The sequence below is a fragment of the Bartonella sp. CL266QHHD genome (assembly GCF_042195355.1).
In the GTDB taxonomy this organism is placed as follows: Bacteria; Pseudomonadota; Alphaproteobacteria; order Rhizobiales; family Rhizobiaceae; genus Bartonella.
Window position 1 is genome coordinate 57,136 of sequence record NZ_JBHIOD010000042.1, and the last position, 57,671, is coordinate 114,806.

At 35.0% G+C, this 57,671-nt stretch carries 44 protein-coding genes, 1 tRNA gene and 1 pseudogene (2 of these 46 only partly in view); 17 read left to right on the forward strand and 29 right to left on the reverse strand.

Features of this window, described 5'->3' with window-relative positions; translation table 11 throughout:
- On the reverse strand, positions 1–237 hold the beginning of the coding sequence (gene rimO, locus ACFIK7_RS05550) for a 30S ribosomal protein S12 methylthiotransferase RimO (RefSeq protein WP_375663056.1). 1,077 nt of this gene lie to the left of the window's left edge; the window shows 237 of its 1,314 coding nt (coding positions 1–237); its start codon is at positions 235–237; the stop codon falls past the left edge of the window.
- A gap of 461 nt (positions 238–698) precedes the next feature.
- A complete protein-coding gene (lexA, locus tag ACFIK7_RS05555) occupies positions 699–1,403 on the reverse strand; it encodes a transcriptional repressor LexA (RefSeq protein ID WP_375663057.1) in 705 nt (234 codons plus the stop codon).
- 1,225 nt (positions 1,404–2,628) lie between these two features.
- Between lexA and ACFIK7_RS05560 the strand changes: the two genes are divergently transcribed.
- Positions 2,629–2,704: transfer RNA gene (locus ACFIK7_RS05560), tRNA-Lys, on the forward strand.
- A gap of 90 nt (positions 2,705–2,794) precedes the next feature.
- Here ACFIK7_RS05560 and ACFIK7_RS05565 read toward each other — a convergent pair.
- Positions 2,795–2,981, reverse strand: a pseudogene (locus ACFIK7_RS05565) (hypothetical protein); the annotation flags it as partial.
- Between the two features lie 277 nt (positions 2,982–3,258).
- Here ACFIK7_RS05565 and ACFIK7_RS05570 point away from each other — a divergent pair.
- The 8 genes from ACFIK7_RS05570 to ACFIK7_RS05605 all read left to right on the forward strand — a co-directional run bounded on the left by ACFIK7_RS05570 (position 3,259) and on the right by ACFIK7_RS05605 (position 11,817).
- On the forward strand, positions 3,259–4,158 hold the full coding sequence (locus tag ACFIK7_RS05570) for a septal ring lytic transglycosylase RlpA family protein (RefSeq protein ID WP_273791043.1): 900 nt from the start codon (positions 3,259–3,261) through the stop codon (positions 4,156–4,158).
- 1,093 nt (positions 4,159–5,251) lie between these two features.
- Positions 5,252–6,415, forward strand: a complete 1,164-nt coding sequence (locus ACFIK7_RS05575; protein ID WP_273791045.1) for a D-alanyl-D-alanine carboxypeptidase family protein — start codon at positions 5,252–5,254, stop codon at positions 6,413–6,415.
- A 28-nt stretch (positions 6,416–6,443) separates the two neighbouring features.
- Positions 6,444–7,088: a dTMP kinase gene (gene tmk, locus ACFIK7_RS05580; RefSeq protein ID WP_273791046.1), complete on the forward strand. Its 645-nt coding sequence runs from the start codon at positions 6,444–6,446 to the stop codon at positions 7,086–7,088.
- On the forward strand, positions 7,085–8,128 hold the full coding sequence (locus ACFIK7_RS05585; RefSeq protein ID WP_375663058.1) for a DNA polymerase III subunit delta': 1,044 nt from the start codon (positions 7,085–7,087) through the stop codon (positions 8,126–8,128). The genes tmk and ACFIK7_RS05585 overlap by 4 nt, the downstream gene beginning before the upstream one ends.
- Before the next feature lie 76 nt (positions 8,129–8,204).
- Positions 8,205–9,764, forward strand: coding sequence for a methionine--tRNA ligase (metG, locus tag ACFIK7_RS05590; RefSeq protein ID WP_375631131.1), 1,560 nt, complete (start codon positions 8,205–8,207; stop codon positions 9,762–9,764).
- A complete protein-coding gene (locus tag ACFIK7_RS05595) occupies positions 9,754–10,527 on the forward strand; it encodes a TatD family hydrolase (protein WP_273791049.1) in 774 nt (257 codons plus the stop codon). Before metG ends, ACFIK7_RS05595 begins: the two co-directional genes overlap by 11 nt.
- A gap of 10 nt (positions 10,528–10,537) precedes the next feature.
- Positions 10,538–11,347 (forward strand): MBL fold metallo-hydrolase, encoded by an 810-nt coding sequence (locus ACFIK7_RS05600; RefSeq protein WP_375663059.1) that lies wholly within the window; start codon positions 10,538–10,540, stop codon positions 11,345–11,347.
- A gap of 110 nt (positions 11,348–11,457) precedes the next feature.
- Positions 11,458–11,817 (forward strand): hypothetical protein, encoded by a 360-nt coding sequence (locus ACFIK7_RS05605; RefSeq protein ID WP_375663060.1) that lies wholly within the window; start codon positions 11,458–11,460, stop codon positions 11,815–11,817.
- Positions 11,818–12,128: 311 nt separating this feature from the next.
- On the opposite strand, the gene ACFIK7_RS05610 is transcribed toward ACFIK7_RS05605, so the two are convergent.
- Genes ACFIK7_RS05610 through pcsA form a run of 3 tightly spaced genes read right to left on the reverse strand, consistent with a single transcriptional unit; the run spans position 12,129 to position 14,424 of the window.
- Positions 12,129–12,542, reverse strand: a complete 414-nt coding sequence (locus ACFIK7_RS05610) for a DUF6163 family protein (RefSeq protein WP_375663061.1) — start codon at positions 12,540–12,542, stop codon at positions 12,129–12,131.
- Complete coding sequence (locus ACFIK7_RS05615; RefSeq protein ID WP_375657781.1) at positions 12,539–13,585, reverse strand: enoyl-CoA hydratase/isomerase family protein; 1,047 nt, start codon at positions 13,583–13,585, stop codon at positions 12,539–12,541. The genes ACFIK7_RS05610 and ACFIK7_RS05615 overlap by 4 nt, the downstream gene beginning before the upstream one ends.
- A 26-nt stretch (positions 13,586–13,611) precedes the next feature.
- Positions 13,612–14,424, reverse strand: a complete 813-nt coding sequence (gene pcsA / locus ACFIK7_RS05620; RefSeq protein WP_375637627.1) for a phosphatidylcholine synthase — start codon at positions 14,422–14,424, stop codon at positions 13,612–13,614.
- Positions 14,425–14,606: 182 nt separating this feature from the next.
- Here pcsA and ACFIK7_RS05625 point away from each other — a divergent pair, with 182 nt between their 5' ends.
- The 4 genes from ACFIK7_RS05625 (at position 14,607) to sodC (ending at position 17,887) form a co-directional block, all read left to right on the forward strand.
- Positions 14,607–15,833, forward strand: a complete 1,227-nt coding sequence (locus tag ACFIK7_RS05625; protein ID WP_375663062.1) for a UbiH/UbiF family hydroxylase — start codon at positions 14,607–14,609, stop codon at positions 15,831–15,833.
- Positions 15,834–16,259: 426 nt separating this feature from the next.
- Positions 16,260–16,604 (forward strand): hypothetical protein, encoded by a 345-nt coding sequence (locus ACFIK7_RS05630; protein WP_273791056.1) that lies wholly within the window; start codon positions 16,260–16,262, stop codon positions 16,602–16,604.
- Positions 16,582–16,938: a hypothetical protein gene (locus ACFIK7_RS05635; RefSeq protein ID WP_375631138.1), complete on the forward strand. Its 357-nt coding sequence runs from the start codon at positions 16,582–16,584 to the stop codon at positions 16,936–16,938. The genes ACFIK7_RS05630 and ACFIK7_RS05635 overlap by 23 nt, the downstream gene beginning before the upstream one ends.
- Positions 16,939–17,359: 421 nt before the next feature.
- Positions 17,360–17,887, forward strand: a complete 528-nt coding sequence (gene sodC, locus ACFIK7_RS05640) for a superoxide dismutase [Cu-Zn] SodC (protein WP_375631139.1) — start codon at positions 17,360–17,362, stop codon at positions 17,885–17,887.
- Between the two features lie 542 nt (positions 17,888–18,429).
- On the opposite strand, the gene ACFIK7_RS05645 is transcribed toward sodC, so the two are convergent.
- The 9 genes from ACFIK7_RS05645 to ACFIK7_RS05685 form a co-directional block, all read right to left on the reverse strand.
- Positions 18,430–19,368: a COG2958 family protein gene (locus tag ACFIK7_RS05645; protein ID WP_375663063.1), complete on the reverse strand. Its 939-nt coding sequence runs from the start codon at positions 19,366–19,368 to the stop codon at positions 18,430–18,432.
- A gap of 376 nt (positions 19,369–19,744) precedes the next feature.
- The gene (locus tag ACFIK7_RS05650) at positions 19,745–22,498 is read right to left on the reverse strand and encodes a DEAD/DEAH box helicase (protein ID WP_375663064.1); all 2,754 of its coding nucleotides are present in this window, start codon (positions 22,496–22,498) and stop codon (positions 19,745–19,747) included.
- Between the two features lie 22 nt (positions 22,499–22,520).
- On the reverse strand, positions 22,521–24,161 hold the full coding sequence (locus tag ACFIK7_RS05655) for a site-specific DNA-methyltransferase (RefSeq protein ID WP_375663065.1): 1,641 nt from the start codon (positions 24,159–24,161) through the stop codon (positions 22,521–22,523).
- Positions 24,162–24,244: 83 nt separating this feature from the next.
- Positions 24,245–24,646 (reverse strand): SUF system Fe-S cluster assembly protein, encoded by a 402-nt coding sequence (locus ACFIK7_RS05660; RefSeq protein WP_273791253.1) that lies wholly within the window; start codon positions 24,644–24,646, stop codon positions 24,245–24,247.
- On the reverse strand, positions 24,639–25,883 hold the full coding sequence (locus tag ACFIK7_RS05665; RefSeq protein ID WP_273791254.1) for a cysteine desulfurase: 1,245 nt from the start codon (positions 25,881–25,883) through the stop codon (positions 24,639–24,641). The genes ACFIK7_RS05660 and ACFIK7_RS05665 overlap by 8 nt, the downstream gene beginning before the upstream one ends.
- A gap of 10 nt (positions 25,884–25,893) precedes the next feature.
- Positions 25,894–27,156 carry a Fe-S cluster assembly protein SufD gene (gene sufD / locus ACFIK7_RS05670; RefSeq protein ID WP_375663066.1) on the reverse strand — a complete coding sequence of 421 codons (1,263 nt, stop codon included), beginning with the start codon at positions 27,154–27,156 and terminating at the stop codon, positions 25,894–25,896.
- 11 nt (positions 27,157–27,167) lie between these two features.
- Entirely contained in the window at positions 27,168–27,923 is a 756-nt protein-coding gene (gene sufC / locus ACFIK7_RS05675; protein ID WP_273791255.1) for a Fe-S cluster assembly ATPase SufC, read from the reverse strand.
- A 160-nt stretch (positions 27,924–28,083) separates the two neighbouring features.
- Positions 28,084–29,595: a Fe-S cluster assembly protein SufB gene (gene sufB / locus ACFIK7_RS05680; protein ID WP_375637634.1), complete on the reverse strand. Its 1,512-nt coding sequence runs from the start codon at positions 29,593–29,595 to the stop codon at positions 28,084–28,086.
- A gap of 138 nt (positions 29,596–29,733) precedes the next feature.
- Positions 29,734–30,909 (reverse strand): cysteine desulfurase family protein, encoded by a 1,176-nt coding sequence (locus ACFIK7_RS05685; protein WP_375660783.1) that lies wholly within the window; start codon positions 30,907–30,909, stop codon positions 29,734–29,736.
- 161 nt (positions 30,910–31,070) lie between these two features.
- On the opposite strand from ACFIK7_RS05685, the gene ACFIK7_RS05690 reads away from it, so the two are divergent.
- The 3 genes from ACFIK7_RS05690 (at position 31,071) to ACFIK7_RS05700 (ending at position 33,995) form a co-directional block, all read left to right on the forward strand.
- Entirely contained in the window at positions 31,071–31,751 is a 681-nt protein-coding gene (locus ACFIK7_RS05690) for an alpha/beta hydrolase (RefSeq protein WP_273791258.1), read from the forward strand.
- Between the two features lie 321 nt (positions 31,752–32,072).
- Complete coding sequence (tyrS, locus tag ACFIK7_RS05695) at positions 32,073–33,326, forward strand: tyrosine--tRNA ligase (protein WP_375631146.1); 1,254 nt, start codon at positions 32,073–32,075, stop codon at positions 33,324–33,326.
- Between the two features lie 183 nt (positions 33,327–33,509).
- Positions 33,510–33,995 (forward strand): peroxiredoxin, encoded by a 486-nt coding sequence (locus tag ACFIK7_RS05700; protein WP_273791260.1) that lies wholly within the window; start codon positions 33,510–33,512, stop codon positions 33,993–33,995.
- 339 nt (positions 33,996–34,334) lie between these two features.
- On the opposite strand, the gene prfB is transcribed toward ACFIK7_RS05700, so the two are convergent.
- The 3 genes from prfB to ACFIK7_RS05715 all read right to left on the reverse strand — a co-directional run bounded on the left by prfB (position 34,335) and on the right by ACFIK7_RS05715 (position 39,497).
- Positions 34,335–35,463 (reverse strand): peptide chain release factor 2 gene (prfB, locus tag ACFIK7_RS05705; RefSeq protein WP_375663067.1). Its coding sequence is split into 2 segments (ribosomal slippage): positions 34,335–35,393 and positions 35,395–35,463, totalling 1,128 coding nucleotides; the frame shifts between segments, so codons are not numbered across the junction.
- A 170-nt stretch (positions 35,464–35,633) separates the two neighbouring features.
- Positions 35,634–38,099, reverse strand: coding sequence for a penicillin-binding protein 1A (locus ACFIK7_RS05710; protein WP_273791262.1), 2,466 nt, complete (start codon positions 38,097–38,099; stop codon positions 35,634–35,636).
- A 168-nt stretch (positions 38,100–38,267) separates the two neighbouring features.
- A complete protein-coding gene (locus tag ACFIK7_RS05715) occupies positions 38,268–39,497 on the reverse strand; it encodes an N-acetylmuramoyl-L-alanine amidase (RefSeq protein ID WP_375663068.1) in 1,230 nt (409 codons plus the stop codon).
- A gap of 586 nt (positions 39,498–40,083) precedes the next feature.
- Here ACFIK7_RS05715 and ACFIK7_RS05720 point away from each other — a divergent pair.
- A complete protein-coding gene (locus tag ACFIK7_RS05720) occupies positions 40,084–42,711 on the forward strand; it encodes an Rne/Rng family ribonuclease (RefSeq protein WP_375663069.1) in 2,628 nt (875 codons plus the stop codon).
- 87 nt (positions 42,712–42,798) lie between these two features.
- Here the strand turns inward: ACFIK7_RS05720 and ACFIK7_RS05725 are convergent, their stop codons facing one another.
- From ACFIK7_RS05725 to ACFIK7_RS05775, 11 genes are all read right to left on the reverse strand, one after another.
- Positions 42,799–43,410 (reverse strand): invasion associated locus B family protein, encoded by a 612-nt coding sequence (locus ACFIK7_RS05725; protein ID WP_273791265.1) that lies wholly within the window; start codon positions 43,408–43,410, stop codon positions 42,799–42,801.
- Positions 43,411–44,964: 1,554 nt separating this feature from the next.
- On the reverse strand, positions 44,965–45,834 hold the full coding sequence (locus ACFIK7_RS05730; RefSeq protein ID WP_375663070.1) for a hypothetical protein: 870 nt from the start codon (positions 45,832–45,834) through the stop codon (positions 44,965–44,967).
- A gap of 260 nt (positions 45,835–46,094) precedes the next feature.
- Positions 46,095–49,595: a transcription-repair coupling factor gene (gene mfd, locus ACFIK7_RS05735; protein ID WP_375663071.1), complete on the reverse strand. Its 3,501-nt coding sequence runs from the start codon at positions 49,593–49,595 to the stop codon at positions 46,095–46,097.
- A 5-nt stretch (positions 49,596–49,600) separates the two neighbouring features.
- Positions 49,601–49,888, reverse strand: a complete 288-nt coding sequence (locus tag ACFIK7_RS05740) for a succinate dehydrogenase assembly factor 2 (protein ID WP_273791268.1) — start codon at positions 49,886–49,888, stop codon at positions 49,601–49,603.
- 65 nt (positions 49,889–49,953) lie between these two features.
- A complete protein-coding gene (locus tag ACFIK7_RS05745) occupies positions 49,954–50,634 on the reverse strand; it encodes an ABC transporter ATP-binding protein (protein ID WP_273791269.1) in 681 nt (226 codons plus the stop codon).
- A complete protein-coding gene (locus ACFIK7_RS05750) occupies positions 50,634–51,902 on the reverse strand; it encodes a lipoprotein-releasing ABC transporter permease subunit (protein WP_375663072.1) in 1,269 nt (422 codons plus the stop codon). Before ACFIK7_RS05750 ends, ACFIK7_RS05745 begins: the two co-directional genes overlap by 1 nt.
- Before the next feature lie 11 nt (positions 51,903–51,913).
- Positions 51,914–53,239 carry a proline--tRNA ligase gene (gene proS / locus ACFIK7_RS05755; RefSeq protein WP_375631152.1) on the reverse strand — a complete coding sequence of 442 codons (1,326 nt, stop codon included), beginning with the start codon at positions 53,237–53,239 and terminating at the stop codon, positions 51,914–51,916.
- A 202-nt stretch (positions 53,240–53,441) separates the two neighbouring features.
- On the reverse strand, positions 53,442–55,118 hold the full coding sequence (locus ACFIK7_RS05760; RefSeq protein WP_273791272.1) for a ribonuclease J: 1,677 nt from the start codon (positions 55,116–55,118) through the stop codon (positions 53,442–53,444).
- Positions 55,119–55,163: 45 nt separating this feature from the next.
- Complete coding sequence (locus tag ACFIK7_RS05765; protein ID WP_375631153.1) at positions 55,164–55,973, reverse strand: biotin--[acetyl-CoA-carboxylase] ligase; 810 nt, start codon at positions 55,971–55,973, stop codon at positions 55,164–55,166.
- Positions 55,973–57,427: an NADH-quinone oxidoreductase subunit NuoN gene (gene nuoN, locus ACFIK7_RS05770; RefSeq protein WP_375663073.1), complete on the reverse strand. Its 1,455-nt coding sequence runs from the start codon at positions 57,425–57,427 to the stop codon at positions 55,973–55,975. Before nuoN ends, ACFIK7_RS05765 begins: the two co-directional genes overlap by 1 nt.
- Positions 57,428–57,444: 17 nt before the next feature.
- Positions 57,445–57,671, reverse strand: partial view of an NADH-quinone oxidoreductase subunit M gene (locus ACFIK7_RS05775; protein WP_273791287.1) — the 3' portion only. The gene runs 1,243 nt beyond the window's last position; only the last 227 of its 1,470 coding nucleotides appear in the window; the start codon falls outside the window, past its right edge; its stop codon occupies positions 57,445–57,447.

Genomic DNA, 57,671 nt, shown 5'->3' on the forward strand with positions numbered 1-57,671 from the left:
AAGACACCCTGTTACAATAACTTTTCCGTTTTTTTTAAGAGCTTCATCAATATTGGCTAATGATTCTCTCCTTGCCGAGTCAAGAAAACCACAGGTATTCACAATAACGACATCAGCTCCTTGATGTTGACGTGAAATCTCATACCCTTCAGAGCGAAGGCGTGTAATAATTCGCTCAGAATCTACGAGTGCTTTTGGGCATCCGAGGGAGACAAAACTAATACGAGGTGCTACCATGATGATCCTACAATTACTATGAATGATTCAGTTACGTTTTTATTAACTTAAAAATAATGTTCTTTATTTTTATACCTATGCAATACAGTCTGTTACAAAGTTATTTGATTTTTTTCTACAAAATTTTATGTGTTTTTATGCATGCATACAATTTTGTTTTATTATATCGTAAAATTCCATCATTGAGGACGAGGATATAAGGCTGCTTTCTTAAAAGCATTCAAGTTCTTTTCAAAGTACGTGGTGAATATTTTAAAGCTTACTTGCCAAGCCTTGACATAAGTGAAGAACAATGGAGGGAAGGGAAAGTGAAATCCGCTCGATAAGGATCTGGATTGTTTATAAACCGAATTGGGGGCATCCTTTGGCTGTGGAGAAGAAGTCAATTGCGTGTGGCACAATAAAAAAATACTCAACAGCTTCTTATTGCGATATATATCGCGTACTATAAGGTTTATTTTTTAATATTTGCGAATAAGTCCGGTAAGTTTGCCTTGTATTTCTACACGCTCAGATTCGTATGTCCGTACTTCATAATGAGGATTTGCAGCTTCTAATGCAATAGAAGCTCCTTTGCGTCGATAACGTTTTAATGTTGCTTCTTTTTTATCAATAAACGCAACAATAATTTCACCTGTTATTGCTGTATTTTGACGTTTCACAATGATCGTATCTTTATCAAAGATACCAGCCTCCATCATAGAATCATCTTTAACTTCTAATGCGTAGTGCTCACCTGTATTAACCATATCGAGTGGAAGAGAAAGGCTGTTTATTTGCTGCAGTATAGCAGAGGCGGGTACGCTTGCAGAAATACGTCCCATAATAGGAATGGTGATATTTTTTTTTTCTTCTTCATCAAAGGGATTCAAGCTTTTTGATATTTCCCTTTTATTTCTTTCTATTATACTGGGAGAAATTTTACGTGCTAAAGAAAGGTTAAATGTTATTTTCTCAGGAAGTCGAATTACCTCCACAGCACGAGCACGATTGGGCAAACGACGTATAAAACCTCTTTGTTCTAAGGCTATAATGAGCTTATGAATACCAGACTTTGAAGAAAGTTCTAATGCATTTTTCATTTCTTCAAAAGAAGGAGGAACACCAGTTTCTTTTATATGGTTATGAATAAACAAGAGTAGCTCATACTGTTTACATGTTAGCATTCAATATTCCAATCAAAATAATAAAAATTATTAAAGTAAAAATACATGTATATATAACACTTTTACAATTTTTATCGCCAAATCAAAATTATTTTCTTTATTTTTGATCTTATCGTTTAATAAATAAATATGTTTATTTATAGATATATTTAAATTATTATTTATATACTATATAGCTACATTAATATTAAATAATGTATAAAATACTTTATAGTTCTGACTGAATTATCTAACACCAAATTTTATGACCAGTATTATCCTTTTCTTCTAAAAATATATCTACATGTTTTGTAATTTCTGATATAAAAAAGTTAAATAGAAGGTATTCTATATATTTAGAACTCTCTATGGGTATTTAAAATCATTTTACATACTGCATATTATTTCTGCTTTTTTATTCTTAGTAAAATTATCTACAGCTCTAATAGTGAACACAATTTATAGTCATTCGAGATATTTTCAATGAGACTAAATTTTTGCTTCATATCTACTTTATTCTATAGGATAAACTGGCTTTCGTTATATATTCATTATGCATAAATAAAATTATACTCTCAAAATGCCATTGTTGCTCATTGTTCCATTTTCAGGTCTAACGTGTCAACTGCTATATACTATTTTCATGAACCCTAATGTTACGATAAATTTTGATTATTGAAAGGAGGCATAAAAGGTATTTTCATTTCTTTTTTATAGTTTTATTCTCTCACTTATATTGGTCAAGAAAATGCTTTTTATTGTTTCAATATAAAAAAGATTTGAAATGAGATAAGCTTACAGTATTTGAGACTTATCACTCAAGTGATAAAAATGATAAATTATTATAAATCAATATATTATCTTATAAATCTGTATTTATATTTGAAAATTGAACACTAAGATATAAAGATATAAAAAATAATATTATAATAAAAGGTATTTTTTCTTCTCTACCCATTATGCTCAACAACCCATGTGAGGGGAAGGGGGTAATTTCTCATAATTTTAACGCTTCGAATCTATGCAATATTTTGCAGTGAAATTTTTCCTTTATTGAAACTTCAAAAATAAGATTAAAGAGTACTTATACAATGATGAAGTAAAGGGGTGAAAACGAAAAATTATTGATAATTGAAGAAAATAATAATATTTTTCTCCAAAAGGTGTTGACCAAATGGAAAGTCAACCGTATGTTCCCTTCACTTTCTACAAATTAGATAGTGTGCAAACTAGATAGCTTGTATGAGAGCGCGTAGCTCAGCTGGTAGAGCAACTGACTTTTAATCAGTAGGTCCAGGGTTCGAATCCCTGCGCGCTCACCAAATTTAAATTAATATCAATAGGCTATAAAAAATTTAAGAATCTTTCTTGTTTTTATTCTTTTTGAAGTTTTTTGTTGATTCTATAACCTGTCATTTTCTATCAGCTGTTTTGAAATAGAGCGATGCTATGCTGTCTCCTGTCCAACAAAAAAGAGCTTTAAGATTACGATAGGATTGTACCTGCGTTGGCAGCACATGTGGTTTCTAATTTTCTCAATCTATAGGTTGATTTTTTAATACCCACTGCATTACATGATTCGCAAAACAAGTTGCTAAAATCACCACTTATTCACACTTTATATTATGAAATGACTTTTCTATAAGATGTTGATTTATTTAATTTTTACTCTTTTTAACATCTACTATAGTACATTTATTTCTTATGAAGATCATAAAAAGGTTAACAATACGTTAATTTCTTGATAGAAGGGGCCAATTCAAGAGTGGTATATGCGCGAGGGGAATCATTTAAAAACGTAAATTCTTCCGTTGCGTACAAAAAGCGTGACGTGGTTTTTACAGTAGTACTTAACAGAAATAAGTGGACTGAATAGATGCCTTCAAATAGAAAAAAGAAATTTACTTTTATGATTAAACCAACACTTCAATTGTTTTCTATGATCGTCATTTCTCAGTCACTGGTATCTTGTTGCGCAAGCCAAACTATGAATTTTTCAATAAAAGATTCCTATCATAATAAACCAATTAACGTAAACACTTCTGTACTACCTCAACAAGTCTCCAATAAGAAGAATCAATCGGAAGAAAAAAAGCGTGGACGAGCGATTGTTGGTAAACCTTATCAAATAAAAGGAAAGTGGTATTATCCTCAAAGTGATCCAACTTATAAACGTGTTGGCGAAGCATCATGGTATGGTTCAGATTTTCATGGACGTTTAACTGCCAACGGTGAAATTTATGACATGAATCTTTTGACTGCTGCTCATCCTACAATGCCTTTACCTAGCTATGCTCGTGTCACTAATTTGAAAAATGGATCTTCAATCGTTGTTAGAGTGAATGATCGCGGACCTTTTATGAAAGACAGAATCATTGATTTATCAAGGCAAGCTGCGACAATACTGGGGTATGTAGATAGGGGGGTTGCAGATGTTAAAGTAGAATATATTGCTGAAGCACCTGTTGGCTATTATGATGGTGCATATTTAATGTCCTCTTATACTCCTGGAAATGCTGCCCCATATTCATTAGCGTCGGAAAATGTTTCGAAAAAAAGAGAAACTGTTTTGTTAAAAGAGCAGCGCAATACAGGAAACAAAAAGGAACTAGCTAAAGCAGCTGCTGTTGAACAGGAACAACGTAATAAAACTGTTGCAGTTAAATTGCCAGAAATTGGTCCTATCATGGTTGATAAGCCGATTCCATTCGATCAAGTTGCTTCTATAAATAAGCTAAACAAAAAAACAAAGGTCAATTGGCTACAACTGTTTTAAGAAAAAATGCATTGATTTTTTATCTATATAATTTTCTAGTAAAAAAGGTAAGAACTTACGGATTTAGTGTAAGATTTTCATCTTAAAGCGCTTTGTCCTTTTCAAAAAGCGTGGTGGGGTGCTATTATTATAAATTCAGTACGGCCTTTCTACTCCATTGCTGGTCTATTCGTCGTTTTATGATATTGCTTGCTTAATAAAGCGCGTACTTTTCTTACTGTAATAGCTTTTGCTAGACGAAGGTAGATTATTGTATCAGTCTGTTTGTGTAATCTCCAAAACAACTGTACAATCGATTTGAGAGGAATAAAAAGCTTAACAAGTAAAAAAATATTTTCTTTTGATTCGGCTTTGCAATTTTCCAAAGTATCCACGGTAATATCTTATGAAGAGATTATATATTACCTCATGCTTTTGTTTATCATGTTCTTTAATGGAGTAAGTTCCCTCACGAAAAACAGAGCGTCTCAAACAAAATACGCTTACATTGCCAATTCACGAACTTATTTAAAAGAGACATACTTCAACACGCTACAGGTCTATTTTACGACAGCGCCTGTGAATGGCATAACTGTAACGCCTTTAGATATCACCATCTTCACACTTATGAAGATATAAACCGACACCGTCATACACTTTGCAAGCCCCAATGTTTTATGCGATAATTCTTAACACTTGAGAGGTTGATAAGAAGTATTTTTACTCTCTTTTTTAATAATTTTTATCTATATACGAACCCTACTTATGATGCGTAAGCAAGCGATTTTATTGAATTCAATATGAGAGGAAATATAACGAAAGAATCTTACAGTATTTTGAATCAGATCCACGTTAAAAGATTATAATTTATCATAATAAATCAATCTACTATCAATATAAAACAACAAATAAAAAAAAATTTTGTCTCTCATGCTTTAAAACATAAAATTGAATCTAGGTGGAAGATAAGAAGTGCATCATTTTACTTTTGCTAACGCTGAATAAAAATAAAATCTTTTCTTGAGTTATCAATAATTCCTCAATTTGCGGAAATAAAAAAGTTTTTTCCTATATAAGATTCTTTATGTTGATCTTTGGGATGGGAGGAGCAGCTATGTACACAATATTAAGGATCTTATTGACCTTATGGGGGATATTGGTATTTGTCATGTGGGGGAAAGCAGAAGATTTTCAAATTTCTGCTTCACAATTGTTATTACTCGATGATGATACAGAGACAATACTTTATGAAAAACAAAGTGCTATTCCTTTTTTTCCTGCTTCATTAGTAAAATTGATGACAGCAGAAGTTGTATTTCATCAATTAAAAAAAGGATTATTAAAAAGTACGCAGAAATTTAAGGTCAGTGAAAATGCTTGGCGCAAGGGTGGAGCACCTTCCGGTACAACCACTATGTTTGCAAAGATAAAAACAGAAATCAGTGTTTCTGATCTGTTGCGTGGTTTAATTATTGTGAATGGAAATGATGCTGCTATTATTCTTGCTGAAGGAATATCGGGAGATGAAGCTCATTTCACAAAGTTGATGAATCAGCGCGCAAAAATAATCGGATTATCTCAGAGTCATTTTGTTAATGCAACAGGGTTACCCGAAGAGGGACAATTTGTAACTGTGCGTGATATGATTATATTAGCACGTCATATTGTTCAGGAATATCCGGACTATTATGCACTTTATTGTGAGCCTCATTTTACATGGAATAATATTTTTCAACGTAATAAAAATCCTCTTATTTCTAAGGAAATTGGTGTAGAAGGATTTGGTTTTGGCTACAGTGAAAAAGAAGGTTTTTCAATGGTTGCCACCATTTCTAAAAATCATCGACGTCTTTTTTTAGCAATCAATGGTTTGCAAGATGGTAAAAAATATACAAAAGAAATAGAACGCATTCTTCAATGGGGAATGACGGCTTTTGATCTCAAAACGATTTTTACAAAAGAAGAAACGGTTGGTCGTGCTTCTGTTTATGGTGGTAAACAAAATTTTGTTCCACTCATTGTTAAAACACCAATAAGTTTTATGCTTTCGAATGAAAAAAAAGTAAATGTTAAAGCAAAAATTAAATATCATGGTCCATTGAAAGCTCCCATCGTTTCTGGGCAATCAGTTGGCGTTATTCAAATTTTAGAAGATAAAAAGGTTCTTCTGGAAAAACCAGTTTTTGCCGGAATGAATGTTCAGGAAGGAAGTTTCTTTGCAAAAGTAAAAAATGCATTCTATGAAATAACAATTGGATGGTTACGAAAATATTTGTAGTTACGCGCTAATAAGGTTAAGATCATACGTGTCAGGTTATTTTATTACATTTGAAGGAGGGGACGGGGTAGGGAAAACGGTGCAGATTTCTTTACTTGCTGAGTCTCTCTCACACCAAGGTTATGATGTTGTCACAACACGAGAACCAGGAGGAACACCAGGAGCAGAAGCAATCCGGCATATTTTGTTGTCGGGGCAGGCGCGACAGTATGGACCGTTGATTGAAGCTGTTTTGTTTACAGCTGCACGTGTCGACCATGTTACTGAGGTTATCGCACCTTCTTTGCAAAAAGGTAAAATCGTTTTATGTGACCGCTTTATTGATTCTACACGCGTTTATCAAGGACTCAATGATACCGTCAGTTCTTCTCTTCTTTCTGTTTTAGAGTGTATTGCGCTCAATGGTATTTTGCCTCATTTAACATTTTTATTAGATATGCCTGCAATGTGTGGTATGAAGCGTGCAAATTTGCGAAGAAAAAAAACAGAAGAAATTGATTATTTTGAAAAAGATCTGTTGGAAATTCAAGAACAAAGGCGTCAGGCTTTTCTTCAATTGGCCAAACAGGAACCCCATAGATTTCGAGTTATTGATGCCACTGGCTCAGTGGAAGCCATTGCTCATCAAATAAAAAATATTTGTCATCAGGTATTGTTGGATCAGCTTTCATGAGTAATGTAAATACCTTACGCCAATATGATGATATTGATACAATTTTATCACCATCCCAGAACAATGTTATCTTTGGTCATGAGGATGTGCGTCATTTTTTGACACAAATGCTTAAAGAAGAGCGTTTACATCATGCATTATTATTTGAAGGAGAATATGGGATTGGAAAGGCTACATTAGCCTTTCATCTTGCTTGGAACATTTTAAGTTTTCAACAGAGTGCTTTCTTGAAACCCGATCCTTATTCTACCCCATGGCGCCAAATTACACAAGGAAGTCACCCTGGTCTTTTGTATATTTCACGTCGATTTGATGTGAAAACGCAAAAGTTTAAAACAGGAATACTCGTTGATGATATCCGTGATATTATGCATTTTTTAAGCCGAACATCACAAGAAAATGGATGGCGTATAGTTATTGTTGATTCTGCAGATGATATGAATAGAAATGCATCAAATGCAATTCTTAAAATACTTGAAGAACCACCTACAAAAACGTTATTTGTTATTATCGCGCATTCTTCTGGCAAATTGCTTCCAACAATCCATTCACGGTGTCAAAAAATCTCTTTTCGTCCCTTGAATAACGATGAAATGAAAAAAGTTATTACACATATTTTCGCCAATCAGGATTTACCTGATGAGAAAACAATTGAAATGATTATTGAAAAATCTAAAGGAAGTCCTCGAAAAGCTGCTTTACTTGTTTGCCATGGCGGTTTTGAAATTATTAAAACAATTGATGCTCTCCTAGAGAAACCTGTTTGTAACGCAATGATTGTACATACTCTTGCACAAACATTTTCATCTGTTTCTTCTACATTCCAATTTCAACAATTTTGTGATGAAATTCTTAATAAAATTCAAAAAAAAGCTATCATGCTCGTTGAAAAGGGAGACTTATTTCTCTCAAAAAAATATGCGGAAAAATGGCGGGAGATTCATCAAGAAATAGAGGAAATACAACTGTTTAATCTCGATAAAAAGCAGTTTGTTATTAACTTGCTTTTTAAAGTTCATAAGATCATTCATGAGGATTAGTTTTTCCGTGACAATGCGATAAACAAACGTTATGTCATAATATCTTTTATTTATAGCGTTTTACAACGAGTATGACATGCGTGACACATATTACATAACAACTCCCATTTTTTATCCTAATGGTGCTCCACATATTGGACATGCTTATAGTGCAATTGCAAGCGATGTTTTAGCCCGCTTTCAACGGTTAAACGGAAAAAATGTATTTTTTCTTTCTGGTACAGATGAGCATGGTCTCAAGATGCAACAAACCGCAGCTGCATTAGGCATGACACCTCAGCAGCTTGCAGATCGTAATAGTGCGGTGTTTCAAAAAATGCTTGCAGTATTAAATTGTTCTAACGATGATTTTATCCGTACGACAGAAGAACGCCATTATCAAGCTTGTCAAGAAATTTGGAAAAAGATGGAAGCAAATGGCGATATTTATCTCGGTCGTTATACGGGGTGGTATTCGGTTCGCCAAGAAGCCTATTATGAAGAAAAAGATACGGAAGTTGGACCAGACAACATCCGTCGTGAGAAGGAATTAGGCTCTCCAGTTGAATGGAATGAAGAAGAAAGTTATTTTTTTAAACTTTCTCATTATGAAAAGGCTCTTCTTGAATATTATGAAAAACATCCTGATTTTATTGCTCCATTTGAGCGGCGTAATGAAATTATAAGTTTTATCAAATCAGGTTTAAAAGATATCTCTATTTCACGCGCAAGTTTTAACTGGGGAATTGCTGTTCCTGAGAATCCAAAGCACGTGATGTATGTCTGGGTTGATGCGCTTACAAATTATCTATCAGCAATAGGTTTTTTCAATGAAAATTCAAAAAAACGTGATTTTTGGCCTGCAAATACGCATATTATTGGTAAGGATATTATTCGTTTTCATGCAGTCTATTGGCCGGCATTTTTAATGTCTGCTGGAATTGAATTGCCTAAAAATATTTTTGCACATGGTTTTTTACTTAATCGTGGTGCAAAAATGTCAAAATCTATTGGAAATGTCGTTGATCCTTTTGAAATGGTTGAACACTATGGTCTTGATCAGGTCCGTTATTTCCTTCTCCGTGAAGTGCCATTCGGACAAGATGGTAGTTATAGTCATGAAAGCCTTGTGAACCGTATTAATGCTGATCTTGCTAATGATCTTGGTAATTTAGCACAGCGCTGTTTGTCTATGATTGCCAAAAATTGTAATGCACAAGTCCCGAAACCAGCTTCATTTTCAGCTCAAGATAAACAGCTTTTAGAACAATCTCTTCAAGTACTTGAAACTGTACACCAAGCTATGTCTTCTTATAGTATGCATTTAGCACTTTCAGCTATTTTTTCAATTGTAGCAGATGCCAATCGCTATTTTGCCAACGAACAACCTTGGAGTTTACGTAAAAATGATCGAGAGCGATTTTCTACAGTTCTTTATATAACTGTAGAAATCTTGCGGAGAATAGGAATTATGCTTTTGCCTTTCATACCCCAATCAGCAGCGAAACTTCTTGATAGCCTTGCGGTTGCTGAAGATGATCGGTTATTGTATCATATAAGTCATTCAAAAATTCAAGAAGGGCTTGATCTTCCACCACCAGAACCAATTTTTCCTCGTTATATCTTGAAGAAAGAAGATACTCATCATGTTGATTGATACACATTGTCATCTTGATTTTGAAGATTTTTCACAAGATTTGGATAATGTTATCCAACGGGCTTTAGATGCTGACGTTAAACGTATGATAACAATTTCAACCCATGTTTATAAGTTAGATAAGCTGTTAGCCATTGCGCAAAGCTATGATCAAGTCTTTTGTTCCGTTGGAACACACCCCAATCATGCGCATGAAGAACAAAATATTACAGCGGAAGAGCTTATACAGCTCTCGAATCACCCTAAAATTGTTGCGTTTGGGGAAGGGGGGCTTGATTATCATTATGATTATTCTACTCCAGAAGAGCAAAAGAAAGTTTTTCATGAACATATCATTGCTTCTCGAGAAACACAGATTCCTCTTGTTATACATTCACGCAATGCCGATATCGATATGGAGAAAATATTACGTGAACAGACAAAAGAAGGAGCTTTTCCCTTTATCCTTCATTGTTATTCGTCTGGAATGCAACTTGCTCGTGCTGGAATTGAACTTGGTGGTTATATTTCTTTTTCAGGTATTCTTACTTTTAAAAACGCATTTGAAATCCGTGAAATAGCAAAAATTGTGCCCCATGAGCATTTGTTAGTGGAAACAGATGCTCCATTTTTAGCACCTAGTCCCCATCGGGGCAAAACAAATGAACCATCTTTTGTATGTTATACAGCAGCTGTTTTGGCTGAAACAATTGGCTTAAGCATTGAAGAAACAGCTCAAATAACAACGCGTAATGCTTTTCGTTTATTTAGCAAAATGAAATAAGGCAAAAGATATGTGTGATCAATACCGATTTACAATATTAGGTTGTGGTCCTTCTCCAGGAGTGCCAAGACCTAATGGTGATTGGGGAACATGTGATCCGAATAACCCTAAAAATAAACGCTACAGAAGTTCTTTATTAGTTGAACGTATTAAACCTTCAGGAGGCAAAACAACGATCGTTATTGATACAGGTCCAGATTTTCGCTCACAAATGATCGATGCGCGTGTAAGCCATCTTGATGCTGCTCTTTACACGCATTCTCATGCAGACCATATCCACGGTATTGATGATTTACGCAGCTATGCACTTGCACAAAAATGTTTAATAGATATCTATGCCGACAGATTTACACTAGAGCATCTCAAAAGTGCTTTCGGATATTGTTTTCAAACTCCAAAAGATTCATCTTATTCTCCCATTTTAAAAGAGCATCTTATCAATGAAGATAGCCAATTTATTATTCAGGGGCAGGGCGGAGAAATAAGCGTCAATACACATTTACAACACCACGGAAACATTCATTCTTTAGGTTTTCGTATTGGGAATGTTGCCTATTGTACAGATGTTAGTGAATTTCCTGAACAAACATTATCCAAATTAATGGATTTGGAAGTGCTTATCATTGAAGCTCTTCAATTTCAATCTCACCCGAGTCATTTTTCTGTTGATCAAGCATTACAATGGATAGAATATTTAAAGCCAAAACAAGCAATACTTACACATATGGATAGAACTCTGGATTACAATAAGGTAATAAATTACGTTCCATCCTATGTAAAACCTGCATATCAAGGTCTTACTTTTGAAACAGATGCGTAAGCTTATTATGCGCAATATTTTTAGTTAAATAAAATACTTTTAAATTTATTCTTTATTTTATTTCATTTTTGACATATTTAGTACTTTTTTATGTCGAAAATGAGGCTTTTATGTATAAGAATTTTAAGCGGGACGTTTGTATTGTGGTTTTAGCAGTTTCCTTGACAGCATGTGGAGGGCGTTTAGAAAAAAATATTTCAACGACAACATTACATGACGGATCAATGAGTTGTGCCGATATTCAACGGGAGTTTTTTGCTAATAAACGTCAGATTAATGATACAATTGCAGAGCGTTCTAAAGCAAGAAATAAAAACGTGGCTTTAGCAGCAACAAGTGTTGTATTTTTTCCTGCTTTGTTTTTTATAGATCCTAAATCCAGTGAAAGTAATGAAATTTCAGCGTTAAATAATCGTAATGCTGTTTTGAGTGATCTTGCACGTATAAAACGTTGTAAAATAGTACAGTAATTTTTATTATTTATACGATGTAATTTCATTACAACTATTTTGGTCTTTGAGGAATATCCTTAAAGACCAAATATTTTAATGTGCTGTAATTTAGTTTTTAAAGTGAATTGTATGATTATAAACATGATTTATGTTTTAAAGGAGGGATTTCTTTGTTTTTCTGTATGATATTATCGCATAATATATATTATGGAACTTTATAGAAGAAGTATATCTAGTATCAGCGCTTTGAAGAACGAATCTTTAAAATGAGCTACTTAAGTTAGCTAAGATTGAAAATCGAGCCTGTTATTCTGGCTCGAAAATTTCAATCACAATGTTTTTTTATTTTTTACTCTTTTAAAAAACACCATCACAATTTGTAGTGCTATAAAAGCTAAAAACAATATTCCATGAAATAATGGTACAAATGGCTGATAAATAAAATCGGAATAATACATTGTTATTGCTTCAATCAATGCTGCAATACACCACACAATGATGCCCCATAGTGAATACATCCAAAGTCCAACTAAGGCAATAGGATAGAGAATAGCCAATATAGCTGATGCAAATTGCCACTGCCAAGGCATAAGATCAAAACGCCATAGAATACCTGGAAAAACACCAACAAGGCGTATCCAATAACAAATACCTAGAACTAAGCAAATAAGTGCCAAAAACCGTAAGTAACAGTTATAGATTAAATTGATTTTTGAAATATGTTTGTGAGAATTATTTTTCACAATAATAACTCTTGTTCAACAGGTTGGAAGTAAGAATCTACCATTTCATCTGTCACATTTGAAAGTTTATCTGGCTGCCATTGAGGTCTTTTATCCTTATCGATTAACATAGCACGTATACCTTCATAAAAATCATGTGAATGAATCATATGATGCGCTATGCGGTTTTCAATTTTCATACAATCTTCCAACGTTTGAGATGAATTTTGTTTCATTTGTTTCCAGATAACTTTTAAACTTGTCGGGGAACGTGACTGCAAAATATCATAACATTCTTTAGCAAATAAAACATCTTCATTGCTTTTTTTATGTAGCAACTCAAGACATTCTTCTAAGCTATGGGCACTAAAACAACTGTTAATAATACAACGTATTTCATGACTTGTTTCATAGTCTTTTGTAATTGCTCGCTCGTTTAAAGCTAAAGTGGGATCTCCTTGCTCAATAACAGCTTTTCTAATCATATCGAATTCAGTTTCAGCAACGGCGTGTGTTGCTAATCCTAAATTTAAGCAATCTCCCCACTTTATGCGTGCGCCCGTTAATGCAAGATAGATGCCAAAATGATTGGGAAGAGATGGTAAGAAAAAACTTGCACCTACATCTGGGAAAAATCCAATCGCACCTTCTGGCATAGCAAAAACTGTATTTTCTGTAACAATTCGATGCGAACCATAGAGAGAAATACCGACCCCTCCTCCCATCCAAATACCGTTTAAGAAAGAAATGTAGGGCTTTGAAAAATGTTTGATATAAGCATTTAAGCTATATTCATCCCTAAAGTATTGACAAGCAGCAACACTTTTCCCCATATGATAGATTTCTACAACATCTCCACCAGCACAAAAAGCACGTCCCTCCCCTTCAATTAAGACACAAGAAACATTATCATCTGTTTCCCATGTTCTGAGAGCTTTTTTTAAAGCTGAAACCATTCGTTGATTAAGAGCGTTTAATGCTGAAGAACGTGTGAGCTTTATAATACCAGCCCGCCCTTCTTTCGTAAAAGAAATATCATCATCTGCTCCAAAATTAATTTGCATCTCACACCCTTCTTAAAACAACTATTTCATTGTTTTTTTATATTTTTTGCCCCAAGTTGAGGAAATATTTGCATGATTGCACCAATACAATATATATAAATTCCTGTTACCGAAATTCCTATTTTAACCCAATAGGGAGCCTCTAGTTGATAAAAGAAGGCAGAAATACCAAAAAAACACCATAAGAGAAAAATGGGAAAATTAACCCTACGTAAACGAAGGACTCTTACTGGATGAATAAAATAAATTGGCAAAAAAGATATAATCGCCGATAAAACAATAATGATAAAAGTAATCCACTCTCCTGGTCTGACGACAAAAAGCGTAAAAATCATCATATTCCAAACAACAGGAAATCCTTTAAAAAAATTTTCTTTGGTTTTCATACTAGTATCTGCATAATAAATAGCAGATGAAATAACAATAATTGCACTCAATGAAAATGATAACCCTACCCCCATAAAACCACTTTGATAGAGTGCAAAGGCAGGAATTAAGACATAAGTCACGTAATCAATAATATTATCTAACAGCTCTCCAGACCATGTTGGAAGAACGTATTTAACATCAAGTTTACGTGCAATTGGTCCATCTATACCATCAACGAGAAGAGCAAGCCCAAGCCAACAGAACATAGCTGTCCATTCTTTTTGAGAGGCTGATATAAGAGAAAGAAACGCTAAAAATGATCCCGAAGCTGTTAGTAAATGAACAGAAAAGGCCTTTGCTTGTGGCATTGTTACTTTTTTATGGCGTAATAATTTAGCGTTTGTTTTGATTTTCTTTGTTAGTTTACGTTTCAAGTTTTTCTTATCCTCGTTTTTAAAGTCTTCAACCATCTATCAATACGCCATTTTTTACCGATGATATAACTCAGCATTTTAAAAAATCATAAAAAGGTTACTTTTTTATATCGCATTATTTATTACATACTATAATAGAAGAGCTTCATATAATAAAAAGAGAGCGATCATTTGGAAATGTTAAAATATTTTCTCAATGGAGAAAGGTTCAAGTCATTGTGATATTTGAAAAGGAAGAGCATAAAGATATTGCTGTTATTGGTGCAGGCCCTGTCGGAATGTTAGCGGCGCTGAGTCTTGCACATGAGGGGCTTTCTGTTTTTCTTGTTGGGCCCCCTGCTCATACAGATGAGTTACGGACAACTGCTCTTATGATGCCTGCAATACGCATGCTTCAAAAACTCAATATTTGGGATAATCTTCAAAAACATGCAGCAGCTTTATCTTCCATGAGAATTATAGATATAACTTCTAGAATTGTGCATGCTCCTACGGTGCATTTTTCTTCTGCTGAAATTGGTGAAAAAGCTTTTGGCTATAATATACCTAATGTAAAATTGAACAGTGCTTTAGTCGATGCTGTTACACTTACGCCCAATATTACAAGATTTGTTTCTGCAGCCAAATCTGTTCATCACACAAAAAAACATGTATGTATTACTCTTGCTGATTGTAGAGTCATTCAAGCACCACTTGTTATTGCAGCTGATGGACGTCACTCTCTTACACGTGCCGCAGCAGGGATAAGTGTCAAACAGTGGAATTATCCACAAAAAGCACTTGTTCTCAACTTTTCTCATGAGTTTTCTCATCAAAATACATCAACCGAATTTCATACAGAACACGGTCCATTTACACAGGTTCCACTACCAGGACGAAGATCTAGTCTTGTATGGGTTGTTCATCCTTCCCGTGCTGAAGAATTATTGAATACAGAACCAAAAACAATTGCAAAAATGATCGAAAACAAAATGCAATCAATGCTTGGAAAGCTAAGCTTAGAAACATCAATTCAAGCATGGCCGCTTTTCGGACTTCTTTCTCGTCATTTTGCTGCTAATCGAACAATTTTAGTCGGTGAAGCCGCTCATGTTTTCCCCCCTATTGGGGCACAAGGATTGAATTTAGGATTCCGTGATGTCCAAACTTTAATTGATATTTTACCTAATAAAATATCCAATTCTAACTCTGAAATGATTGTTGCACATTATAACAAATGTCGCAAACCAGATATATTAATCCGAAGTGGAGCTGTTCATACACTGAACTCTGCTCTACTTTCTCATATGTTGCCTGTTCATATCATACGAAGCATTGGGCTTGGTTTGTTACATAGTTTTCCACCATTACGTAATTTATTTATGCGCGAAGGAATGTATCCGGGTTATGGATTCAAGGAAATTATGCAAATATCTCCAACAAAATCATCAAAACAGCTCTACTGAACAATAATGGATAATAACGTAAAATAAAAAATAATAAATTGCATTTTGCAATCATATCATATTACTGATGCAAAAAATATCTTTGTTCTTTCTAGGAAAGAAAAAATTATTATATATATTTAGCATATTGATATGAAATAAGATAAAACTTAATTATAGACTAAAACTTAAATTGTAAAGATATCTTGCTAAATCACATCTGTTAAATTTTGCACTATAAAGAAAATGAAAAATAATACCGTTTTTAAAGAGTTATTTTATAATATTAATTTTAATAAGAAAATAAATAATAAAAAACAGTTTTATTTAATCAATGGATTTTAAAATCTTTTTATTATTAAGTATAATATTAAAAATAAAATCATCTTTGGAACCTGTTAGTAACACAGAGGTTAATGAAGTGTTGTTTTAACAAATGGTAACAAGATGACACTAAATAAATTTTTGAAATTAAGTACTTTTTTTATAATGATTGTATGTGTCTCGTTGATAGTCACTACTTCAATAAGTGAAGTTTTTCACCTTCCTTATTGTCAAACCTTTACCTATAGCTCTACTCAAAATGTCACTAAAATAGGTCAGAACTCATTTACTGCTTCACAAGTTAAAAATTGTCTTATGCAAAATGGTTTTGAGAATATTAAACGATTGCGTTTAGATGACAATGGCATCTGGCGTGCTTTAGTAAAATTTAAAAAGTCCCATTTTTTCGTATCCGTTGACTATTCAGGAACAGTTAGCATTCAAAATGAAAGAAAAGAATATGATTGATTTTAAAACTTACAGCAACGTTTCTTTTTACAGCCGTAAGAAAAAAAATTTAAAAAAGTGCTGCCATTCTATTAAAGAATTTGCTTTCATTGGCGGTTTAAATGGAAGCATATCAGGAGCTATCGCGGCAATTCTTTCAGCTTATGGTTATATTGCTCTTCCAGGATTTGGTCCAGTTATCGCAATGGGTATAGGAGTAGCACTTTCTGCCGGAATAATAATAGGAGCACTGATAGGATCAGGAATGGGAGGAAGTGTCGGTATATGCTGTATTTTATGGGAAATTTATATGAATCATAATAATTCTTTCTCTTATAAATTTCATAATGAATAGAAATTTCTCGTCATTTTTTCTATGAAAAACAATTAAATCATCAACAAATTATATGTTCTTTTTTTTGATGAAACGATTATCATATTATAAATGAAATAACATCTAACTTATTAAAACTGTTTGCTTAATTCTTTATTATACATCAAAAAAGTAGATTTTTTAAAGCATCTCTTGAAGAAATGTAAGCGAGATATAATTATCAGTCTATGGAAGCTACATTTTTTATAGATCAAAAAATGAAAGTTATGTTTAGAAATATATATATAAACATACTTTAATTTATTTGCTCTTTCTAATAACTAATATTTCTATTTAAATTATTTTTGTAAAAGTTCAATTTAAGACACTTATATAATATATTATTAATATAGATTATTAATTATAGATAATAATCTATTTAAAATAAGTATAAAGGTATTTTATGAAAAAAATATTATTATCATTATTGTTTTTTATGGCATTTTTAATTCATAAAAATTCTGTATTAGCACTATCAACACAAGTAAATATTTATAAATTAGAAGATAACAATTTCAAAAAGGCTATTGGTAGCATTAAAATTGAAGAAAACACGTACGGTTTGATTTTCATCCCTAATTTATCTACTTTATCAGAAGGGATGCATGGTTTTCATGTACATGTGAATCCTTCATGTGATACAAAAGATGGCATAATTGGTGGAAGCGCAGGTGGACATTATGATCCGGAACATACCGGAAAACATTTAGGACCTTATAATGTCAATGGTCATCTTGGTGATTTACCAGCACTTTATGTTGATAAGCACGGATATGCCATAATGAGCGTTCTTGCTCCACGATTAAAAAAAATCTCTGAAATTAAAGGGCGCTCTTTAGTCATTCATTTAGGGGCTGATAATCAATCAGATGAACCATTACCGCTTGGCGGAGGTGGTGCACGTTTAGCGTGCGGTATTATTGAAAAATAAAGAGAGTATTGTGGCAAACTGTGATAGTACACCCCTTTACTATAAGATGTGAGAAAAATTTATTTTCTAAATCTATTTCAAGAAATTGAGTAAACTGTGTGAATATTTTATAAAATTAATATTTTTGAATGTTTACTTCGGATAATAAAAAACTTAATAATAATCAAAATGAACAGCAGTAGAAATTAAAGAAATAGTAGTGTAAATTCTCCGTAAGAAGACTTCAATATGAGAAAGTAATATTTTTAATGCTTGATATAAACAAAGCAAAAAAGTCGAATTTCACTCTCTAAAGTAGCAAATTTGTAATAAATTATAGTCATTAAGTCTAGTATCTAATGGAATCATGCCCAATGCACAAAATAGAACAGGCCTAAAACAGAATTTTTACTCTTCCCCGACTCAACCCCACTCATGAGGTACGCGAAAAAAATTTAATTGATACAATATCAATATAATAAGTCAAACAAAATAGTTAGAGTAATTTTTCATCACTCTGAAAAAAGGGCTTTTAAACAATGGAGTCTTTTTAAAAATACCCCTCATAGATACATATGATCCCAATCTAGAGAACGCATCTCACCAGTTTGATAAAATTGACGAATAAGCTTAATATAATCAAGAAAATCTTTGTTTTCCTCCACTAATCTATTAGCAGTATCCCAGTCAATATCACTACGTTCTTTGGCAGGAATTAAGATCTCACTCTCGGAAGAGTTTTCCTTATTAAGTCTTATAAATCCAATTCCATGCAAACTTGAAAGCATCCGAAGCTCTTTTAATGTATCAACTCCTTCAATTTCACTAGCTACTAAATAACTCAAATTAGCCCATGAAGAATTACTAACTGTTTGAAAAAATGCTTTTCGTAAATTTGAACGATTGATGAGAATTTTTACTTCAAAAGACCAAAGCTTTGTCTTTTTATCAAAATATTGCAAAACACAGTCTTTGATTTCACGATTCCATTCCTTGCTTAAATCTTGCATCCCTACGAGATCTGGATAAAGCCATTTATTTCCGCCTGCACCATGTTTATTACGAGAACATTTCTCATTAATGCGCTTGCTATAAACTGCAAGCTCTGACCATAAAAATTTAGATAATAACGGATAAAGATCATGCTCTTTAACAGAGCTACCTTCTGTTCTACTCTTTGCATTGTCCTCTATTGCGTCAATTTCAGCACTATCTGTTTGTTTAGTAAAATAATATTGTCGCGGTCGTCCTTCAGTGGTTTTAATTTCTGAATAACGCTTTTGTAATTGAGGGCGCTGCGATCCTATTTCAGCAACAATTTGCTGAATAAGAGCTGCATCACTATTAAGGGGATTGATTATCGCCGTTGAATGCTTTTGTTTTTGGCGGCATTTCTCTGGGTAATTTTCAAATATCCATTGAGCAATTTCTTGAGCTGTAAACTTTTTCGTCGGGTTTTTCTTTAAAAAATTAAAAACAGTGTTTGTTAAATTTAAAGTCATATGAAAAACTCCCCCTTTTATCCTCTGGGTATTTCATTATATTCAGGCGTTTTAAATGAAAGAACAATAAACTGTTTAAGTTTTTTAAAAAAAGAACATTTATCAAATTACTCAATAAAATCAAAATATTTTTTTAATTTATGACTATAACTCAAAGATCTTTTCACATAACGAAAATAAGATTGTACTTTTATAAAAAATTGTAAATGTGCTACAAATCCCCATACAAAAGCATAATCTTGTATAACTTTTCTATACATTTTTCTTTTTATTTTAACGTCGTTAGAAAAAAGTTAAAAATAATTATTCAAACATTTGATTGAACCTCACACCCGTCAATTAAAAAACTTATGTGTTTTATTTTTGAAGCAAAAAGTTACGAGCTCTCAAGTATAGATTCTGAAATGGTAAACTCTGCACACAAACCTTCAAAACTACTATTTGCTTTAATAGCATCATGGGGAATAAGAACATAATACCATTTTTTATCGCCATAAGTCGCCGCATAGCGCGTTGCATGACAACACCATTGAACTGCAGCTTCTCTCTTTTTTAAAACAATAGGATTTTGCATTTCAGAGGCTTTTTTAGGCTCACAAAGATATTTGGCATCCTTCGTTTCTACAACAAAGTCCGGTTCATAAGTCGATCCTTTATCATATTCTATTCTGAAAAAACCTCGAGCGGGTTTCATCCATTTCAAGACTTGTGCATCATCCTCTAATATTTGAGCAAATCGTAATTCCCCTTCTACTGAATCAAACTTTTGTAAAGGATAACAGCATTTTCTAAAGCCGCTGAATACAAGTTTTTTAATATCACTTTTAATGGCAGGAATATTACGAAAATCAAGAGGAGACGTCCCTTGCGGTAACACATAATGGATAGGTGATAAAGTTGCAAAACCTCGTGTAACTTTAACCGCATAATCTTTTTGCGTTTCCCATTGATGTTCTCTTAATTGCGCAACAATAAAACTAGTAAGCTTGTGCTGATAGTGAATTAATACGTTCTCAACAGCTGTATCATTGGGTAAATAAGATCGGAAATGTTCTACTATCTGACTAGCTAATTTTCGTAATAAGAGCGTATGGTTATCATAATCGACAAAGTCATTATCAATCAAACCACGAATGATGTAGTTTTCAAGATAAGGCTCTTTTACATATTCATTCTTAGAAGTAAGAAAAATGCTTTTATGGGTACGCAATTCTCGAATTAAAAGTTCTTTACTAACAGGTTGAAAATTTAAACTTTCTAGATTTTTTAAATCAAAATCATAAAAACCATAAGTAACATCACGCGAAGGTATGAGTATAATATTTGGAATATCTATTATCAGTTCTGTTAATTGTTTTGTCAGAATTGTCACCACTTTTGATACAAGAGACTTTTGTGATGAAGGCTTAATATTCATAACTTTATTAGCAATTTTTTCTTGTATCTGTGCAGAACAAAGCATTTGAGAACTTGGCAATTTATCATTCTCTTTGATAAGATCCCACGCGATCGCTACAATTTCTTGCTCCTCAGGCGTTAATGTAGGGGAATCTGTATTACGTAATATGATACCTTGTAAATCAGAAGATGCTCCATTTATATCGGAATTACGTGTTACCATCGTTTGCATCAATAAAGCTTCTACTTGACATGGAACCGTCACAATATCTGACTTTTCAGAGGGTACATCCCCCTCTCTTCCAATCTCAATATGCTTTTTTATAATTGAGTTTGGATCGTTTGCACGATCAATAATATCTTGAAAACGATCATGCGCAATAATTGTTAAACGATCAATAGCTTCCACGCCCGTTCTATACCCATAAGGCAAACGCAATCCACGCCCAATTGTTTGCTCTGTTAAAATTTCTGAAGCCGATGCACGCAACGGTACAATAGTATAGAGATTCGTAACATCCCACCCCTCCTTTAATTTATTAACGTGAATAACAATTTCTGTTGGGTCATAAGAATTTTCAATTGCAATCAGCTTTTGAATATTTTGATCTTCTTCTATATTCGACTGTTTTGTATGAATCTCTATAACTTTTCCCTTATAAGCTCCTGCAAAAAAATCATCTGATTCCAATAAATCACGCAATTTCTGTGCATGATTTGTATCTTGAGCGACAACTAAAATAAAAGGCTTAACGAACTTTTTGTTATAATCTTTTGCATAGACAATTAAATCTGCTTTCACGTTTTCATGGGCATGAATTGCATCTTGTAATTTGATATGTTCTAATTGTTCAGATGTATAATTTTGAGGTTGAAAATCTTTACGTGTAGCAACAGCAGGCTCTTTTACAAAACCATCCCTCATAGCCTCTGCAAGTGAATAACTATAGACAACATTTTTAAAATCTACGGGTTTTGCACCTATTGTTTTTGGTGTCGCTGTAAGCTCTATTCCTAAAACAGGTTTTAACTCATTAATTGCTGCCGCACCAGCAGAAGCTCGATAACGATGTGCTTCATCCATTAACAAAACTAAATCAGGAAGATTTGCGAGATAATCAAAATAACTTTCACCAATCGTTTCTTGTAAGCGTTTAATTCGCGGAATACTAGATTTTAGTGCGCCTTTTTTATTATCTGTTGTATTAATTTTAGAAATATTAAAAATATTGATAAAGGCCGTATCTCTATTCTCAAACAAACGCTTTTGTCCTTCAAAATGGTGTTCATCAACGCGAATACCTTTACCACTTTCATAATCTTCACCTGTAATAATAACGGGTCTATTGGCAATAAATTCACTCATTCCACTGAAAACATACTTCGGACTTTGGGGACTAAAATCCTGTTTTAACTTTTCATAAATAGTCAAATTTGGCGCTAAAACAAAAAAATGGCGACTGCGACCTGTTAAGTAAAGATAGCTAATAAAAGCCCCCATAAGTCGCGTTTTTCCAACACCCGTTGCTAAGGCAAAACAAAAAGAGGGAAAGTTTCGTTCAAAATCTTGTACAGAAGGATAAAGATTTTTTATCACTTCTAACTCTGCAACCAAATCAGCATTTTTAGAAAGCTCTATATTTTCTAAGATTTTAACCAAAATATTTAAAGATTCACGTTGAGGATCACGTAACGATAAGCGAGCAGAAATCCTTTTTTCAATAGTGTTCATGAAAAACTCCGCTTTTTATATACTATTCAAATAAATCTAATTCTGCTTGCGCAATATCTTTATTTTTGTTGTTTTCTTTTACCACAATCACTGGTTCAAGATTGGCTACATTTAAACTGTAATCGTCCCTTCCCCATTCGCATTTTTCTAACACTGCACGGGGGATTTTAGTGAGTGTCAGATTTTCAAAGGATGCTGATTTTGTATCAAAGGCTGTACCACAAATCAGCAACGTGCGATGAGAGCCTACCTCTTCACTCATTATACGGAGTTGTTCATGGGTCATAGCGCTTGTTGTGACATAAATATAATCTGTTTCGGTTGAGTACCCTTGCATCCAATAATGATTTTCATCAGGTGCATAGGTAAATCCCATATGTTTGCACATTGCTTCTGAAAGCATCACAGCATTATATTCGCGACTAATAATCCATTGTCCCCATGGATCTTTTTGTAACAGAGAAGGTGCAAGGCGATAATAGCGAAATCCACCGCCACCTTGCCAATTGACACTTTTGGAAATTCCCCCTTGATCAGTTCCATCAATGACTTGTTTTAAACGAGGGATAATGTGGGTGTGACAATGCTCACCAAGTTCAATCATAATCCACTTTCTTCCCATTTTATGGGCAACAGCACCGGTTGTGCCGGAACCCGCAAAAGAATCTAAAACAAGATCACCAGGATTAGTGGCAAGTTGAATGATGCGTTCCATTAACCGCTCAGGTTTGGGAGTTGTAAAGACATTATCAGAATTAAAAACTTTGACTTCTCTTTTGGCATCTTGGTTGTGTCCCACTTCTGTATAGAGCCAAATCGTCATTGAAACCATACCATTTTTTACTTCTGATAAAAAACGTTTCATAGAAGGAACATTACTTCCTGTTGGACCAAACCAAATACGATTATCGTTCAATAATTCAAAGAATTTTTTTTTATTCATAGCCCAACTTCTACCATTAGGAGGCATTACCTTGCGTCCAGAAGGTGTGATGATTTCATAAATATCCTTAGGTGTTACTCTTTTTACGGATAAATCTCCAGATTTCCAAGGACCGCGAGGATCATTATCAGGATTTTTATAGCGCGCATCCATATTGTTTGAACGAGGAAGCAATTGAGGGCGCCAAATCGTTTTATCTTTGGCATAAACCATGATAAAATCATGGTTATCGGAAAGCCATTTTGTATCATTTTGTGGAGCATATTTCTTTTGCCAAATAATATTGTTGATGAAATTTTGGCGACCAAAAATTTCATCCATCATCACTTTAAGATAGGCTTGTTCATCATCATCAATTGATATCCAGATACTTCCATCATCCGCCAGTAAATGATGTAACAATTCTAGCCTGTCTCTCATAAGACTGAGCCATATGGAATGCTCTAAACCATCTTCATAATGTTCAAAGGCATTGCCTGTATTATAAGGCGGATCGATATAGATACATTTTACCTTCCCCATATATTCTTTCTCAAGCGCTTTGAGCGCGAGCAAATTGTCACCAAAAATAAGTTTATTATCAAAAATATCTTGGGATGATATTTGATGCGAAGCGTGATAAGATTTTTCAAGATCCTCTAATAAGATACGAGGCTCTAGTTTTGGGCGTTTTTCTTTTCCAATCCAAGTGAGTTCTAGTTTTTGTTTATTATAACTCATGCGATCGTCCTTAAATTCAAACGCTTGTGAAAAGTAAACAGCTTATTCATGAATGGCTAAATTAGAGTCTCTTAACAATACTTTTAGTACCATCCGACAGCAATTTGAGCTTCTTCTGACATACAATCAGGTGTCCATGGTGGATCAAAAGTCATAGTGACTTCAACATACGAAACCCCTTCAACTGCACTGACTGCATTTTCTACCCACCCCGGCATTTCACCAGCAACAGGGCATCCCGGTGCTGTAAGAGTCATTTCAATTTTTACTGAACGATCATCTTCAATATCAATACGATAAATCAGTCCTAGCTCATAAATATCAGCAGGAATCTCTGGGTCATAAACTGTTTTAAGAGCAGCAATAATATCATTCGTCATACGATCAATTTCATCTGCTGGAATTGCTGATATGTAAGATTTTTTATTTTCACTTACAGTTTCAACAGATTCTGTAGAATGACGCTCTTCAATTAATTCAGCCATTAAAAAATGTCCTTGTTTCTTGCAATGCTTCTACCAATTGATCTATATCTTCTTTAGTGTTATACATGGCTAACGATGCGCGGCAAATAGATGTTAGACCAAAGCGCTGTAATAAAGGCTGTGCACAATGAGTTCCCGCACGTATTGCAACCCCTTTTCTATCAATAAACATAGCGATATCATGGGCGTGAATTCCTTCAATTGTAAATGATATAATAGCTCCTTTATTGGGAGAATGACCATAAATACGCAATGACTCAACCATTTTAAGTTTTTCCTGCGCATAAGCTAAAAGGGACCTCTCATGGGCATGAATCGTGCTACGACCTTTCTCTTGTATATAATCAATAGCCGCAGTTAATCCAATAGCTTCAACGATAGGAGGGGTACCTGCTTCAAAACGGTAAGGAGGAGCATTATAAAACACCTTATCGGTTGTTACCTCCTCGATCATTTCCCCTCCCCCTTGAAAAGGACGCATTTCTTCTAATCTATCTTCTTTACCATACAAAACACCAATACCAGTGGGACCATAAAGCTTATGACCTGTAAAGACATACCAATCACAATCGAGATCTTGCACATCAACGGTTAAATGTACTGCTCCTTGAGAACCATCAACAAGAACCGGAATAGAATTTTGATGTGCTAGTTTAATAATCTCTTTAACAGGAGGCACAGTTCCTAATATATTGGACATATGCGTTATAGCAACAAGCCGCGTTTTTTCGCTTAAAGCCTTTTGGAAATCTTCAATGTGCAGAACACCATTTTCATCGACAGGAACAAAAATAAGTTTAACACCTTTTTGTTCACGGAGAAAATGCCAAGGAATAATATTTGAATGATGTTCCATGATCGTTAGAACAATCTCATCACCTTCTTTGAGTTTTGGCATCGCCCAACCATAAGCAACAGTATTAATAGCTTCTGTTGCATTTTTCGTAAAAACAATTTCTTCAGCTTTTTGAGCATTTAGAAAAACACGAACGGTTTCACGAGAATTTTCATAAGATTGTGTTGCTATATTGGCTAAAAAATACATTCCCCTATGCACATTAGCATAACTATAGTGATAATAATTATTCATTGCATTGAGTACTGACATTGGTTTTTGGGCAGAAGCACTACTATCAAGATATGCTAATCGCTTTCCATAAACTTGATGGTGTAAAATAGGAAAATCACGCCGAATTTCTTCGACATTATAAGTAAATGTTTGTACGTTATTTTCCATTTTTTCTACCTTAAACATTTTTTTCAAGCCATTTACTAATGATATTCTCCAAAACGATTTGAATCTTATCCTGCTTGATGTCATCAATGAGCTCAGAGATAAATCCTTTAATCAAAAGTGCACGAGCCGTTTTAAATGGGATACCACGCGCCATAAGATAAAAAAGATAATCATGATTAATATTAGCAACTGTTGCACCATGACCGCACGCAACATCATCAGCAAAAATCTCCAGTTCAGGCTTTGCATTAAATTCTGCATCATCTGAAAGAATAAGGCTATTACAAGCCATGCGTGCATCTGTTTTTTGCGCTTTTTGAGAAACACGTATTATTCCTTGGAAAACACCAACAGCCTTATCTGTAACCACATTGCGTATAATTTCGGTTGATGTTGACTTTTCTTCCACATGACGAACAGTCATTGTAAGATCACTATGTGTTTGTCCTGATAATAAATTTATGACGCGTAATTGAAAATTAGATTCTTCTCCCTGTAATTCAATATCGATTTCTTGGCGATTTAATTGGCTCCCTATATTAATGACATAAAGTGATAACTTCGCTCTTTGATCAAGAACAGCACAAAATCGACCAAATTGTATAGAATTAAAATCACGATTGCGAATGAGAATCCACGTAACATCACTATCAGCAGCAATACTTAATGAAAATATTGAACTGACAAAGGTATCTTTATCATTGCCAACCTGATGTTCAATAAACATAACTTGACTATTTTTATCAACTTTTATATCCGAAAAAATATGAGATTGTCCCCCCATTTGTATATTTTGTAATTCAATGGGGATATTTAACTTTGTATTTTCAGGGATGTGAAAAAGCCAACCATCTGTAACAAAAGCTGTATTTAACTGTCCAATAAAATCTTCATCAGAAATGTTTTGATTTATCTGTACAGAATTATCTTCTAATGCGTCTGAAAGGCGTTTTACTGTAATACTGTCTACCTTTGACTCTATCGATGTTTTTCCATTGTTTATGGAGAAAACAGCACTTTCTGAAAGCAATGCATCAACCAATTGATTGTCTTGAACTTTTGAAAAATTGCTAATAGACTTCAGTAAGGTACGCAGATTGGTATAATGCCAACTTTCGATTTTACGGGAAGGAAGCCGTGTCATTTGAAACTGCTCAATAGTTTTCTTGCGGATTTCCTGTACAGCTTTATCACCAGGTAAGTCGTTTACATACTGATTAAAATTACTGAGGATATTTTCTTCAACCGCTAACAAGTTTTGCTGTGTATTCATATTTAATAACCTCAAACCGCTTCCCTGATAAGATCAGCATACCCATTTTCCTCTAAATAAAGCGCTAAGGATTTATCACCGCTTTTGATAATTTGTCCTTTATAAAGAACATGTACCGTATCAGGAATAATATAATTAAGTAGCCGTTGATAATGGGTAATCACCAAAAATGAACGTTTTGAATCCCGAAGTTTATTAACACCATCTGCAACAATTTTTAGTGCATCAATATCTAAACCAGAATCCGTTTCGTCTAAAATGCAAAGTTTAGGTTCAAGAAGTGCCATTTGTAAAATTTCAGCGCGTTTTTTTTCTCCACCTGAAAAACCTACATTTAATGGACGCTTTAGCATATCCATATCTATTTCAAGTTTGGCTGAAACTTCTTTAACATATTTTATAAATTCAGGAATTTTAAGTTCTTCGTGACCTCGTGCTTTGCGTTGAGAGTTCATCGCAACTTTTAAAAATTCCATTGTTGCTACTCCTGGTATTTCCATTGGATATTGAAATGCAAGAAAAACACCATATGCAGCACGTTCTGCTGGATCCATTTCTAAAAGTGATTGTCCATTATAGAGAATATCTCCTTCTGTTATTTCATAATCATCACGACCAGCAAGTAAATAAGACAAAGTTGATTTTCCGGCTCCATTTTGTCCCATGATAGCGGCAACTTCTCCATCTTGAACTGTCAAGTTTAAACCACGAATAACTTTTGTATCGGTCTCAGCAATACGGGCGTGCAAATTTTTTATCTCTAACATAATTTAATCCTGTTTTGGCTGTTTTTTCAGATACAGATGCGGATTATTTTGCCTTAGCATCCATCTACTTTTGTAATTAGCATAGAGGTCATTTTTAGCATTATATGCTACTGTTACAGCCTTTTTACATAAAGTCTTCTATTTATCTAATTAAATAAAATTATCCAACACTACCTTCAAGGCTAATACCAATAAGCTTTTGTGCTTCGACAGCAAATTCCATGGGAAGTTTTTGAATGACCTCTTTTACAAAACCATTTACAATTAATGCGATAGCTTCTTCTTCGGGAATTCCTCTCTGCATAACATAAAAAAGTTGGTCATCAGAAATTTTTGATGTTGTGGCTTCATGTTCAAACTGAGCTGTTGCATTTTTTGCTTCAATATAAGGAACTGTATGCGCACCACAATCATTCCCGATTAACAAACTATCACATTGCGTAAAGTTACGCGCATTTTGTGCTTTTCGATGAGCTGTGACTTGTCCTCGATACGTGTTATTTGAAAAACCTGCAGAAATACCTTTGGAAATAATGCGACTGGAAGTATTTTTTCCCAAATGAATCATTTTTGTACCGGAATCAATTTGTTGATGACCGTTTGCAACGGCAATAGAATAAAATTCTCCACGCGCATTATTACCACGGAGTAAGCAAGATGGATATTTCCAAGTAATCGCAGAACCAGTCTCAACTTGTGTCCATGAAATTTTAGAGCTATCACCTCGACAATCTCCACGCTTCGTCACAAAATTATAAATACCACCCTTTCCATCTCTATCGCCAGGATACCAATTTTGTACTGTAGAATATTTAATCTCTGCATTTTCAAGGGCAATAAGCTCAACAACAGCAGCATGAAGTTGGTTTTCATCACGTTGGGGTGCTGTACACCCTTCAAGATAAGAAACATAGGAATCTTCAGCGGCGATAATCAATGTTCGTTCAAATTGGCCAGTGTTGCGTTCATTAATCCTAAAATAAGTTGAAAGCTCCATAGGACAACGAACCCCTTTGGGAATATAAACAAATGAACCATCTGTAAAGACAGCTGCATTTAAGGCCGCATAATAATTATCACTTATAGGTACAACTGTTCCTAAATATTCTTTAATAAGCTCAGAATGTTCAATAATCGCCTCTGAAATAGAACAAAAAATCACACCGGCGCGTGCCAACTCTTTTTTGAATGTTGTTACAACAGAAACAGAATCAAAGACTGCATCAACAGCCACCTGCCCCGATACAGACATACTGTCATCAAAAGTGGAGGGATCAGACTGTTTTCTTACTCCTGCCAAAATCTCTTGTTCTTTAAGGGGAATGCCAAGTTTCTCGTACGTTGCTAATAACTCAGGATCCACTTCATCCAAAGATTTTGGTCCTGTATGATTTTTTGGAGCAGCATAATAATAAAGCTCCTGAAAATCAATTCTAGGATATTCAAGACGCGCCCAATGAGGCTCTTGCATTGTCAGCCAACGTCGGTAAGCCTTTAAGCGCCATGTTAGCATCCATTCAGGCTCATGTTTTTTAGCGGAAATAAATTTGATAATATCCTCATTTAAGCCTTTTGGAGCTTTATCGGTTTCAATATTGGTTTCAAAACCATATTTATATTGGTCAACATCTATTTCACGTACTTGGCGTATCGTTTCTTGTATTGCCGGCATAAATTTTCTCCATTTTTTGGCGTCAAAAACCGGTAACTAAAGTCTTGTTTTTTACAAGATTAAAGTAAGCAAGTTATCTCTAGGCTATAGGTAAAGTGCAAAAATTTCAATCAAACTTATTTTATTTTTAAAATAATTCTAATTTTTATAACTTTCTGATGATAAATCGTCCCCTTTTTTCCTGCTTATAATTTGAGAAAAAAACGACAGAAAATCATCAATATCTTCAGAAGTTGTGCCACGCCCTAGCGAAATGCGAATGGCACCATTTGGAACATGATACCCCATTGCCTCCAACACTTTGCTTTGTTTTACTTTTCCCGAAGAACAAGCAGAGCCGGATGATAAAGAAAACCCTTCTAAATCAAAAGCAATTTGCATCGTTTCAGCTTTTATATTTTTCACGGTAAAGTAAGTTGTATTTGGCAAACGTTGAACTCTTTTGCCAAAAATCTCAACATTTTTACTTATACTTTGTAGTCCATTTTCTAATTTATTGCGTAAATATATTAACTGTTTTATTTCCTCCTGTGTGAAGCAATCAGTCATTGCTGCCCCAAAAGCAGCAATAAGGGGCAATGCTTCTGTTCCTCCACGGAGACCTTTTTCTTGTCCTCCCCCAATAATAAGAGGGTGTGGCATGAGAAGATTACCACATGAAACAAAAGCACCGATTCCTTTCGGACCGCCAACTTTATGTGCAGACAATATAAAAAAATCTCCTCCTAGCTGATTAATATCCACAAAATTTTTATCTACATATTGTGTCAAATCAACAATAAGAGTGCCTCCTAAATCCCGAACAATAGCGGCGATTTCTGTTAATGGTTGAATAACACCCGTTTCACTATTTGCAGCTTGAATAGCAACAAGAGGTAAACCTTTTGTTTTATCATGAACCGTTAAGAGTGATGTTAATTTATCTTGTTGTATGAGCCCATCTTGATCAACAGCAATGACGCTTATCAACTCTTTAGAAAAACGTCCTCCCTCTGCCACAGAGGGATGTTCAGTCGCTCCAAGGTAAAGACGAGAAAATTTAACTTTTGCATTCCCCATATTGTAAAAGGGTGTTAACAAAGTCATTGCGGCTTCACTCGCACCAGAGGTAAATACCACGTGATCTGGATCTGTTTTAAGATTTTCAGCGATTTGCCGACGAGCCTTTTGCAACAAAGTTTTAGCCGCACGCCCTTCCTTATGAACAGATGATGGATTACCAAATATTTCTAAAGATTCCAGTAACGCTATTCGTGCCACTTTTTTGAGTGGTGTTGTTGCGTTATGATCAAAATATCGGCGTTTTATAACCATTTTACATCGCAATCATTAATCTTATGAATTGATTAAAAAAATAGCGCAATTTTCTTGAAAAGTGCACTAAAAAAAGAATATCTAATAATTATTTAAGAGATTCTATGGTAAAAGTCGACCAAGATCAATGAAAGCCTTTTATTGCATTTAAGGAGCATTTTATGCCAGAAATTATTTTTAACGGTCCTGCGGGTCGGCTCGAAGGACGTTATCAACCTTCACAACAAAAAAATGCACCCATTGCGATTATTTTACATCCTCATCCCCAATTTGGTGGAACTATGAATCATAAAATTGTCTATGACCTCTTTTATATGTTCCAACAACGTGGCTTTACAACTTTACGTTTTAACTTTCGTGGTATTGGTCGTAGTCAGGGTGAATTTGATTATGGAATAGGAGAACTTTCAGATGCTGCTGCTGCTCTCGATTGGGTGCAAACACAACATCCAGACTCTAAAAATTGTTGGGTAGCAGGATATTCATTTGGAGCATGGATTGGTATGCAGCTTTTAATGCGCCGACCGGAAATTGAGGGATTTATCTCAGTTGCCCCTCAGCCTAATGTTTATGACTTTTCATTTCTTGCACCTTGTCCCTCCTCTGGGCTTATCATTCATGGCGGTATCGATAAAGTTTCCCCTCCAAAAGATGTTCAAATACTTGTCGATAAATTAAAAACACAAAAAGGTATCATCATCACACAAGAAATATTAGAAGAGGCTAATCACTTTTTCAGTGGATGTCATGAAGAACTTATTGAGCGATGTGCCCACTATTTGGATAACCATATCTCCAATGAACTTCTCGCTCCTCCTCCTGAAATACTTTCACTAACTTAGGAAAATACGATAGATTTATAAAAAATTAGCAAAAGTCGTTTCTGATCATAACAAAGTAATTTTTTCAGTTTGCATTTAAAATTTTTCTAAATTTTATTTCAGGATAGAAATGAGAATAACAGCATACCTGTTTTCTATCACTGATAAGTCTCTTTTTTAACGTAAAAAGGAAATAATACCTGTATTATTATCTTTATGTTACCAATATGTCTCTTTCTCTTGTGAGGTGTGTGTCAGTTATGATAGATAACGCATTAATAACTCATTATATAATCGCCTATTCTATAAAATAATGCACTCTTAAATTAGGAAATTAAATCTGTGTTTGCCTTTAAATCTGATTTTTTACACATTATGAGCGAACGTGGTTTTATCCACCAAATTTCAGATGAAAAAGGCTTAGATGATCTTTTTTCAAAAGAAACTGTAAGCGCTTATACTGGATTTGACCCAACAGCATCGAGTTTACATGCTGGAAGTCTTCTTCAGATTATGATGCTTTATTGGTTACAAAAAACAGGTCATCGCCCCATTGCTTTAATGGGTGGAGGAACCGGATTGATTGGTGATCCTTCTTTCAAAGATGAAGCGCGACGCCTTCTGACACAAAATGATATTGCTGAAAATATTGATGGTATTAAAAAGGTATTTGCTAACTATTTGACATTCGGTGACCGAGAAACCGATGCTTGTATTGTGAATAACGCGGAATGGTTATGCAATTTAAACTACTTAGAATTTTTGCGTGATGTAGGAAAACATTTTTCTGTCAATCGTATGTTGTCATTTGATTCCGTTAGACTCAGACTTGAGCGTGAGCACTCTTTGTCATTCTTAGAGTTTAATTATATGATTCTGCAAGCTTATGATTTTGTTGAACTTTATAAACGTTATGGATTGCGTATGCAAATGGGGGGCTCTGATCAGTGGGGCAACATTATTAACGGAATCGAATTAGGGCATCGTTTAGGAACACCGCAATTATATGCGTTAACATCACCATTGCTGACAACCTCTTCCGGTGCCAAAATGGGTAAATCATTGAATGGGGCTGTATGGCTGAATGCGGATAAGCTTTCACCTTATCAATTTTGGCAATACTGGCGCAATACAGAAGATGCTGATGTAACACGATTTCTAAAGCTCTATACTCCATTGCCAATGGATGAGATTCTTAAACTTTCTCTATTACAAGGGACAGAAATTAACGAAGCAAAAAAAATTCTTGCAACAGAAATTACAGCAATGTTGCATGGACGTGTTCTTGCTGATGCAGCAGCAGAAACAGCTCGCAAGACGTTTGAAGAAAAAACTCTAGGAGAAAATCTTCCAACTGTTGAAATTAATGCCTCAGAATTAAAAAAAGGTGTTGGATTGCTCACTCTTTTAGTACAAGCAGGACTCGCTAGATCTAATAGTGAGGCACGCCGACACGTTCAAGGTGGGGGGGTCCGTGTAAATGATCAAATTATTGAGGATGAAACACATCTTATTATTGAAGGGGATGTCAGTGCAGAAGGAACCGTTAAACTTTCTTTTGGTAAGAAAAAACATGTTGTGATGAAACCAGTATAATCTTTTGCTGTTTTGTTTATGTTGTCGACCTTGTTCTTTCAATTCAATTGTTGTGATAGGGCGAGTTTTGTTAGGAAATAAAGGTCTCTTCAAAACAATAATATTCTAGAGAGTTGAATAGTTCTTTTCTTCTGTGTACTCTGATATCTTATACCTGTTACACAAGAAAGAAAGATGAAAATAATGACAAGACCAATGAAAGGTGCTCTTGCTCCTGATTTTAATTTGCCGCGCGATGGAGGAGAGATGGTATGTCTTTCTGACTTTAAAGGAAAGTCTGTTGTTTTATATTTTTATCCAAAAGATGACACCAGTGGTTGCACAAGCGAAGCACTTGATTTCACAAAATTAAAGATGAAATTTGATGAAATCGGTGTTTCTGTTATTGGAATCTCTCCAGATAATGTAAAAAAACATGATAAATTTAAAGTAAAACATGAACTTGATGTCATCTTGGTTTCTGATGAAGAAAAAACAACCCTCGAAGCTTATGGTGTTTGGGTTGAGAAAAGCATGTATGGACGCAAATATATGGGAGTTGAACGGAGCACTTTTTTAATTGATGCAAATGGAATAATAGCAGAAGAATGGCGTAAAGTAAGCGTATCTGGGCATGCAGAAAATGTTTTAGCTACTGCAACACTTTTATATCATAATGGTAACTTGTAAATTGAGTGTTTGATTTACCTTAAAAAGCAAAAGTTATCCTCCTTAATTGATTTTAGTTTTTCAACGGATTCAATTTTTACAATATATTGATTTATAAGGATAATGAATTGTTTTACATTTATATTAGTCCCCCGAATATCCCAAATTTTTCTTATTTCAGATTCTTCCTATCACTTGCAATATCATAAGCAGAATTGGCGTATGAGAAAAAAATGAAGAAAGAAACAAGAAAATCCCTCTTTAAACCTTTAAAGTATCAAGGACTATCGTAACATCACAACATCAATAAAACGAACAGCTTAAGAAAAAATCTACATGGCTTGAAGGAAGGATATATAATTAACGAATATCCTCAATTTTTTTGTCTTGTCTATAAATGCGCCGTGCGAGCGCTGCCTCTATAAATGCATCTAAATTACCATTAAGTACGGATTGTGGATCCGTATTTTCAATTCCTGTACGCAAATCTTTGACAAGCTGATAGGGTTGAAGAACATAAGATCTAATTTGATGTCCCCATCCGATTTCTGTTTTAGAAGATTCAGCAGCATTGGCTTCTTCTTCTCTTTTTTTAAGCTCTTCTTCATAAAGCCGTGCACGCAACATCGACCAAGCCGTAGCGCGATTTTTATGTTGAGAGCGCTCTGTTTGACATTGAACAACAATACCCGTTTTTATATGCGTGATGCGAACAGCAGAATCTGTCGTGTTAACATGTTGTCCTCCTGCTCCCGATGCACGATATGTATCAATACGCACATCTGCCTCTGAAACATCAACTTCAATATTGTCATCAATAACTGGATAAACCCAAATGCTTGCAAAAGAGGTATGGCGCTTTGCATTCGAATCAAATGGAGAAATCCGCACTAAACGATGAACGCCTGATTCTGTTTTTAACATTCCATAAGCATTATGCCCTTTTACAAGAATAGTCGCTGACTTTATTCCTGCTTCTTCTCCATCATGAATTTCTAAAATTTCAACCTTCATTTCATGCTGTTCAGCCCATCGCATATACATACGTAAGAGCATAGAAGCCCAATCTTGGCTTTCTGTTCCCCCTGCTCCAGCATGAACTTCTAAATAGGTATCATTCGGATCTGCTTCTCCTGAAAGAAGTACATCAATTTGCCTTTTATCTATCTCATTTTTAAGATTACGTATTGATCTTTCTGCATCAGCGATAATTTCAACATCACTTTCTTCTTCGCCCATCGCAATAAGCTCAATGCATTCTTCAAGTGTTTTTGTAAATGATAAAAGACCATTGATTGAATCATCAAGACGTTGACGCTCACGCATCATATCCTGTGCTCGTTGTGCATCATCCCATAATGATGGATCTTCTGCTTTTTGATTAAGATATTCGAGACGCTTTAGTGATTGATCCCAGTCAAAGATGCCCCCTTAGCAATTGTATTGCTTTCTGGATTTCATCAACTAATGTTTCTATTTCTGCTCGCATAATTTAACACCGTATTTTTAAAAACTCTTTTTGGTTGTGTCTCTTAGCATTTTATACAAATTTAATAGCTGCTATCAGAAAATGGTACAATTCTATCACTCTATTTACAGAACAGACATTGTAAAAAAGAGATAAAAACCATGACTCATGGCAAAAGGAGATTTTTTCGATTAATACAGCCCACCTGTCCCACTTTCAAGTGCTTTGTTGACTTGTGGAGAAGTCGTTACTGCAGGAACACCTTCTTGAAAAGAATTTGTACTCCCAATAACTTGATATATATCAGCAGGACCAGTCCCTGGTTTAAATGCTTCTATAATAACATCTTGATCTCCTCTTTCGGCAAGCATTCCTGTTTTTCGATTAATTGGCATTAAAATCATGCCCTTTGGCATCTTAAAGGGAACATCTGGCTTCCCTTTAAGAGCATCTGCCATAAAATCACCAAAAATAGGCGCAGCTAATGAACTTCCTGTTCCATTATATCCTAACGGAGCTGGTTGATCATAACCGACAAAAATACCAACGACAATATCAGGAGTAAATCCCATAAACCAGACATCCTTAGAGTCATTGGTTGTTCCTGTTTTAGCAGCAATATGTCGATTAAGATAACGTAAACGTGCCGCAGTACCACGCTGAACAACCCCTTCCATCATCGATGTAATCTGATAAGCCGTCATAGGGTCAAGAACTTGATCTCTTTCATCAATCAATGTGGGCTCACTTTGATTATTCCATGAATGCGTATTACAATTTTCGCAAATACGATCATCATGACGATAAATTGTCTTCCCATAACGATCTTGAATTCTGTCTATCAGAGAAGGTTTAATAGAGCGTCCCCCATTGGCAATAACTGAATAAGCTGTAACCATTCGTAATACTGTTGTTTCGCCAGCCCCTAAAGCCATGGGAAGATAAGGCTGCAATTTATCTACGATCCCAAAGCGTTCTGCATATTCAGCGACAAGAGGCATTCCCATATCATTGGCAAGCCGTATTGTCATAAGATTACGAGAACGCTCAATACCATAACGCAACGTTGAAGGTCCTGCAAAGGTACCTCCATAATTTTTGGGTTGCCAAACTTCACCATTATATTGACGAACTTCAATGGGGCCATCTAAAACAACGGATGCTGGTGTATATCCGTTATCAAGAGCTGCTGCATAAACAAAAGGCTTAAAAGCAGACCCCGGTTGGCGATAAGCTTGGGTTGCACGATTGAATTCAGATGCGGCAAAAGAAAATCCTCCCACCATAGCAAGAACGCGCCCTGTATGAGGTTCCATAGCAACAATTGCACCTTCAACCTTTGGAATTTGTTGTAAACGATAAGTATTATTTGTATTGGGTAGTTTTTCAACAAAAATGACATCCCCAACTTGCAGAACATGAGATAAGCTCTGAACAGTTTTTCGATAACCATTTTCTTTTACAACATGGAGTGCCCATTTTGAATCAGCTTCAGATAAAACAGCAATTTCCCGTTTTTTTGATAATATACCTGAAGCTTCGCGCTGTGGCTGTAAACCAATCTCTACTTTGTTGGGATTAGTAGAAAGAACAACAGCTAAACGCCATTCAGGAACATCACTTAGCCCTGTGATATTTGCAAGTTCTGTCCCCCAATCACTTTTCTCATCAATATGCGCATAAGCTCCACGCCATCCTTGCGCATGATCAAATCTAATTAATCCATCGTGCAAAGCACGTCGCGCAATAAGTTGTAAATGCGGATCAAGCGTTGTACGAATGGAAAGCCCACCTTCATAAAGTGTTTTAGCCCCATAGCGATGTATTAAACGACGCCGTACTTCTTCAGTAAAATAATCAGCCGCAAAAACATAGCTATCACTCCCACGTATTGTCGCTCCTAAAGGTTTAGCTTTCGCTTTTTCACCTTGTTCACGCGTTACATATCCATTTGCAATCATCCGGTCTATAACCCAATTACGCCGATCAATAGCACGTTGTGTATTCTTAAATGGATCATAATTTGCTGGTCCTTTTGGAAGAGCAGCCAAATAAGCACATTGTTCTAGCGTCAGGTCATTGACGGATTTATTGAAATAAGTCAAAGAAGCAGCTGCTATACCATAAGTGCCACGACCCAGATAAATTTCATTGAGATAAAGTTCGAGAATATGATCTTTTGAATAAGTTTTCTCAATACGCATTGCTAAAATAGCTTCCTTAAATTTACGTTCTAACGTTGTTTCTGAACTTAAAAGGAAGTTTTTAGCGACTTGTTGCGTTATAGTTGATGCACCCTCTGGACGTCTTCCAGAACCAATATTACGAATATTATTGATCAAAGCTCGAGAAAGTCCTTCAGGATCTAAACCAAAATGATGATAAAAGTTTTTGTCTTCAGCCGAAATAAAAGCATTTATAACAAGCTTTGGTATTGATTGAATCGGTAAATAGAGGCGATGTTTTGTTGCAAACTCTGCCATAAGACGGCCATCAGAAGCATGGACGCGGGTCATTACCGGCGGCTCATAAAGTGAAAGAACTTCATAATCAGGGAGTGCATTTGCTTGACCACTGGTCATAACACCCCACGTTATTGCACCACAAAGTCCAATAGCAATAAAAAAACGAAGAAGATATCTTAAAAAAATTATCATAAAAACGGCTATCGCTTTCTTAAGAATTAATTAAAGAAAAAATACGTTACTTCAAACACACCAAGTGGATATCACCACAAGATTGAGATCAAGAGAAATTGTTTTCTATCTTTTATTTATACTAGGGTACACTAGAAGCCCATATTGATACTCTATTTTCTCACAAATTTAAAGAGGCTGTATCATTTTCTGCCTATAATCAGCAAATTGACGAATAGAATGAGCAATAGAGGCTGCCATTTGTTTTCTCCAATGAGGATCATTTAGTAACTTTTCATCCTCTTTATTGGATAAATAACCTATCTCTATCAAGACTGAGGGTATATCTGAAGCTCTTAAAACTTGAAAATTAGCATACCGATGTGGGTTATTAATCAAGTTAATATGATTCTTTGATAAACTTGAAATAACACTATTTGCAAAATTAACCGAAAATGTATGTGTTTCACGTCGTGTAAGATCCATCAAAATATCTGTAACTTCGAGCGTTTCATCTGCAGGCAAACCATCAAGCAAATCAACTTTATTTTCATTTTCAGCTAAAGATTTTGCAATGGCATCAGAGGCTTTTTCTGATATGGTATACACTGTAGCACCGCGAAGAGAATGTAAATCAATCGTATCCGCGTGAATAGATATAAAAAGATCAGCATCAAACTCTTGCGCTTTTTTAACTCTTTCACTTAGTCTTAAAAAAATATTGGAATCTCGTGTTAAAGCAACGGTAATATGAGAATCCTTTTGTAATTCGTCTCGCAATGCACGCGCAAAGTCTAAAGTCACATCTTTTTCTAAAATTCCAGTAACACCCCGTGCACCACCATCAATACCACCATGACCAGGATCAAGAACAACACGGAAATTATATGCTGGCATTAACTGTGTTTGTGTATCAAAATTGCTTCTTTGCTGTTTTTTTAATATCTCATCAAATTTTTCCTGTGTACTTTTACGAATATCAATCAGCAACTGCCATAAACCATTATTTAATTTTTTTACGACATTTTTTTCAACCACAAAAGCCGTTTTACTTGTCAAAATAATGCGTGAAGTCTGTATATCAGAGAAAGCATAACGTACATCTGAAAGCATAACGGATAATGTATTCCGTTTCTTTAAAGGCGTATTTTGCATCGAAAAGTCAATTGTAGGTAAATTGATAACCAAACGTGCTGGCCTGTCCAAAATCTGTAAACGAACATTTGGTTTTGAATTAAAAACCGCAATAATACGCGTATGAACACTATCACCAATGGTTCGAAAATTAATAAGTCTCAGAGGATCTGCGGCTTGAACACTGGTTTGGAGTAGAAAAAAAGATAATAAAAAGTATGTGACGAGCACAATAACATCCCCATAAGCTGTTTTCAGCTTTTTGGTAAAAAAAACTCTTATCATAAGCAAAATACTCTACATTACCTTTGTAATAATTTATCTTGGTTATATAAAATGATACACCAATTTATTCTCTATTTTTCAATAAAAGCTAAATAAACACCCAAAAACGAAATTAAGGTCATAAAGATATTATAATTATACATGATTTACATTGTTACTTGCCAAACGCATGATATCAACATAAAAGAATATTTATGCTTCCTAGCTGATAATAGTCATCTAAATTATCTGTAACTCATATTAAGTTGTCTTTAGAGGTTTTTTGCCTATTATGCGTTGAGACTTTTTTATGGATGAAAAATTTCTATGTTATAATATTAGGATTGCATTACTTAAGATTCGTTGGTTCGGATATCCGAACTGTTTTAAAGATTATTTTACCGGAGACTTTTAAGAAATATGAGTCATAAAAAACAGATGGAAATAATGATGAGAAATGGTGTAAATGCAGTCATGCCTCTGCACGTGGTGTTCCGTCCTGTTTTTCTGGTACCTCCCTTTTATGGCAGACAGCCTTTTATGTTTACGAATAGTTATAGCGTTCGTTTGAATAAAATTGTGCATGTCGCCTTCAGGATATTAACTTATGTCAAACAAAATGCTTATAGATGCCTCCCATCCGGAGGAAACTCGTGTTGTTGTTGTTCACGGCAACAAAATTGAAGAACTTGATTTTGAATCAGAACATAGAAAACAGCTCAAGGGGAATATTTATCTCGCACGGATTACGCGTGTAGAACCGTCTCTCCAAGCAGCTTTTGTTGAATATGGTGGAAACCGACATGGTTTTTTAACATTTTCTGAAATTCATCCTGATTATTATCAAATTCCTATTGCTGATCGACTTGCTCTTCTTGAAGAAGAGGAAAAAGCAGCTATAGGAGAAAATTCTGTAGATACCTTTACGGAAGAAGCAACTAAAAATAAAAAACGCTCCAGAAGAACAAAAAAAAATGGAAAAAACAATGTCATTGCAGCCGATATTGAAAGTGACATCACATCTGAAGCGACAATAATTGATAATACAGAAGAAGCATTAAATGCCGATATCTCTGATGATGAGATCGAAATGGTCGGTGCTGAGGACATCCGTGAAGAGCTCCCAATTTATCAAAGAAAACAAGGGCGCCAGTATAAAATTCAAGAAGTCATTAAACGACGTCAAATTTTGTTGGTACAAGTTATCAAAGAAGAGCGTGGTAATAAAGGTGCTGCCCTTACAACATATTTATCTCTAGCAGGTCGTTACTCTGTTCTAATGCCCAACACAGCACGTGGTGGTGGTATTTCACGAAAAATTACGAACGTACAAGACCGTAAGCGTCTTAAAGAAATCGTAAAAGAATTAGCTGTTCCAAAAGGTATGGGCGTTATCTTACGAACTGCTGGTGCCAATAGAACAAAAGCTGAAATTAAACGTGATTATGAATATCTTATGCGGCTATGGGATACTATTCGCACTTTGACACTCGAGTCAACAGCGCCATGCCTTGTCCATGAAGAAAGCAATCTCATCAAGCGTTCTATACGAGATCTTTACAATAAGAACATTAGTGAAATTCTTGTTTCTGGAGACCAAGGATATCGTGAAGCGAAAGACTTTATGCGTATGCTCATGCCAAGTCATGCAAAAGTTGTGCAACCTTACCGTGATCCTACACCCATTTTCGCAAGAAATAATATTGAAATTCAACTTGATAAAATGTTGCAACCACAAGTTTCTTTAAAATCTGGTGGTTATCTTGTTATTAATCAAACAGAAGCACTTGTTGCTATTGACGTAAATTCTGGCCGCTCCACGAAAGAATTCTCTGTCGAAAAGACAGCCTTACAAACTAACCTTGAAGCTGCTGAAGAAGTAGCGCGGCAATTACGCTTGCGTGACCTTGCTGGTTTAATTGTGATTGATTTTATTGATATGCTTGAAGAACGCAATGTGAAGCTGGTCGAAAAAAAATTAAAAGATTGTTTAAAAAACGATCGTGCTCGTATTCAAGTAGGTCATATTTCACACTTCGGCCTTTTAGAAATGAGTCGTCAACGTATTCGCATATCGGTTTTAGAAAGTACAACACAGCCCTGCCCGCATTGCGCAGGAACAGGAAATATACGTTCTGAATCATCCATTGCGTTACATGTCATGCGCTCAATTGAAGAATATCTTCTTCATAATTCGCAATATAATATTATCGTGCGCACACCCGTAGCAACAGCGCTTTATGTATTAAATCATAAACGCAACATTCTTGTTAATTTAGAAGCTCGTTTTAAGCTTAATATTAGTATTGAAGCAGATGATAGTATTGGAACGCAACATCTTGTTATTTCTAAAGGCTCAATAGCAGAGAGCATTTCTCGATCTTCATTGGAAGATGCCAATGAGCAAGAAATTGAAGATTCTGTTTTCATAAAGAGTGAATCTATTGAAAATCCTTCTCCCATTGAAACAAACCAAAAGCGTCGGCGCAAAAATCGTCACGGTGAAATTACTGATCATTCTCTCTCCAACGTTCATAAAAAAGAAGATACTTTGAATGATGATTCTTATCGTCGAGGACGTCGTCGAGGACGTCGTGGTGGTCGACGCAATCAAGATAATAGTTTTCATCAGATTCGCGTTCCTTACGCAGAACCAGTGGGAGATTTTGCTAAGAACGCTTTGGCAGAAATTAAAGCAGCGCATCGCAAACGTCGTATTTCGCCTACTAAATCTTTTGAACTTGAAGAAACAACAAATAATACACAAGCTCTAGATATACAACAACAGGGTGAATCTGAAAAAATTGATACAAGTATTAAACCTAAAAAACGTAAAACACGTTCTTCAAAAGTAGTAGAAAATCAGCTTTCTTTAGAGAATGATCAAAATGTTGCAGAACAAAAATCTCTTGAAGAAAAACCTACAACCAGTTCGATGCGTAAAGCTAAAACAAAAAAAGCAGACAAATCTATTCATGAGGTAGAAGATAAAGCTCTTGAAAAGAGTAAAAAATCAACACGTGGAACACGTAAAAAATCATCTTCTAAAGAGACGCAAATACAAAAAATATTAGAGCAAGAAACTGTAATCGAGATGGAGGAAGTTGTACAAACCTCTCCTTCCAAAATTGAAGAAACAATTAATCAATCCGTTGTTATTTCATCAACGCCTAATGATTCTTCCAAAACTGAACGTATTGGTTGGTGGAAACGCAGAATTCTTTCGAAAAATTAAGGATTAAAAAAACCGCCACAGAAAACTGTGGCGGTTCAAATAAACAATTATAGAAAACGTTTCAACCAATTCTATAGTGTGGATTTATTACTTTTGTTTTGCTTTTTCTTGCTCAGCCCGCATACGCTCTTCAATTTCTTTTTGCTTTGATTGAATGGCTTGCTGCAGCTTTATTTGTTCTTGTTGAAAATCTTTTTCCTCCATACCAGGACCGGTATAGGCCGCTGTAAACCCATTAAGAGAAAATTCAATAGGATTAGCTGAACCACGAAAATTAACTGTGGTTACAACCATTTTTGTTCCACTTTTCATAGCTGCTATAAGCTTATCATCTAAGACATCATTAGCAATACAACTTGGTCCATTACAAATAATATAAGGAATTTTTTTAGAGAACTCGTCACCAATTTTAATGTGAACACCTTCTGGCAAAAAACGCCCAGTAGGTACTTGAATACCTATACGTTTTTCATTTTGCTTCCCTTTTATTTCAACAAGATTAAAAGCCGTTAAAGGTTGTCCCGTATTCGATAATACAGTATTCATTGTATTACAAATATCAACATCATGCTGCTTACTGCAAACTTTGTACCAACCTTGTGATAAAGTTTGCGCATTTGCAGAAATACCAGCTATAAGAAAAAGGGCAGCGGCTCCAACTAATACTGAAACAGCAGAATAAACATTTTTATGCGACATGATTAAGTTAATCCTTTCAACGCGCTCTTAAGTAACTTTAAAAAAAATATTAAATGTAATTCCAACTTAAATTTATTAAATTATAATGAAATAACAATTAATTTTACTATTTTTACTTCAATATAAAAAAAAAAGTCAAATTTAGAGAAAAAATACGATGAGCCATTCTATTTTTATACACCCATATAATTCCCCTCTTCATCACATTGGTATTTGATATAATCTATCTATAAAATACCTCTGTGCATTTAAACTAAGATTACACAAACGAATCAATATTGCAATATTAATTAAAATAAAGTCTAATACTACTCTAAAAAACTTACTAATTAAACTTTTTACATTTATTACTCTTCATGTTAAGCTTATAGAGCCTTAGCAACAGGTTGTTGCAATGCATGAAGCTCCAAAATATCAGATAAATTTTACTGTTTTCCTTATGTGCCTCGTGTGATACACAAAAACAAAATCATCTACGATATTATTGAAACATTTAATGAATTAAAACCACTAATTGTCTAAAATTTCTGCATAATTGTAAGAGAACTTTTTGCTAATGAACAATCTTCTGCCCTTGTTTACAAAACAATGGTGATACGCTTTTGTAATAAAAATTTTATATTCTATAGCGTTTAAATAAAAAGTTTAGTTTAAAAATACGTTACTAAAGAAGTGCTTTTTTCTTAATTAAACAACACATTTTCTTAGAGAGAAAATCTATAACTGCTGAAAATATTTTATTTATAATAAACTTTCTTAAAATATAATAACATATTAATTTATAATAATAATTTATCTTTTTTCTATTTCTATATTGTATGAAAGATCTTAATAGCGCAAACCTCTCTTATATTGAATCAATAAAATTTATCCACTTGTACATCACAAGCAGAGTTAGTTTTATAGATAAAACTACTGAACAAAGGAATACCCCCCTATGAATCATCTCACGTGCCCAAAGCCATAATAAATTTATGCTTATATATTATACATCTATTATTGCACCTCTGTACAAATATCATCTCTCAGCTTTATAACGTGAATAAAAAATGTAGCTTTTATCAATTTATTTTAAGTTATTTCTCAAATAAAAGAAGCTTCTAAAATGATAAATTCTTTTCAGCTTTCACAACATCAAAGATATAAATCGTTAATGATTTAAGTTTTAAGAAAAAATGAATTCAAAGTATCATTTTGTTTCCCTATATAACACAATTTAGAGCTATAAAATATTTCTCTTATCGTATTAATGAAACAATATTTATGATATGAGATGTATCGTCATTAAAATAATTAATCAGATAAAAATAAAAAACTACAAGCACAAAAAATTATGCATAAAAAGAAAACATAAAAAAGATATATGAGTTTATTATTTAATATATATATTAAATCTTATATGATAAGAATAACAGATAATATATTACGTGTATAATATTACTTTATTATAAATAATAAGTAATAACTCAAAAAATAAAATATATTATTACTAATATGTTTTAACTATTGTTTAGTATATCAGCTTAATTTCTCTGTATTTATATGAGTAAATTTTTAATTGAATAAATCTTCAACATGGGAACGCATACGATTCATAATACTCTTTCTCTTTTCTGGCAGCATTATATTATATATTTCTCTCGTGCTTCTACATAATAAAGGAGCAGATTTTACATTCGAAGGATTGCGCATCACCATATCCTTTATACCACTAATTATCTCTTCTTCAAAATCTGAGACACTAATCACCATTCGTTCTTCAAAGTGCTTTATTAATTCAGGATCTATTGAATTGATTGCATCTTTTGCCCATCTAAAATCTTTTTTCCTCCAACCAAAATCTTTCCGTAATAAATCCCCTATATCACTGTCCAACAGACTCTCTTGAATTTTACAAGAAAGAACCATAAAGGGATAGAGTCGTATCGTTTCATCAATCGCTCTATCGTTAAGAGTTTCTACATTTGCTGTATCATCACTCATTCCTAATTCAGAAGCGCTTCGAGACCTTAGATATTCTGTTGCTTTACTTAATTTTCTTTCATACTCTCCTACTCTATACTCTCTTGCCCTATGCGCTCTATATGCTAAATTCTCCATTTCTTGCGCTAAATCACTTAGTTTTGAAGAAAGCTTATAACGCTCTTCATTAAGGTCTCCGTGTTCTTGTAGCAGCTTATCATGTTCTATATTATGAGAACGTATTTGCGAAAGTGTTAAATCAGCAAATGTCTTTTCAATGAATTTCATCCTCTTTTCAATAACTTGTAGTCTTTCTTTAATACGCTTATATTTCTCATCAAGCGTTAAACCAGAAAGAGATAATTCGGTTAAGCTAAACTCAGCGTGAGCGTTTTTTACGCCATGTATTAAAGTGAGTAACAAAAAAACGATAGTTAGACACTTTTGTAATGAAGAAAGCATGCTATCTTTACCTAAATTCTTTCTAAAAAATTTACAGGAGCCTATTAGCTTATTATATTGAAAGTGCTATTTATTGCAGTTAAACCGTTTAATCTATTTCCTTCATTGTATCAATACGTATATAATAAAAACCAAATAAATATATAATGGCTCTTTATTATAAACTTAAATTTTATTCTTATACAAAATCAATAACTGTTTGTTTTTATAGAATTATTTTATAAAAATGAGTAACAGCTCTGAAACAATAAAGAAATTTTTTAAACAGAATGTTGTTCTGCCATTTCGACAAGCTGTGTCATAATATTCGCTGCTCCAACAAGCCTTTCATCCGCTGAGGACCAATCACGAATAAGAGCAATACTTTGATCTGGTCGAATTTTTGCCATTGAACCTTGTTTTCCCACCCACTGAACAAGAGCAACACTATTTGCGAAATAGTTATTACGAAACTGTATGACAATCCCCTTTGGTCCAACATCTAGTTTTTCTACATGTGCTTTTCGACACAATGTTTTAATATGAAAGACTTTAAGAAGATGTTGAACCTCAAGGGGCAAAGGACCAAAGCGATCAATTAACTCCGCTGCAAATTCATCAATTTGTTCTAAACCATCAAGCTCTGTTAAACGACGATAAAGTCCCATACGTAATGATAAGTCAGGCACGAAACTTTCTGGTATCATCACTGTTGTACCAAGGGAAATTTGAGGTGACCATTGCTTATCTTCATTTAGCTCTCCATCTTTTAATTCAGCAACAGCTTCTTCAAGCATTTTTTGATAGAGTTCAAATCCAACTTCTTTGATATGCCCCGATTGCTCTTCACCTAAAAAATTGCCCGAACCGCGGATATCCATGTCATGGCTTGCCAATTGAAAACCGGCCCCTAAGGTGTCAAGAGATTGTAACACTTTAAGACGGCGATCAGCAGCAGTTGTTAAAACTTTACCAGCAGGAAATGTAAAGAGAGCATACGCACGTTGTTTTGAACGTCCTACCCTACCACGTAACTGATAAAGGGCAGAAAGACCAAACATCTCAGCACGATGCACAATTAGGGTATTAGCTGTTGGAATATCAAGACCTGATTCAATAATGGTTGTTGAGAGCAGCACATCATATTGTCCATCATAAAATGCATTCATGATATCATCAAGTTGTCCAGCCGGCATTTGTCCATGAGCCACAACGAATTTCAGTTCTGGCACATGTGTTTTGAGATATTCTTCTACAAAAGCCAGATCAGAAATACGAGGACAAACATAGAAACTTTGTCCACCACGATAATATTCTCGAAGCAGGGTCTCTCGTATAACAAGTGCATCAAAGGGTGAAATAAAAGTACGAACCGCCATTCTATCAATGGGAGGGGTTGTTATCAATGAAAGTTCACGTACACCCGATAATGCTAACCCTAAAGTGCGTGGTATAGGAGTTGCTGAAAGTGTAAGAACATGAATATCACTTTTAAGCTCTTTTAAACGCTCTTTGTGTTTGACACCAAAATGCTGCTCCTCATCAATGATAAGAAGGCCTAACCGTAAAAAATTAACTGCACCACTTAATAATGCATGGGTTCCAATGACAATATCGATTGTACCATCTGAAAGACCTTTTTTTACTCGTGCAAGTTCTTTCGCTTTTACAAGCCTTGAAGCATGTCCAATTTTAACTGGTAATCCTTGAAAACGCGAAATAAATGTTTTGTAATGTTGACGTGAAAGCAAAGTTGTTGGTACAACAACCGCAACCTGATATCCATTTAATGCTGCAACAAAAGCACTTCGAATAGCTACTTCAGTTTTTCCAAAACCAACATCACCGCATATCAAGCGATCCATCGGCTTACCTGAGGCTAGATCATCCAAAACAGCATCAATTGCATTCATTTGATCTTCCGTTTCTTCATAGGGAAAGCAAGCAACAAACTCATCAAATGGTCCAACTGGTGGAAGTAAAGCAGGCGCAGCACGAGTCATACGCTCTGCAGCTATACGGATTAATTGCCCTGCCATTTCCAATAAATGTTTTTTAAGCCTAGCTTTACGTGCTTGCCAAGCAACACCCCCTAATTTATCTAAAGTTACCTCTGTTCCTTCTGAGCCATAACGTGAGAGAAGCTCAATATTTTCAACAGGTAAAAAGAGTAAATCACCTCCAGCATATCTAATTTCAAGGCAATCTCGTAAAATTCCAGTGGTTCTGATGGTTTTAAGACCAACAAATTGGCCAATACCGTGGTCGATATGCACAATAATATCACCAGAATTTAAAGCAGAAATTTCAGAAATAAAATTTGTATTATTCTTACGCCGCTTTGGTGATCTTATAAAACGATCGCCAAGGATATCTTGCTCTGCTATAATAGCCAAATCTTCAGCCTCAAAACCATGTTCTATCATGATAACAGCTGCTAATATGCGATCTCGTGGGGTTGCTTTGACAGTTTGCAAGGATTTTACAACATCTATTTTTTTCAATCCATGCTCGTCGAGAACTTGTAGCAAACGATTGAGAGATCCTTCACTCCAACACGCTAAAAGCACTTTTTTACCAGCAGTGCGTAAAGATGCGATATGATCAATAACACTTGAAAAAACATTTTTTTCCTGCGCATTACGCTCTTTTACAAAATCATATCCCTGTTTAACATTGGTGTGAATAACAGTTTGTTCTAAACTTTGTGGAATATTAAAAGGCGAAAAATCAATACGCTGTGAAGATTGTTGCACATCTTCCAAAACACGCTCTGGCGTTAAATAGAAAAGACTAGGATCTATTGGATGATAAGAAGTAGAATTTTTTTCATCACTTTCGCGCTCTTTGCGCGCGTTATAATAGTCTTCAATAAGACGATAGCGCTCAATGAAGACTTCTTCTATGAGATGCTCAAAAACGATCGGTAATTTGCCACAATGATCAAAAAAGCTATCAAGGTTTTCATAAAAAAATGGAAGCCAATGTTCCATACCGGCAAAACGTCGACCTTGAGAAATTGCTTCATAAAGCATGTTATTTTTTTGTGATACACCAAATGTACGGGTATAATTGCTTTTAAAACGACTGATACGTTCTGGTGTAAGAACAACCTCACTCATTGCCTGTAATAAAAGTTCAGTTTTTTGGCCTGTTGTCCTTTGACTTTCTGGATCAAATACGCGGATACTTTCTAGGGTATCTCCAAAAAAATCAAGACGTAAAGGTTCAACATCCATCGGAGAAAAGATATCAAGTATTCCTCCTCTTACAGCAAACTCACCAACATCACGGACAACCGTAACGCGTTCAAAACCATTGGTTTCTAGAAATTGAATAAGATTTCCCATGTTATTGCGCTGGCCAACACGTGCGTGAATAAGCTGAGCTTCTATCATTTCACGAGGAGGTAGCTTTTGCATAATCGCATTTGCTGTTGTTAATATAATTGCAGGATGTGGATCTTTACGTAAATTTGCTATGTGTGCCAATGCTGATAGTCGACGTGCCATAACAGCAATTCCTGGTGACACACGATCATAAGGCAAACAATCCCATGCAGGAAATTGAAGTACGGGTAAATTGGGCTCAATAAAATTTAAAACTTGTTGTAAATGCACAATTTTTGTTCCGTCACGGACAACATAGAGGAGCGGTTTACCTTGTGCAATTTCTGAACTTAATTTAGCAAGCGCAAAGGCTTCAAATCCATCAGTAACGCCATCTAAAATCATACGAACAGAATTATTTTTGGGAATAACAATTTTTTTAAATATAGGCATCTGGATTAATAACTTAAGCAAGTACGATAATTGGCAATATCACGAAAAAGTGGACTATCAACCTCAGAGGGGGGCAAAATTTCTCCAGTAATCCATGTCAGTAAATCACGATCATCAAAAGACATAATATACTCAAGCTCAGAGAGCGTTCTATCATTCATCCCAGTAATATGAGCATCGACATAATGTCCAAAAATGAGATCCATTTCACGAATACCGCGATGCCATGCACGAAAAATCAATCGACGACGACGAGCATCTAATTGATTTTTGTCAACGACAAAAACTGTCATAAAAAATCTCCTTGAATAAAGTAATATAAACTATTCAATTAGTCGTATAAAATTTGTACCTTGCTTTAAGGAAGTTCTATAATCTTTTGTTCTTTAAGTGTAATTCGACGATGCATTTGCTTAGCCAAAGCGTAATTATGTGTTGCAATAAGAGCAGAAAGACCCGACTGACGAACAAGGATAGATAAAGCTTGAAAGACATAAGCTGAAGTTACTGGATCAAGATTTCCTGTAGGTTCATCAGCCAAAAGAACCGAAGGGCCATTTGCTACTGCACGTGCAATAGCAACACGTTGTTGTTCTCCTCCCGATAACTCTGAGGGACGATGGTTCGCACGATGAGAAACACGCAGATACGTCAATAATTTGCGCGCACGATCTTCTGCTATAGATTTTTTTAATCCTGCTATCATTTGCGGTATCATGACATTTTCTAACGCCGTAAACTCTGGAAGTAAATGATGAAATTGATAAACAAAACCAATATCATTCCGTCTTATAGCTGTTCGCTCACTATCAGAGCGCTTTGCACAAGAAACACCCCGTAACATCACATCACCAGCTGTTGGTTTTTCTAATAATCCAGCAATATGAAGAAGTGTTGATTTTCCAGCACCAGATGGTGCAACAAGTGCGACAAGCTCTCCACGATTAAGAATAAAATTCGCTTTATCTAAAACAATGAGCGGCTTATGGCTCTCGAAAAAGTGTCTTTCAATCTCTACAAGCTCTAAAATAGCTGTCATTATTCATACCTCAAAGCTTGTACGGGGTCTAGCTTAGCAGCACGCCATGCCGGAATGAGAGCAGCAAGAAACGACAAGAATAAAGCCATCATAGCAACCAAGATGGTCTGTTTCCACTCAATTTGTGCAGGCAATTTTGTTAAAAAATAAAGTTGAGGATTAAAAACGTCGACATTAAATAACCAAGATATAAAATCTTGGATATGATTAATATTCGCGGTCGCGATAACACCTAAAACTAAACCCAATATAGTTCCAATAAAACCAATCATCATTCCTGTAATGATAAATATACGCAAAATCGCACTCTGTTGAGCCCCCATCGTGCGTAAAATTGCAATATCATGACTTTTATCTTTTACAAGCATAATCAGCCCTGAAATAATATTTAAAGCAGCAACAAGAACGATCAGAGAAAGAATGAAAAACATAACATTTCGTTCAATCTGTAAAGCTGAAAAAAAAGCCTGATTGCGTGTACGCCAATCAATTAAATAGACCTGTTGTTCAACTGCTTTTTCTACAATAGGTTTTATTTGATCAACAGCATCAGGATCATTTAGAAATAATTCCAAAGACTGAACCTTATCTCCCAAATTAAAAAACATTTGTGCTTCATGGAGAGGCATAAAGATAAATATTGAATCATATTCAGACATACCAACTTCAAAAATAGCAACGACTTTATAAGCTTTCACACGTGGGGTAACGCCAAAAGGAGTCTCATCACCATCTGGAGTAATAATACGAATATCTCTTCCAACTGTCAGTCCTAATTTTTCTGCTAAGCCACTTCCAATTGCAACACCTTCTTCTTGATCAAACCGAGAAATCGATCCTAATTTAATGTTTTGAGAGACTGTTTTAAGCTTTTCTAGATCTTGTTTGCGCATACCACGAACTAACGCGCCAGAGCCACCTTGAACTTCACCTTGAACAAGCGCTTGACCTTCAATAACAGGTAAAGCAAACTTCACACCATTTGTAGTTTCTAAAGAAGAAATAAGAGTCTTATAATCAGAAAAACCAGAATCAACTGTTTGAATAATAAGATGCCCATTCATACCAAGAATACGATTGAGAAGTTCTGTACGAAAGCCATTCATCACCGCCATAACAACAACCAGAGCAAATACGCCCAACATAATCCCAATAAGAGAAATAATTGAAATAACAGATGCAACGACATGTTTTTTATTGGGAATCATATAACGAAAAGCGATCATCCACTCATAAGATGAAAAGCATTTGTTTTTCAGCCTCTTCATAACATTTCCTATTAAATTATAGAAAGTTGGCTGAGCACATCTTCAACCTTTAGAGATTTTTTTATTCCTGTTTTTCGATCTTTAATTTCAACTTCATTTTGTGCAATGCTGTTAGGGCCAACAATGACTTGCGTTGGCAAACCAATCAAATCCATTGTTGCAAATTTTGATCCAGGACGTTCATTTCTATCATCTAATAACGGATCAAAACCAACCTCCTTTAATCCCTGATAGAGAAACTCACATGCCTGTGTGCATTTTTCATCATCGGGTTTCATATTGATAATCCCAAAATCAAACGGTGCCATCGACTTTGGCCAAATAATACCATTTTCATCATGAGAAGCTTCAATAGCGGCCGCAACAAGACGCGAAGGCCCAATACCATAAGATCCCATAGAGACCACATGCTCTTTTCCATCTTGTCCCATAACTTTTGCTCCCATTGGAGCAGAATATTTAGTACCAAAGTGGAAAATATGACCTACTTCAATACCACGCGCTGAAAGACGATTATGATCAGAAACTTTAGCCCACTCCTCTTCATTATGCATTTCTTCCGTTGCTGCATAAAAAGATGTCCATTGCTTAACAATATCATCTAAAACAGCTTTATCACTAAAATCGATTGAACTATCTGGAACGGTAAGTTCAAGAAATTGTTTATCACAGAAGATAGCACTCTCTCCTGTTTCAGCCAAAATGATAAATTCATGACTGAGTTCCCCCCCTATTGGACCTGTATCTGCACGCATAGGAATTGCTTTTAATCCCAGGCGAGAAAAAGTGCGTAAATAAGCAACAAACATACGATTATAAGATGTTTTAGAGCCTTCATAATCAAGATCAAAAGAATAAGCATCTTTCATTAAAAATTCTCGTGCTCGCATCACACCAAAACGTGGACGAATTTCATCACGAAATTTCCATTGAATATGATATAAATTCAGCGGAAGATCTTTATAAGAACGAACATAAGAGCGAAAAATATCTGTTACCATCTCTTCATTGGTTGGACCATAAAGTAAATCACGCTTTTGACGATCTTTAATGCGGAGCATTTCCAAACCATAATCATCATAACGACCGCTTTCACGCCAAAGATCAGCAGACTGAATTGTAGGCATCAATATTTCTATTGCACCCGCACGTTCTTGCTCTTCACGAATAATTTTACAAACTTTATCAAGCACTTTTTTTCCCAAAGGAAGCCAAGAATAAATCCCTGATGTTTGTTGTCGAATCATTCCAGCGCGCAACATGAAGCGATGAGAAACAATTTCTGCTTCTTTAGGATTCTCTTTTAAAAGTGGAAGGAAATATTGAGAAAGACGCATTGAAATAATTAACTCCTAATCAGATCTATCATATCGGAACAATTTATCACACCCTCTATTCATCTATAGCCGCATTCTGAATACTTGCAAATATAACGATCTTATCATTTAAAAATTTATTGTGCTTTATTCTCTATTTTTCTTATTTAGCAATAAAATAAAAATGCTCTTCTCTTTTTAAATAACGTAATATGAAAGTTCTTTATTTTGACCGATGTAAAAAAACTGTACAGATAGGTTTTTTTTGCCAAATTTCATGAACAGCCGCTCTCACTGCACGTCGTGTTGCCTCTCGAATAAGTTCATTATTTTTCTGTTTCATGCGTGGGATATTATAAACTGTATTTTCTACGATATCTAAAAGAATATCTTTTAAACTTTTCCCCTTTCCATTACTTTCAGGTAACCCTAATATTGTTAGACCTATATCCCCTAATAATTCATGCTTACTATTTATATGGAGAGAAATAGTAACATGACCAGCATAACTTAGTTTGCGGCGCTCACGAATCCCTAATTCATCTTCATCTCCAATTAAGCAACCATCCTTATAGATGCGGCCAACAGGAACTTGATCAATAACTTCTACAGGCTTTGGTGCAAGGCGTAAAATATGTCCATTTCTGATATCCGTAACAGTTTTAATACCTGCTTGACGTGCTAAAGTTGCCTGAGCCTTAAGATGCATTGCTTCCCCATGTACAGGGACAAGTATTTGTGGCTTTATCCAATCATACATCTGTAAAAGTTCTGAACGACGTGGATGACCTGAAACATGAACAAGCGCATCTTCATTCGTAATAATTTCAATACCCAAATCAATGAAACGATTTTGTACCTCAATAATCGCTTTTTCGTTTCCTGGAATACTTCGTGATGAATAAATAACGGTATCACCAGCGGAAAGTGCAATATTTTTCATTCCATCACGTGACAGTTTAGCCAAAGCTGCACATGGCTCACCTTGGCTCCCAGTGACAATTAAAACAAGATCTTTTCGCGAGATATAGCCATAATCATCTTCCGTTACAAATGGCGCTAAACCATTCATATAACCAAGCTCTTGTGCAACCATAATACTTCGCTTAAGGGAACGCCCAATGACAAGCACCTTACGTCCAGCAGCTTCAGCTGCAAGAGCAATAGAACGTATCCGACCAATATTAGAAGAAAAAGTTGCTATCGCAACGCGCCCTTCAGCTTTGGAAATAATCTCAGAAAGACTGGCTTGAACTTGCTGCTCTGATGGAGATATACCATCCCGACATGCATTTGTGGAATCACAAAGTAATGCTAAAACACCTTTTTTGCCTAAAGCACGAAATCTTTTTTCATCGGTTACAGCCCCGAGTGAAGGGGTATGATCAATTTTCCAATCACCAGTATGAATCACAGTCCCCAAAGAGGTTGTAATTGCTAAAGATACAGATTCTGGTATTGAATGGTTAACGGCTATAGCCTCTACAGCAAAGGAACCTACCTGAAAACAATCACCAGCTTGAAAAATATTGAGTAAAATTTTTTGAGATTCAAAATCTAATTGTTTTTTAGTTTCCAATAACCCTGCCGTAAAAGGCGTACAGTAAATTGGCACTTGTAACTTTGGACATAAATCAAGAACGGCCCCATAATGATCTTCATGTGCATGTGTTAAAACAAGACCCCGTATATTATGTTTTTCACTTTCTAGGAAACGAATATCAGGCAAAACAAGATCGACACCTGGTAATTCAGAACCAGCAAAACTAACCCCCATATCAACCAGCAGCCATTCACGAAGACTTTGGGGACCAAATCCGTAAGCAGCTAAATTCATCCCTATCTCACCTACACCTCCCAGAGGTAAAAAAACAAATTCATTCTTATTGGCTGCAACCATAAACATCTCCCAAATCATTAAGGTATCTGATGGTAAAATAATTTTTCAATAACGACCTGCATTAATAGAATCAGCGGAACCAAAATGAACATCTCCAGCTGTTATAATGGCTGTCTGACCGTCTTTTTGCTTTATGATGCAGTTAAAATCACTATCAAGACCATCAAAAATACCCTCAATGACTTTTTCATCATTCACCACTTTGACATGTTTTCCAAGGTGAGCGGAATATAAAAGCCATTTTTTTCGGATTATTTCACATCCTTTTGGTTGTTTCCAAAGAAGATAATTTTTAGAAAAACACTCCGTCAAAACCGTAAATAATTGTTCTGCATCAATATGCAAACCGATATTCTTTAAGCTTGAAGTGGAATAAGGTGCATCTTCATAATTATATTTCACATTTATTCCAATACCAATAACCAAGGCATATTGTTGTGATGACAATTTTAAAATCTCAAGCAAAACTCCAGAGCTTTTTTCTCCTTTGAGCAAAATATCGTTTGGCCATTTTAAGCTCACAATATTGTTTGTCTGCTTTTCCTCTTTTATCAATTGTTTTATTGCCTCTGCCACACTTACTCCAGCAACAAAGCCAAGTTGAGCCGCAGTTTGATGAACAATATCATCAATTAATAAAAGACTAGAATAAAGGTTCCCTTTTGGACTAGACCAAGTCCTCCCTCTTCTTGCTCTTCCCTGTGATTGTTCTTGTGCAACAATCCAAAGATTACCTTGATGACCAGTTTTCGCTTTTCGTTGCGCAATGAGATTTGTTGAATCAACACTATCGTACGCTTCAACAGTATATCCCTGTTTTTGTGCAAAATCTGATAAAGTATAAACCATATTCATTAAAACAATGCTGTTGCTGCTTTTTCTGCTAGCTCAGCGAACCAAACTCCAAAAAGCGCGTAAAATAAAATAAAGAATACAGAAAGACTAAGACAAAACTGAAGCTCATTCGATAAAGCAACAAAATGCGCTTTTGCATCATCAAACCACATAATTTTAATGACTCTCAAATAGTAAAAAGCCCCAACGACAGACGCTATCATCCCCACGACAGCAAGTGGAGTAAGTCCAGCGTGGACAGCCGCAGAAAATGTATACCACTTTCCAAAAAAACCAGCCATAGGAGGTATGCTTGCTAAAGAAAAAAGCTGTATTGTCATCACAACAGCCATAAACGGATTCGTCTTTGCTAACCCTGAAAGATCATAAATATTTTCAACATTGCCATTCTGAGAGCGCATTCCAAGAATAAAGGCAAATGAACCAATCGTCATTCCAAGATAAATCGTCATATAAAGAATAACACTTTTTACTCCTAGCATATCTCCAGCAGATAAACCAACAAGTGCATAGCCCATATGACTGATCGACGAATAAGCCATTAAGCGCTTAATATTATTTTGACCAATTGCAGCAAAAGCACCCAGTATCATTGATGCAATCGCCATGAACACCAAAATTTGTTGCCATGCAGGCATCACGTTATCAACACGCCCTAGGGGAATAAAGGTCATCACAATAATACGGATGATTAAAGCCATTGCAGCAACTTTAGGGGCACCAGCAAAAAATGCTGTAATCGGTGTGGGCGCTCCTTCATAAACATCAGGTGTCCACATATGAAATGGAACAGCAGAAATTTTGAAAGCCAAACCAGCTAAAATAAAGACAATTCCAAAAATGACCCCCAATTGTACATTCTTACCTTTTAAAGCAAGAGCAATTTCGTGAAAACCAATTTGACCGGTAAAACCATAAAGTAAAGAAATACCATAAAGAAGCAACCCTGAAGATAATGCTCCTAAAACAAAGTATTTTATACCGGCTTCAGAAGATTTTACATTATTACGATTAATCGCTGCTAAAACATATAAAGCTAAAGATTGCAGTTCTAACCCCATATAAAGCGACAGCATATTACCCGCTGAAATCATAAACATCATTCCAAGGGTTGCTAAAAGAACAAGCACTGGAAATTCAAATATATTAAACTTTTGTGCATTGGCAAAACCAACAGACATAATAAGAGAAAAGAGTGCGCCAATAAGCATTAAAATTTTCATATAACGACTAAAGGAATCGATAACGAGCGCATTGGTTTGAAATGAACCATTTTTCGGAAAAACTATAAGAATAATAATGGTTGCCACAAGAAGTGCCATGGCTAAACCTGTCACTGTTAAAGAAGCACGTGTATTGGAATAAACACCAATCATAAGTAGCACGACAGCTCCTAATGCGATTAAAAGCTCCGGAAGAATTAAGACTAATTGCGCTATTATTTCAGTTTGCATGTGCATTCTTCCCTTATCTAGTGCAGTTTATTGATGAGGGTTTCTACGGAAAACGCCGTTGCCTTAAGAATAGGCGTTGGATAGATACCAAAGAATATTGTAAGAATAACCATTGGATAAAGGAGGAATTTTTCTCTTAAAGAAAGATCTATTAATACTTTTAAATTCTCTTTATCCAAGGAACCAAAAACCACACGCCGATAAAGATAAAGGGCATAGGCTGCCGATAAGATAACACCTGTTG

Coding starts and splice junctions, on each gene's coding strand:
- lexA (WP_375663057.1), bottom strand. CDS start 1,403: ATGCTAACATGTAAACAGTATGAGCTACTCTTGTTTATTCATAACCAT.
- ACFIK7_RS05570 (WP_273791043.1), top strand. CDS start 3,259: ATGCCTTCAAATAGAAAAAAGAAATTTACTTTTATGATTAAACCAACA.
- ACFIK7_RS05575 (WP_273791045.1), top strand. CDS start 5,252: ATGTACACAATATTAAGGATCTTATTGACCTTATGGGGGATATTGGTA.
- ACFIK7_RS05585 (WP_375663058.1), top strand. CDS start 7,085: ATGAGTAATGTAAATACCTTACGCCAATATGATGATATTGATACAATT.
- metG (WP_375631131.1), top strand. CDS start 8,205: ATGCGTGACACATATTACATAACAACTCCCATTTTTTATCCTAATGGT.
- ACFIK7_RS05595 (WP_273791049.1), top strand. CDS start 9,754: ATGTTGATTGATACACATTGTCATCTTGATTTTGAAGATTTTTCACAA.
- ACFIK7_RS05600 (WP_375663059.1), top strand. CDS start 10,538: ATGTGTGATCAATACCGATTTACAATATTAGGTTGTGGTCCTTCTCCA.
- ACFIK7_RS05605 (WP_375663060.1), top strand. CDS start 11,458: ATGTATAAGAATTTTAAGCGGGACGTTTGTATTGTGGTTTTAGCAGTT.
- ACFIK7_RS05615 (WP_375657781.1), bottom strand. CDS start 13,585: ATGCAAATTAATTTTGGAGCAGATGATGATATTTCTTTTACGAAAGAA.
- pcsA (WP_375637627.1), bottom strand. CDS start 14,424: ATGGTTGAAGACTTTAAAAACGAGGATAAGAAAAACTTGAAACGTAAA.
- ACFIK7_RS05630 (WP_273791056.1), top strand. CDS start 16,260: ATGACACTAAATAAATTTTTGAAATTAAGTACTTTTTTTATAATGATT.
- ACFIK7_RS05635 (WP_375631138.1), top strand. CDS start 16,582: ATGAAAGAAAAGAATATGATTGATTTTAAAACTTACAGCAACGTTTCT.
- sodC (WP_375631139.1), top strand. CDS start 17,360: ATGAAAAAAATATTATTATCATTATTGTTTTTTATGGCATTTTTAATT.
- ACFIK7_RS05645 (WP_375663063.1), bottom strand. CDS start 19,368: ATGACTTTAAATTTAACAAACACTGTTTTTAATTTTTTAAAGAAAAAC.
- ACFIK7_RS05650 (WP_375663064.1), bottom strand. CDS start 22,498: ATGAACACTATTGAAAAAAGGATTTCTGCTCGCTTATCGTTACGTGAT.
- ACFIK7_RS05655 (WP_375663065.1), bottom strand. CDS start 24,161: ATGAGTTATAATAAACAAAAACTAGAACTCACTTGGATTGGAAAAGAA.
- ACFIK7_RS05660 (WP_273791253.1), bottom strand. CDS start 24,646: ATGGCTGAATTAATTGAAGAGCGTCATTCTACAGAATCTGTTGAAACT.
- ACFIK7_RS05665 (WP_273791254.1), bottom strand. CDS start 25,883: ATGGAAAATAACGTACAAACATTTACTTATAATGTCGAAGAAATTCGG.
- sufD (WP_375663066.1), bottom strand. CDS start 27,156: ATGAATACACAGCAAAACTTGTTAGCGGTTGAAGAAAATATCCTCAGT.
- sufC (WP_273791255.1), bottom strand. CDS start 27,923: ATGTTAGAGATAAAAAATTTGCACGCCCGTATTGCTGAGACCGATACA.
- sufB (WP_375637634.1), bottom strand. CDS start 29,595: ATGCCGGCAATACAAGAAACGATACGCCAAGTACGTGAAATAGATGTT.
- ACFIK7_RS05685 (WP_375660783.1), bottom strand. CDS start 30,909: ATGGTTATAAAACGCCGATATTTTGATCATAACGCAACAACACCACTC.
- ACFIK7_RS05690 (WP_273791258.1), top strand. CDS start 31,071: ATGCCAGAAATTATTTTTAACGGTCCTGCGGGTCGGCTCGAAGGACGT.
- ACFIK7_RS05700 (WP_273791260.1), top strand. CDS start 33,510: ATGACAAGACCAATGAAAGGTGCTCTTGCTCCTGATTTTAATTTGCCG.
- ACFIK7_RS05710 (WP_273791262.1), bottom strand. CDS start 38,099: ATGATAATTTTTTTAAGATATCTTCTTCGTTTTTTTATTGCTATTGGA.
- ACFIK7_RS05715 (WP_375663068.1), bottom strand. CDS start 39,497: ATGATAAGAGTTTTTTTTACCAAAAAGCTGAAAACAGCTTATGGGGAT.
- ACFIK7_RS05720 (WP_375663069.1), top strand. CDS start 40,084: ATGTCAAACAAAATGCTTATAGATGCCTCCCATCCGGAGGAAACTCGT.
- ACFIK7_RS05725 (WP_273791265.1), bottom strand. CDS start 43,410: ATGTCGCATAAAAATGTTTATTCTGCTGTTTCAGTATTAGTTGGAGCC.
- ACFIK7_RS05730 (WP_375663070.1), bottom strand. CDS start 45,834: ATGCTTTCTTCATTACAAAAGTGTCTAACTATCGTTTTTTTGTTACTC.
- mfd (WP_375663071.1), bottom strand. CDS start 49,595: ATGCCTATATTTAAAAAAATTGTTATTCCCAAAAATAATTCTGTTCGT.
- ACFIK7_RS05740 (WP_273791268.1), bottom strand. CDS start 49,888: ATGACAGTTTTTGTCGTTGACAAAAATCAATTAGATGCTCGTCGTCGT.
- ACFIK7_RS05745 (WP_273791269.1), bottom strand. CDS start 50,634: ATGACAGCTATTTTAGAGCTTGTAGAGATTGAAAGACACTTTTTCGAG.
- ACFIK7_RS05750 (WP_375663072.1), bottom strand. CDS start 51,902: ATGAAGAGGCTGAAAAACAAATGCTTTTCATCTTATGAGTGGATGATC.
- proS (WP_375631152.1), bottom strand. CDS start 53,239: ATGCGTCTTTCTCAATATTTCCTTCCACTTTTAAAAGAGAATCCTAAA.
- ACFIK7_RS05760 (WP_273791272.1), bottom strand. CDS start 55,118: ATGGTTGCAGCCAATAAGAATGAATTTGTTTTTTTACCTCTGGGAGGT.
- ACFIK7_RS05765 (WP_375631153.1), bottom strand. CDS start 55,973: ATGAATATGGTTTATACTTTATCAGATTTTGCACAAAAACAGGGATAT.
- nuoN (WP_375663073.1), bottom strand. CDS start 57,427: ATGCAAACTGAAATAATAGCGCAATTAGTCTTAATTCTTCCGGAGCTT.